The following is a 44,865-nucleotide window of genomic DNA, read 5'->3' as shown; positions in this document are numbered from 1 at the left end:
CGACATGACCAGCAATACCGCGTCTTCGAGCGGCAGAGCGCCACCAGACAGTGACGTTCCAGAGCCCCGCGGCACGACCTTTACATTGTTCTCGTGGCAATATTTGAGGACGCGTGAAACCTGCGCCACAGTTTGCGGCAGGACCACCACCAGCGGCAGTTGGCGATAGGCGGTCAGAGCATCCGACTCAAATACCCGCATCGCATTGGTGGCGTCGACGACGCCCTCGCCCGGAACTATTGCCCGCAGCGCCGTAACGATGTCCGAACGGCGCGACATGGTTGCGTCCTCAGCTTTCGGCATCAACAGTCCGGACATGGAGACTCCTTCTCCTGCAGAGCAAGCATCCAACCATCGAATACGCCCTCAGATCCCAGCAATTATATCGCGGCATGAACGTTCAAAGCCGGGTCGGATTGCAGAAGTTCCCTTGTGTAGTCATGCTTAGGATTGTTGAAAATCTCCCTGCTTGTCCCCTGCTCTACGATTGCGCCCCTATGCATGACCAACACCCGATCGGCAAAGCTCCTGACCACCGGCAGGTCGTGGGCAATGAACAGATAGGACAAATTGTAATCATCCTTGAGGCTCTTAAGCAGTTCTATCACTTGCGCTTGAACGGAGACATCGAGCGAGGACACCGCCTCATCGAAGATGATGATTTCTGGCTGCAATGCCAACGCACGTGCGATAGCGATCCGCTGACGCTGCCCGCCCGAAAACTGATGCGGATACCTGTCTGCATGGTCTCTTTGCAAGCCAACTTGCTCCAGAAGATCGCGCACACGGGTATCCCATTTGTTGCGCGGTACCACATCGTCATGGATCGCCCAGGGTTCGGATATGATCTCCCTCACACTCATCCGGGGATTAAGGGAGGCGGTCGGGTCCTGAAACACCATTTGGATCTGGCGCCGTACCTGGTTCAATCCGGCTGGTGTTCTGTTGAGCAGATCATGGCCACGATATGAAGCGCCTCCACCCGTTGCCGTTTCCAAGCCAATCAGTGTTCGCGCCAGAGTAGACTTTCCGGAACCGGATTCGCCAACAATGCCAAGCGTCTCCCCTCGTTCCAGCTTGAACGAAACTTTGTTCAGGGCAAGCACGGGTGCGGCCGTTGCGCCGCGACTGAACAGTCGCGCGGGACTTAAATATTCTTTCGACAGATCCTGGACGATCAAAAGGGGTTGCTCGACCAGTGTTCGCGCCGTCTCGGATACAACCCGTCGTCCCGGGACAGCATCAAACAATCGGTGGGTGTAGGGATGTTGCGGCGTTTCGAACACTTGCCTGACCGTTCCGGTCTCCACAATCTTGCCGCCCTGCATGATTGCTACGCGGTCAGCGATGCCGGCAACGATGCCGAGATCATGTGTGATCAAGAGCAGACCCATTCCTCTTTCGCGTTGCAACTCCTTCAATAGGCGGAGGATCTTCGCCTGTACCGTCACGTCGAGTGCCGTGGTTGGCTCGTCAGCGATCAGGAGATCGGGATTGAGGGCAATGGCCATAGCGATCATGATGCGCTGGCGCTGGCCGCCCGAAAACTGGTGTGGATAGTCAAAAAAGCGACCGGACGCATTGGGGATGCCGACACGTTCTAGAAGTTCGAGTGCCTTCACGTCCGCGACCTTCTTGGGGACCCCATGCGAGCGAAGTGTCTCGGCCACCTGCCAGCCGATCTGGTAAACTGGATTGAAGGCGGCCAGCGTGTCCTGGAATACCATCGCGATCTTCGAGCCGTTGATTTCGCGCTGCCTCTCCGGGGTCGCGTTCAACAGGTTTTCGCCGCGGTAGAGCACTTCGCCGGAAGTGATCCTGCCGGGCGGCATATCAATCAATCCCATCAGCGCCGACGAACTGACACTCTTGCCCGAACCGCTTTCACCGAGGATTGCCAGTGTTTCACCGCGATTGACGTACCAGCTCACATCCTGCACCGCTGGCACGGTTCCGTCCCTGGTGTGGAAATCGACACTGAGATTGCGGACTTCGACCAGATGATCGTTAACCTCAATCATGGCTCGGCTCCTTCGCTTCCAAACGCCATCTCTGCACTGGATCTGAGACGAGGCGAACCCAATTCGCTAACAGATTCAGCGACATGGCGGTCAGGGTGATCGCTACGCCGGGCCAAAAAGCCACCCACCAGGCCGTGCCGAGATAACTCTGCCCCTGAGCAACCATCGCGCCCCAGGTAAACTGAGGCGCCTGGATGCCGAGACCGAGAAAGCTGAGGCTTGATTCAGCCAGCATCACAAACGCGATTTCAAGTGTAGCGATGGTAACGAGTGTGGGCATGACAGCCGGGCGTATATGTCTCCACACCAGACGCCAGGTCGATGCACCCATGATGTCCGCAGCGGTGACAAAGGTGCGCTCGCGAACTTCCAGAACCTCGGCGCGCGCCGTGCGCAGATAGATCGGTACACGGGTGATGGCCAGCACCAGAATGACATTGGCGATCCCGGGCGTCAGAACATAAAGAACGATAAGTGCCAGCAGCAGGGACGGGAAACTCATCAGGACATCGGCCACGCGCAGGATCACGTTTCCCAGCCAGTCATTGCGATACCCGGCCACGAAGCCCAGCGCCGTACCGACAATCATCGATAGGATGACCGCCGAGACAGCAAGGATGATCGTATTCTGCGCGCCGACGAACAATCGCAAGAGGATCGGACGTCCAAGAGCATCAGCGCCCAAAACAAAAGCCCAGCCGTGCGCGAACGACGGTGCGGCATTGCGCGTCAAAAGGTTAATCCTGTTCGATTGCTGGCCAAAAAGATATGGCCCGAGAAGAGCGGCCAAAACCACGATGATCAGGAACAAGACGGCAGCCACGGCGAACTTGTCACGCCATAGCAGATCCAAGGACTGACGAAGCGATGTTCGCTCGGTTTTCCGAACTGGGACAGTTGTCGATGTTACATTTTCCATGTCACTTGAACCTGATGCGTGGATTGAGAGCGACATAGGCGAAATCTATAAGCACGTTCATCAGGAAGATGGCGGCCGCGGTTATGATGACCCCGCACTGTATCACTGCGAAATCACGGTATTGAATCGAATCCATCATCAACTTGCCGATACCTGGGAAGCCGAAAATGACCTCGACGACAACGGCGCCGTTAATCATTCCAGACATCTGGTCGCCCGCAACGGTAATGACTGGCAGCATCGCGTTACGAAGAGCGTGCACGAAAATGATGCTCCTCGAGCGCACACCCTTCGAACGTGCGGTCTTAACATAAGCTGACGATAGCGCGTCGATCATGGAGCCACGAACGACCTGGGCGAGAAGCCCGCATGGTCGGGCAAACAGCACCATGATGGGCAGTATCCAATGTGCCAAGGTACCGGTGCCCGATGTTGGCACCCATTTCAGCCAGACCGCGAACACCAGGATACTGACGAGAGCCAACCAGAAGTTCGGCAGGCTGGCGCTCGACAACGATACGACGTTGACCAACCGGTCAAGGATGCCGTTAGGCGCACAGGCGGCCAGCGCACCCGCTACGATGGCGACAACGAGAGCCAGCGCCATGGCGCTAAACGCGAGAATAAGAGTGGTCGGGAAGGCGGTAAGCACAAGCTGAAGGGCCGGACGTTCCAGTCTCAAAGAATTGCCAAAATCCAGATGCAGAAGAGTGACGAGGAACCGCCAAAACTGGACGAGAACCGGCTGATCCAGACCGTTTACCTGGGAGAAAGCCGCGCGTAGTTCAGGCGTCGCATCGACAGGCAGGTAAAGCTCCGCTGGATTTCCCGTCAAACGAGCCAGGAAAAACACGAGGATGATCAGTCCGACCATAGAGATGGCGCTATAGACCATGCGGTTGACAATATATGTATTCAACGGTTCCTCCCGAAGCGGTTAACTAGAATTGTCGCCTTGGCTGGCCCCCACATAAGGCAACAACATCTTGTGTCGTGCGTTCCCCGGACTATTGCCGGGGAACGCTGTTGTTTCGCAATGCCGATCCTACAGCAATCCTGTCCTGAACTATTCGGCGGTTTTCTGCCGAAGAGCGGCACGCTCGGCCGGCGTCTCCCATTGCTGGGCATATTCGCTCTTTTCCCATTCCTCTAGGTTCATCAGGCCAATACCCATGCCGAACCCCGGCTCGCTCGTGTAAGTATTGACCATGAAAGCCAGCCATTTTCCATCGGGACTGACATTCGAGTTGCTTGCCCGCCAGGGTTCCCGATCAAACATGCGCGTCATGCGCACGCGACGCCCCGAACCATCCAGCTTCAACTTCCACAAATCGATGGGAGGAAACTGATCGACAAAGTCGCATGAAGACTCAAGACAAATGTGCTCGCCATCGGGAAAAATTCCCTCGCACTCATTGTGTGTCAATGGTTCGTCAATATAGGTGCGCACGTCGAGGGTTCGCAAATCAATGCCGCGCGTTACGGTCTTCCATTCAGTACTGCGGTCGCGCGGACCGATATAATCCGCCATGATGACCTCGGTATCATCGTGCCGGAAATCCTGTGGCTCCGGCCGTCGATACGGGCCGCTGCGGTAGATCGGCCGGATGGTGCCGATCCTGGCTCCTTCGGGACCGTAATCGATATTGGTCACATAGCATTCGTAATGATCCGGCGAGCCGATGCTTGGATCATGGCCGCCATGGCGCGAATAAGTAATGCGATTGGTGATGGCAGATACGCCAATACCTTCGAAAATCGTCATGCCCAGTGGCCTTGGCGGCGTCTTTGCATCCTTGTCCATGATCCACAATTCGGACTCTTGATATCGGCTTGTGAAATGGTGTTTGAATTCCTTGGGACCGATCAGGAGATAGTCGCCATTGGGCAGAAACAGCACGCGCAGGAACGAGTGATAGTCCCCATTATCCTTAGTCAAGTTCCTGATCTGCCGCGTTTCAAGATCGATTTCGTGAACGTCGCCGTAAGCCTTCTCCACGAAAGCCAGTCTTTTGCCGTCAGGCGACCAATAGGGGCGAGCGCCATAGTCGCAGACCTTTTGATGGAAAGGCGGCGGGTTGTCCAATACATGAGGACCAGTAAAGGGTTTGTTGTCCCACTTGTAGATCGGCATGCGAAATCCTTTCGAATTGTGGTTCGCTGATGAAGGGCAGAGCCCTTTCCGCGGCAAGGAAAGCCGAGCCTTCCCTGCCGGTTCTTGTGATTATTTGAACGTGACGTCGGCCAGTTCGAGCTTACCCTGGGTGGTGAAGTCCGGGGCGTAACTGACGCGGGGACCGACGCGGATGAAGCTTTCAAGATGGAAAAGCATCACGTCCGGAATAATGTCCTGCTGGATTTTTAGATTGGCCTCCTGGAAAGCCTTGCGACGCTCGTCCCCTGTGGACGTGCTGCCTTTTTCCAACAACTTGTCGAGGGCAGGATCCGCGATGTTCGATAGATCTCCGGACGAATGGTAGTAGACCATCATCGTATAGAACGCATCCCCGGCAGCATTGTCGTGGGTTTCGAAGACCATCGTCGGCGTCGGGCGATTTGTTGGAAACGGCTTGTGCCGCGTCGCCGACAGTTGGATCTTGTCGACCATCTCAAGCTTTACGTTGAGGCCGATCTGTTGCCAGCTCTGAATCAGGGTTTCGAACAGTTCATTCGAGTTCGCCAACATAAAATCGCTTCCGTACATGACGATCGGCTTGTCGACGGGGACGCCGGCGGCACGGGCTTCTTCAACAAGCCTTGTCGCCTCTTCGGCATCATAGGGCCAGACCTTGAGATCAGGATTATAGCCGTTGATATTGGACATCATATACTGACTGGCTGGCAGGACGCCCTTGCTGAGGATCGTCCCAACGAATGATCCGCGGTCGATTGCAAGGTTAAGTGCCTTGCGAACACGCACATCGTTCAGGGGTGCCTGGTCCATGAAGATGCGGACGCGACTGGTGTCTGCATTCAGATAGCCGAAATCAGTGTCCGGATTGACTGCGTCCTGCGGTGCTATCTGCATCGCGATATCAGCTTCTCCGACAGCCACCATTGAGGCGCGCAGCGCCGGCTCCGAGCGCCACACATAGGTCGCCTGTTGGATTTGAGGCTTCTTGCCCCAGTAACCGTCGAACTGCTTGAGCACCAGGCTCTGCGTCGGATTCCAGCTTGTGAGGACGTAGGGGCCCGTTCCAACCGGATGTTTCGAGGCTTCAGTTGTCGGGGTGTTTGGCGATGTTATGCCTATCTGCGAAAGCGTTAGCGGCATGAGGGGCATGGGTTGTTTCGAAATTATGTCGAGCGTTAAGTCGTCGACAGGCTTCACTTCGAGCGTTTGCCCCGCGAAAAGGCGGTCCTTGTCGCGGCACAGAAGCGCCGGGGCGAACAACCGGTCTATCGCTGCCTTGACCCCTGCAGAATTGAAGGAGGCGCCATCCTGGAATTTCACGTTTTTGCGCAGGTTGATGCGCCAGGTGAGCGGATCGATTTGTTTCCAGCTCTCCGCCAGAAGCGGTTGTGGCGTGCTGTCCTTCGGATCGAGCTTGATCAGCGACTCCACCACATTCTGGCGCAATACCAGACCGATATAGCCGGTCGACATCATGTGGCATGGCTCGACCACATCGACGGCAGATGGCATGACTATGGTAATGTCCTTCGACTTATCCTGTGCCTGGGCCGCACTGGCGACGGCCAGCAAGGCCATACCGGCTAAAATTGCTTTTAATTTGGGCATGTATTCCTCCCTTGAGTTTCTGTTTGATGTTTAACCCGACGCCTCATCCTCCGGCGGGTCCGGCACCTCTTTGGTATTTCAATCAGGCTGGTTGGATCAGAGCGAGCTCACCATGTGATCTGCCTTGGCGAGCCATTCCGGGTTGATCTCCACTCCCCAACCGGGGCCCTCGGGGATATCGACACGACCATCGACAACCTTGAAGGGATCTCCGACAAAAAGCCCCTCCAGCCAAGGTGCTTCTTCGATACTCAATTCCATATACGGTCCGGCATTCGGGAGTGCGCCCTGCAGATGAAGCGTGAACACCGTGACCATCGTCCGATTGGCTGCGTGCGGAGTGCAGGGCAACCCAGCCGTCTCGGCTATACTGGCGGCGGCACGAGCACGGCTTATCCCGCCGATGTAGCAGACATCTGGCTGCATGATATCCACCGCTCGCAGACGAGCCATTCGTCTAAATTGTGCAAGGTCGCATTCCTGCTCGCCTCCCGATACTGGGACCGAGAGCGCGGCAGCGACCTCCGCGGTCCATTCAAGCTCTTGGTAGGGACAGGGTTCTTCAAAATGGCCAACATTGTATTGCTCAAGCATTCGGCCGACTTCGATCGCACGCTTGGGCGTATAGCCGCTATTGGCGTCGACAAGCAGCAGGGTCTTGTCGCCGATAGCTTTACGCACGGTCGGAACAATGGCTTCGGTGCGTCCCGGCCAGCGATCGATATCATTGCCGAAATTGTTAGCGATGCGGATCTTGAACGCCGAAAAACCATTTTCCTGCTGCAGGCGAACGAGTCGCCCGGCCTCGGCCTCTGGCCGAATGTCCCTCTGCATGCTCGAACCGTAGACTGTCAGGCGCTTCTTGGTACCCCCGAGCATCGCGCAAACACTTTTTCCCTGCTGTTTGGCCAACAAATCCCAAAGCGCCGTGTCGACGCCGCCAGCCGCACGACAAACGTAGGATCCAGGAAACTTGTGCTGCCCAACAATGCAACGATCAACCAAGGTATCGATATCTGCGGGATCGGAGCCAAGGAAGTATGGTGCAACCTGGCGATGCACGACCATTGCGGTAATATCCGCATTGTAGGGCGCTACTTGCCCATACCCGACCGAACCATCGTCGGCGGTGACACGAACGACACTTATGTGTGTCGTAGAAAAAGTTTCCACACTTACAATTTTCATCAGTTTCTCCCAGACAGTTTTGTACGAGGAAGCTTTTTGTTTGACAATGCGAGGAATATTCCAATCATTCCATACAAATAGTAAGGAATAGAGCAGCCATGGATAAACTGAAGGAGATCGAGACCTTTGTGGAAGTCGCAAGGAATGGTAGCTTTGCCAGTGCCGCGGCCGGGCAGAATGTGACTCCGGTTATGATCGGGCGCCGGATCAATCATCTGGAGAAACGACTGGGCGGCAAATTATTTCAGCGCAGCACCCGCAAGCTGACATTGACCGACGAAGGAAAGATGTTTTTCGAGCTTTGTCACGGCTTATTGGGTCGGCTTGACGCAGCGGAGAGGCTGGTGACAGATGCCCGCCACCGGGCTACCGGGCACCTTATCGTGTCCTGTCCGGCCAGTTTCGGCCGAAATCATATCGCACCGCATCTTGATGAATTCTTGGCTGCCAATCCCGACGTTAGGATATCCCTGAATCTCAGTGATCACGTAGTCGATCTTGTGCGGGAGGGATATGATCTGGGCATACGCATTGGTGCGACGCACGAGCCCAATCTCACTGCGATCAGACTTGCGCCCGATCAGGCCGTAGTTTGTGGCACTTCCGCTTATTTTGAAGAGCACGGCATTCCGCACACACCCGAAGAGCTCGCACAGCACAATTGCCTGACTTTCAATCAATATGGCGGACAGCAGCATGGCTGGTACTTCAAGCGCAATCAACAGCCATTTCCCATCAAGGTCACAGGCAATCTGGCGAGTAATGACGGAGCCCTTCTGCGGCAATGGGCGATAGAGGGGCTTGGCCTCGCATGGTGCTCGAAGTGGGAGGTCGCAGCCCAGATCAAATCAGGCGAATTAACAACGGTGCTGGATGACTATGTTTTTGCCGACCGCGCAATTTCGGCGGTCCATCCACGCCAGAAGAACCTCCCGGCGAAGACCTCACTCTTCATCGAATGGTTGAAATCGATCTACTCCAGCCCGGACTATTGGGAGCCTTCGACATGAGTAGGTTCAGGGAGATGCAGGCCTTTGTCGATGCTGCCGAGAAGGGCAGCCTTACGAGCGCTGCCGTGGAGCAGAGAATCACGCCGAGCATGCTAGGAAGGCGGATAAGCGATCTAGAAAGACGGTTGGGGGTCAAACTTCTGCATCGGACTACCCGTCATATGTCCATGACTGAACAGGGAACGCTTTTTCTTAAGCACTGCCGCGAACTGCTAACCGAACTGGAGGCACATGAGGCGGCCGTATTCCCGGAGTCGTCCCACGCAACCGGGCAGCTCAGCGTTATTGCGCCGGCTTATGTCGGCCGCCATCATGTTGCCGCCCACGTCAGAAAATTCATAAGCGAGAATCCGCAAGTCCAGGTGTCATTCAATCTGAGCAACAGCTATGTCGATCCAGTGCACGAAGGGTATGATCTATGCATCCGTATAGGCAACGTCATTGATCCGGACTTCGTTGCAACGAAACTGGCGACGAACCGCCGTGTGGTCTGTGCCACGCCAAGCTATTTTCAAGAATATGGTGCCCCACAGACCCTGCAGGATCTGGCCGCGCATAACTGTCTGGCGGTAAATCGCATCGGCGGTGAGCATCGCGATTGGCTTTTCCAGGAGGATGGCAAACCAGTAGCGGTGAAAGTGAGCGGCAATTTCGATTGCAATGATGGCGAGGTGCTGGCGCGCTGGGTTTGCAACGGGCTCTGTCTCGCCTGGCGCTCCACTTGGGAGGTCAGCGCGCAGCTCGATTCAGGCGAACTGGTTACCGCACTCGACCAATATGCCTTGCCGAGCTTCGATATCATGGCAATCTATCCGCGCCACAAACCTCTTACCGCAAAGGTGAAACTCTTCATCGACACCTTGAAGGCAGCATATGCCCAGCCCGGCTATTGGACGTAACCTCGGCACGCTGGCTCGTTCGATCAGTAGGCGAGCTCCCGGTCAACGAGATTGATCAACGCTTCGCCGTTCTGGTAACGCTCGAGGTTGGCAACAAAATAATCGAAACCACGTTCCGGTGTGGCTTTTGACGTCGCGCCGTTGTGCGGTGTGACGATCGTGTTTGGCGCGGTCCAGAACGGACTGGTGGCGGGTAGCGGTTCCTCCGAATGAGCATCCAGACCCGCACCAGCGATCCAGCCCTCATTGAGGGCGCGCAGAAGGGAGACATCGTCAGCAATGCCGCCGCGTGAAAAGCAGATGTAAAAAGCTGACTTCTTCATCGCGCGAAACTCGCGTTCACCCAACATGCCTGTCGTTTCCGCCGTTTTCGGGGCTGTAACGACGACGAAATCGCTCTCCGCCATGAAGTCTTTGATTTCAGCGATGTTGTAGAATCTGTCGAAGTTTGGTGCGGGTCGATCATGACGGCGGAGTCCAATCACGTTCATGTGGAATGCTTTCGCCTTCAGGGCGAGATCCTGACCGGAAAACCCTGCCCCGATGATGCCGCAGGTCAGACCGTTGAGTTCTCCATGAACGAAATGATCCCAGCGGTGATCATCCTGCGCCTTCAACCAGCGTAGTGCGTTTCTGTTGAGCATCAGCATGAGCATGATGGCATGTTCGGCGAGCGGTACGGCTCCATTGCCTTTGCTGCACGTCAGCACGACATCGCTTGCAACGAATTCGGGATAGAGCTGGCGATCGGGGCCAGCCATCCAACTGTGCAGCCATTTCAGCCGGGAAGCTTTGGCCAGCGCAGGGGGTGAAACGAACCCGGCGACGACATCGACATCGCCGATCATCGCCTCAACCTCGCCCTCCACCGTGCAGTAGACGACATGGGCATTGGGAGCCTTGCTGAGAAGTTGGGCGCGGCGGGTTTCGTTGACATTTCGTTGAACTAGAATTTTCATGGTACCTACCGTTAGTTTGTGGACTAAAGTCGCGATCGCTGCGGATTTGATTTTCCATTTTCAAATGCACTTTTTTGGTCACCCAATGGGAATTTTCGGGGGGCATGACGGGGTCCAAACCAACCAACATTTGCGGCCCATGAACACTTTTCTGCTGAACTGCCCGAGATTTCGCCTCAAGTATTTGTGTTACTTGCCAGGCAAAGCACAACAGTTCATTTAAAATTTTTGTAGTGAGGAGATATCCGATGTCCATATCGATAGGATACTGAAAGATATCGGCTCCCCTTTCGGCGGCTTTGCCGACGGCATTGCCGTGGACAACGGTTATGTCGGTCTCCCCAACACTCCAGGCGTCGGATTCGAAATGAAATCAAAGCTTCATCGATTGATGCGCGAAGTAGCTTAGGAACGTCCCTCGAAGCAACCAGTGTTCGTTTCTCGCACTTTGTTAATCAACAACGAGCAATTCGCTAAACCGCCTCGCACCGCAGCGTATGATCACCGATAGGCTCGACTCCTACGAAGCGGCCAAGCGCCAGATCATGCCCAAGCATCGGTTTGGTTCCAATCCACATTCGCCTGCCCAGACTGTTTCGGAGCCTTCGGCACGTCCCGGTATGAGCGGCGTCTAGGATTGTCGATTAGACGTTTGAAGAATGAATGGCATCGACGACTGCATCCGTCACCTCCTGCGTCGTCGCCGTTCCGCCAACATCGGGAGTAAGGATTCCAGCCCCCGTGACACGCTCGACGGCGCGCATAAGTCGAGCGGACGCCTCCGGCTCGCCAAGATGGTCAAGCATTTGGGCCGCTGTCCAGAAAGTGGCCACAGGGTTGGCAATGCCCTTTCCCGTAATATCGAAGGCAGAGCCGTGAATCGGTTCGAACATCGACGGAAAGCGGCGTTCAGGATCGATGTTGGCCGTGGGTGCAACACCGAGGCTTCCGGCCAATGCGCCTGCGAGGTCCGACAGGATGTCGGCATGCAGGTTCGTAGCAACAATGGTGTCCAGGCTTTTCGGGTTGAGCGTCATGCGGACCGTCATGGCATCGACCAGCATCTTGTCCCATGTGACGTCGGGGAATTCTGCCGCCACTTCCGCGGCAATTTCATCCCACATGACCATGCCATGGCGCTGGGCGTTCGACTTGGTGACGACGGTCAGAAATTTGCGCGGTCGCGACTGCGCCAGTTTGAAGGCATAGCGCATGATGCGGGTAACGCCGACGCGGGTGAAGATCGAGACTTCGGTCCCCACCTCTTCCGGCAGTCCCTTGTGTGCACGCCCGCCATGGCCCGAATATTCGCCCTCCGAATTCTCACGCACGATAACCCAATCGAGATCCCCGGGGCCGCAATTGCGCAGCGGCGGTGTGATACCCGGCAAAATCTTGGTCGGGCGGACATTGGCATACTGGTCGAAGCCTTGGCAAATCGGCAGACGCAGACCCCAGAGCGTAATGTGGTCCGGCACATCCGGCGCGCCGACAGCGCCGAAATAGATCGCATCAAATTTCTTGAGCTGCTGCAGCCCGTCCGTCGGCATCATAACGCCGTTCTTCTTGTAATAGTCCGAACCCCAATCAAAATTCTCGACATTGAACTTGATATCACCGAGGCGCTTTTCGAGGCTTGCCAGCACCGTAGTCCCAGCTGCGATCACTTCCGGGCCGATCCCGTCGGCCGGGATCGTGGCGATTGCGTATTCGCGCATTTACATGTTCTCCGTTGTGGGGTTGTTCAATGTTCGTTGATTGGATTGGCGGCAATGGATTTGTTGCTTGACCGTGCGAGGAGCAACGTTACCACTGCCGAGAGGACCAAGAGACCTGCCACGAAGTACAGGCCTCCCTCGAAGCTGCCAGTCAAATCCTTGATCCAGCCGATAATTGAGGGTCCAACGAAGCCTCCAAGGTTTCCGATCGAATTAATGGTTGCGATGCCGGCGGCTGCTGCGGGTCCCGACAGGAAGATGGTAGGCATGCTCCACAATGGCGGCTTTGACGAGCTGATGCCAATGTTGACGAGTGTAAGGGCGATAAGAACAGCAATAACTGTTGTCGCTGCGCTTGCAAATGCAAGTCCGGCAGCTGCGAGCAAGCAGGCACCTACCACATGCCAGGTACGTTCTCCGGTCCTATCAGAATGTCGAGCCCACAGAACCATCGCCACGACTGCGAAGATCGCAGGGATTGCATTGAGGAAGCCAACCTGTAGCGACGAGAGCCCGAACTCCTTGATGATTTGCGGTGCCCAGATGCCGAGAGTATACAGGCCAGCCGAGGTGCCGAAATAAACCAACGACAATGCAAGCACCCGAGGGTCAGCGAGTCCGCGCCAGATGCTGTGACCGGCAGTAAGTCCCTTTGCTGCCCGCTCGGAGTTCATTGTGTTCACCAACCATTGGCGCTCGTTGTCGTCCAGCCATTTGGCTTTTTCCGGCCGATCGGTCAGGTAGAACAAAGTGACAACGCCGAGGACAAGCGCGGGAACCGCTTCCAACAGGAACATCCACTGCCATCCGGCAAGACCAAGAAGACCATGCATCTCGAGTAATGCACCGGAGATGGGCGAACCCAACGCTGTGGAAAGCGGTGCGGCGGCCATGAACAATGCCGTGACAGCGGCGCGGCGACGGCCCGGAAACCAGAAGCTTAAGTACAGGATGATGCCGGGGAAAAAGCCTGCTTCGGCTACGCCCAGCAGAAACCGCAAGGTATAGAAACTCGTCGTGCCCTGTACGAAGGCCATGCAACCGGACACGACACCCCAGGTAATCATGACGCGGGCGATCCAAATTCGTGCACCCACTTTGTTGAGAATCAGGTTGGAGGGCACTTCAAACAAAAAATAGCCAAGAAAGAATATGCCGGCTCCAAATCCGAACACCGTCGGCGAAAAACCGAGATCCTGGTTCATCGTCAGTGCGGCGAAACCGAGGTTCACGCGATCGACGAACGCAATGAAATACAGAATCATGATGAACGGAACAATCCGCAGCGAGATTTTGCGCATGACGCGCTTTTCAAGGTCAATTGCCATGATGGGCTCCTCCCTGACATGAATGAAAAGAGCGCACCTCCTGCGCTTACCAAGCACCGTACAAGGTCGACGGCACAAGTCTCAATGGCGCTGGAATTATATAAAAACATGATATAATTGGTGGGTTGTGGAGGACAAGCACACTTGGAATTGCATCAACTTCGTTGTTTTGTCGCGGTGGCAGAGGAACTCCACTTCGGCCGCGCAGCCCAAAAACTGAATATGCTTCCCGCCTCGCTCGGTCGCCATATCCGACTTTTGGAAGACGGGTTGGGTACACGACTTATGGTCCGCACCACGCGCAATGTCGCCATGACTGATGACGGACTCATTTTGCTTGATGAGGCTAAACAGATACTTGAGCATGTCGACGCAGTGATAAATCGTTTCAACTCAAAGCGACGGGACCAAAACTTAACCTTGCGGGTGGGAGCGATCGATAGCGCCGCAGCGGGGCTGTTGCCGCTTCTGCTGCATGATTTTCGGAAGGACAACCCCGATGTCGAAGTTCAATTGCTTGAGGACAAGTCCCTTCGGCTTGTTCCCAAACTTCTGTCGGGCCGCATAGATCTCGCATTTATAAGACATGCCGAACGGCCCGATCGAAAACTGAACACCATGTTCCTGTTTCACGAAACCGCTGTGGTTGCGATGTCGACCAATCATCCTCTTGCGGACAATGAGGATGTTTCAATCGACGATCTCGCCGGGGAACCCCTGATCGTTCCAGAGCGCCGCTCGAGACCGCACAGTCACGATTTGACGATCAAATTGTTCACTGAAGCCGGACTGCAGGCCCGTATTGTCCAGCTTGCCGGTGAAAAGCAAACCATCGTGAATCTCGTCGCGGCGGAAATCGGATTGGCAATAGTTCCACGTTGGACATCACGCTTGGCTGTAACCGGGGTGCGCTATATTCCCCTCAGGGTTTCGAACGAACAGGTCATGAATAAGCTTCCCCTCTCCGTTGCCTGGGTGAAGGGTGTGCGAGATCCAGTCCGCGACGCAATGATTGCAATTTTGCAAAGACACCTCAAACGATATGCCGACCACGCGTGAAGGGGGATTACCGATATTTTCTGTCCAATCCTCAATAAAGAGGGCAATGCGGTCGCTTGCCATCACCCACGTTGACCGCGTGCACGAAGAACTCGATAAGGCAAAAATGTTTGAAGCCGTTAGACGTGTTTGCGAGCGCATCGAAAACAAATTGTGACGTAACGGCCAAGAATAATCAAATTCGGATGAGCGCAAAGTTCGCTTAGGCGATCGCCTTGTCCTAAACGTCCCGAGGAAAACATGCCGCTCAAACGAACTGAAGTCTATGAACTGTCAAACTTTCTGGCAATTGTTCAATTTCGCAGTTTCCGTAAAGCCGCCGATCATCTGGACGTAACGGCCTCCGCCCTTAGTCATAGCATGAGGGCGCTTGAAACGAGGCTTGGCGTTCGCCTTCTCAACCGGACGAGCCGCAGCGTTGCGCCGACGGCCGCCGGCAAGGCGCTGGCGGAGAAGATCTCCGCGGGCCTTGATCTCATTAATACGGGGCTGGAGGAGTTGCACGGGCATCATCAGGGCGCTGCGGGCAGCATTCGCATCAATGTCTTGAAAGATGCCGCTAGTCTGCTGCTGACGCCCGCCCTGCCTGTTTTTTCGCAACGGTTTCCCAATATCGAACTGGAAATTGCTGTTGATGATTACTTCGTGGATGTGACCGCAGAAGGCTTCGACGCCGGACTAAGGTACGGGGGGACGATCCCTGAAGACATGATCGCCGTTCCTTTGACCGCTCCGCTCAAATGGGTGACCGTGGGGGCTCCTGATTATCTTGATCGCCATGGGCGGCCTGAGGTGCCGGAAGACCTGAACTCGCACCAATGCATCCGACTTCGCACTGGAAGGGGCCAGATCTACAAGTGGGAATTCGAACGTGGTGAGGACCGGCGCGAAATTGACGTTCCAGGTGCCTTGATCTCTGGCGAGTCTGACCTTGCGATCAGTGCCGCGATAGGTGGTGCTGGTCTCGCCTATTGTCTGGAAAAGCTTGCCCGCCCGCACCTGATGGCCGGTCGGTTGGAGATTGTTCTCCCCGAGTGGGCTTCCTTCGGACCGCCGTTTTCGATGTATTATTCAAGCAGGCGCCAACTCCCCTTTGGCGTCGGAGCCCTCATCCAGGTGATACGCGAGTTGGAGCCTCTGAGATGACTAACAACGGTGTTCGCATAACGCCAACAATGAATTTCACTCACTGATACATTGACCATCCGCCTATTGTTTCATCGATCAAACGCACGTACCGATAGCCGCAGTGATGTGCCGATGTCCTTGGCGGTCGCGGCAAGTTGGAACTGAGGCAACAAATGTACATGGCGGATACGAAGAGATATGAGTCAATCGAATACCGCCGTTGCGGCCGATCCGGATTAAAGCTGCCGCCAATATCGCTCGGTCTTTGGCAGAATTTCGGTGGCGCAGATGTCTTCGAAACGGGGCGCTCCGTCATTCGACGCGCCTTTGACAGGGGTGTTACCCACTTTGATCTCGCCAACAATTACGGGCCGCCTTATGGCTCTGCGGAGGAGAATTTCGGGCTTATCTTGGACAAGGACTTTTCGAAGCATCGCGACGAAATCATCATTTCGTCCAAGGCGGGTTGGGATATGTGGCCCGGTCCCTACGGCCTCGGAGGGTCACGCAAGCACATTCTGGCATCTCTGGATCAGAGCCTGATCCGAATGGGCCTGGACTACGTTGATATTTTTTACTCCCACCGCCCAACACCTGACGTTTCGCTGGAAGAAACGATGGGTGCGCTCGTGCAAATGGTGCGCCAGGGCAAGGCGCTCTATGTCGGTATATCTTCCTACGGCCCCGAACGGACGCGAGAGGCCGAACGCATCCTTCGGGCCGAGGGCATTCCACTTTTGATCCATCAGCCGTCTTATTCGATGCTGAACCGCTGGATTGAGGAAGGCCTGCTCGATACCCTGGAAGAGCTGGGTGCTGGCTGTATTGCCTTCTCGCCGCTGGCACAGGGACTGCTGACCTCGAAATACCTGAACGGTGTGCCAGCAGATGCGCGCGCGGCACGGGGCCAATCGTTCAACAAGAAACTGCTTAGCGAGGAAAACCTGACGCGCGTGCGGATGCTCAATGCGATAGCGCAGGAACGGGGCCAAACACTTGCTCAGATGGCAATCGCTTGGGCCCTGCGCGACGCGCGCGTCACGTCAGCTTTAGTTGGAGCGCGCAATGTCGCTCAACTCGATGATTCCCTCGACGCCTTGAATAACCTCGCCTTCAGCCCGGACGAACTACGCAAGATTGATGACGAGGCAACCGAAGGCGGGGTTGACCTCTGGCGCGCGCAGTCGAGCGAAACCTGAGGCACACCGAGATGCGACGTCCCGGGATCGAGTGTAACTCGATTGGACGGCGGGCACCCCACGCGGCTGTACCGGACGGTCGCGACGTCAGCACCATACCGACCACTTGATGCAGCCGGATTATAAGTGAATGGGCCGGACCGCAGAGCGCTCACCCACTCTGTTCTGGTCCGACGTGAAGCTCGTGGCTTTGGATAGCACGGCGAACAGGAGACAGCACATGACCGCAAATAGCTCTTCCGCAACAGCAACCACCCTCCCTACTCGACGCTTCGGTCATACCGACATGGAAATTACACGTGTTGGCTTCGGTGCCTGGGCAATAGGCGGTGCCGACTGGGCTGTTGGCTGGGGCTCGCAAGACGACAGTGATTCAATTGCTGCAATCCGGCATGCGGTCGATCGCGGCATCAACTGGATCGACACTGCAGCGATCTATGGGCTCGGCCATTCCGAAGAACTTGTCCGCAAAGCGCTTGCCGACATCCCCCTGGCAGCACGGCCTTATGTCTTCACAAAATGCGGGCTGGTCTGGAACGATAACGACCGTCAGGAACTGCCACGGCGGGTGGGCGCCTCCGCCAGTATTCGCAAGGAGGTCGAAAACTCGCTGAGGCGCCTCGGTGTTGAGCGCATAGACCTCTATCAGATGCATTGGCCGGCCGAAGACGGCACTCCTCTTGAAGTGTACTGGCAGACGCTGCTTGATCTGAAAAAAGAAGGAAAGATTCGCGCCGCAGGCCTTTCCAACCACAATGCCGCGCAGCTGGAAGCGGCGGCACGGCTCGGCCATGTCGACACCCTGCAACCGCCATTCTCTGCGATCCGCCGCGACATGGCAAAGGCTGAACTGCCCTGGTGCCATGGTCATGGAACCGGCATCATCGTCTACAGCCCCATGCAGGCAGGCCTTCTCACAGGCCGCTTTTCCGTCGAACGGGTCAAGGCTCTGCCAAAGGATGATTGGCGCTCGCGCAATGCTGAGTTCACCGGAGAGAAATTCGAGCGCAATGTGAAGCTTGCCGATGCCTTCAAGCCGATCGCAGAGCGTCATCGCTCAACGGTGCCGACCGTCGCGGTAGCGTGGACGCTGGCTTGGTCCGGCGTCACCGGCGCCATTGTCGGCGCGCGCAGTCCGGCACAGGTCGATGGCTGGATCGACGCTTCAACTCTTGAGTTGACGCACGCTGACATGGCTGAGATCGCCGCGGTCATCAACTCGACGGGCGCCGGCAGCGGCCCTCTTGCCCCAAGCGTTTGAGAAAGGGTTCGTCGCGTGGATCATTTAGTCCAAACTACACGGCTTCTCGGTCTCTCCGGAAGCTTGCGCAATGGATCATATTCGCTGGCCGTTCTCAATGCCCTGCAAAAACGCTTGCAAACAAGCGTGTCAATGGAGATTTGCAACCTGAATATGCCCCTTTACAACGAGGATCACGATGGACTGGCTGCACCGGAGCAAGTGACGGCATTTCGACGATCCATCATCGAAAGCGACGGGATCGTCATCGTGATGCCCGAATACAATCACGGAATTCCAGGCGTCCTCAAGAATGCGCTTGACTGGGCCTCGAGGCCGTTCGGAAAATCTTCGCTGACCGGCAAGCCGGTACTCGCCATATCAATTTCGCCGGCATTTACTGGTGGCGTGCGTGCACAAGCCCAGCTGAACGAGACCTTGCTGGCCATACAGGCGGTTCCAGTCCCGGCGCCGCAGGTTGTTATCGGCAGTATAGCCAGCAAGATTGAAGATGGATTGTTCGTGGACGAGCCGAGCGCGAACTTCGCCCTCGGCGCCATTGACCGGTTGCTCGACCGGTGCCGCGTGATGCCCACTGCGTATGTCTGAAACACCCCCAAGGGCGCGTAGCTTTGTTGAACAATGATTGGATATCCCGATGCTAGATGAAGGTGGCGTGCCACGTTTCTCCCCTACGCGACTTTGGCTCCTTCGAGTTCTAGGCGTAATATTTTTCGTCATTGGTGCCATTCTGGCGGCGGGAGGCATCAAGCTCGCCCTGCTCGGCGGCAGTTTATACTACGCGACAATTGGCGTTCTTTTGATCGTCTCCGGCGTGTTGACCATCATGGGTCGGCTCCTCGGGCTTCATCTTTATAGTTTCGCCTTCCTCGGGACACTCATCTGGTCCCTGTTCGAGGCGGGTCTCGATGGCTGGGCCCTGGTTCCCCGTCTTGTCGGACCCTTCATTCTGCTCGTTTTGGCAATATTGGTCATGCCGACACGTCTGCCCAACGGCAAGCGTGCAGGCCGGGGATACACAGCCGGTCTGGCACTATTTTCCGCGGTCGGCCTCGTCGTCGCGGTTCCACTCGCGAATACATCGGTCGCTCCCTTGCCGCTGCCCGTCGCTCAGGCTGGCAGCACCTACTTCGACGATGCGATCCTGCCAGCGGCTGCAGATTGGCCGACATATGGCGGCGGACACGGAGCTCAACGATATTCGGACCTTTCGCAGATCACGCCGGAGAATGTTGGTCAGCTCAAGCAGGCCTGGGTGTTCCGCACCGGCGACATTCCAAAGAATTTCGGCGTTGAACTGACGCCGCTCAAAATCGGTGACACGCTTTACGGCTGCACCTCGCGCCACAAGCTTTTCGCGCTGGATGCAGCGACAGGAAAGCAGAAATGGATGTTCGATCCCAAGACCCCGGCGGACTTTGCGCCGCCTAACTCGGCCTGCCGAGGCGTTGCCTACTACAAGCAACCGAATGCTCGGCCTGGTGCAGAATGCGCCCAGCGCATTATCGCCGGCACGCTCGATGCCAAGCTGATTGCGGTTGACGCCGCCACCGGTCAATCCTGCAAGAGCTTTGGTACAAACGGCCATGCCGACCTTAATGAGAGACTGGGTGAGGTCGTTCCAGGCATGGTCTCAGTAACATCGGCCCCGACCATCGTTCGTGGCATCGTCGTCACCAGCCAGCAGGTGATGGACGGCCAGCGTCGTTGGGCGCCCTCAGGTGTCATTCGTGGATATGATGCGGTGACAGGCCAGCTCAGCTTTGCCTGGGACATGGAGCAGCCTGAGATTACCAAGCTCCCTCTTGAGGGGAAAACCTACACGCCGGGTACGCCGAATATGTGGTCGACCGCCGTGGCCGACGAAAGCCTCGGCCTGATCTATCTGCCGATGGCCAATCCTGCAGGTGACTATTATAGCTCGACCCGTCGGCCGGAAGAACGTAAATACGGCTCCTCCGTGACCGCGCTCGATGTTCAAACAGGCAAGCCACGCTGGGTCCATCAATTCGTCAAGAACGACGTCTGGGATTACGATACGCCTTCCCAGCCAAGTCTCGTGGATTTCCCGACACCGGAAGGCAATGTGCCGGCTCTGGTGCAGACGACCAAAATGGGCGACATCTTCATTCTCGACAGGCGCACCGGTGACCTCCTTAGCAAAACGGCAGAAGTTAAAGTGCCTCAGGGCGGCGTCGAGCCGGGCGAGCGGTCTCCGATCCAGACGCGTTCGCTTTATAACACGACGCAGCAGCCCGACATCTCGGAAAGCCAAATGTGGGGCATCTCGCCAATCGACCAGATGCTGTGCCGCATCCAGTTTCGATCGGCGCACTACGAAGGCATCTTCACGCCTCCGAGCGTGGATAAGCCCTGGATCGAGTTTCCCGGAAATAATGGCGGTTCTGATTGGGGCAGTCTTTCGGTTGATGTCCGACGCGGCGTGATCGTCGTCAACTACAATGCGTTTCCAAGCTATTCGACGCTGGTGCCCCGCGAGATCGATGACAAGCTTGGTGTCTTCTACATGGGCGACCCGCGCTACAAGGGCCCCGGCCCCGGCAACAACCGTCCGCAGGCTGACCTGCCATATGGTATTTCGGCCAACCAGGGCTGGGTCATGCCAACAGGTGTGCTTTGCAAGCAGCCACCTTATGGCGGCATCCGGGCCATCGATTTGGCGACGGGAAAGACATTGTGGGATCATCCATTGGGGACAGCACAGCGTAATGGGCCGTGGGGCATCCCGTCAATGTTGCCTTTCCAGATTGGCGTGCCGAACAATGGCGGGCCGGTCACTACGGCCAGTGGTTTGATTTTTGTCGCGGCGACAACCGATGATTTTCTGCGCGCTATCGATCTGAAGACAGGCAAGACTGTTTGGCAAGTCGAGCTTCCAGCGGGTGGACAGGCAGCTCCCATGATCTACGAGGCCGAGGGCAAGCAGTATGTCGTGATCATGGCCGGTGGCCACCACAGCATGCTGACCCCCGCAGGCGACTACATGATCGCCTATGCCCTGCCCCAATGACTTCGGCCGGATAGATTGAAGCCGGCAGGTTCAACGTATCAAAAGGAAAGGAACAGACATGAAAGTTGGATTTATCGGATTAGGGCACATGGGCGCGGGCATGGCAGCCAACCTTTTGAGGGCCAATCACGATGTGGCGGTTTACAACCGGACGCGCGCAAAAGCTGATGCGCTCGTCGCGCTCGGAGCAACGACGGCGGCCAGCATAGCCGAAGTCGCCCGAGCTGACGTCGTCATATCCATGTTAGCAAATGACGCTTCCGTCGAAGCCGTTGTGGGCGGCGAACAGGGAGTCGTCTCAAACCTTGCACCAGGCGCAGTTCACATTTCCTCCAGCACAATCAGCGTTGCTTTGTCGGAGAAGCTGGCTGCTGCCCATCATGATGCGGGCCAGCTGTTTGTTGCAGCGCCGGTATTCGGGCGGCCGGACGTGGCGGCGGCGGGGAAACTCTTCATTATAGCTGCAGGGGCACCAGACTCGATCGCCATTGTGCAGCCGCTGTTCGACGCTATCGGCCAGAGGACATTCATCGTCTCCGAAACACCGAAAGTCGCCAATCTGGTGAAGCTCAGCGGCAATTTCCTGATCGCTTCGGTCATCGAATCACTTGGCGAGGCCATGGCACTCGTTAGCAAGGGAGGCGTCGACCGGCACCAATACCTCGATATCCTGACCTCGACGCTGTTTAACGCCCCCATCTACAAAACCTATGGCACCCTAATAGCGGATGGGAAGTTCGAGCCGGCTGGCTTCGCCGCCCCACTGGGACAAAAGGACATTCGGCTAACCCTTGCGGCGGCTGAGGATCTGCGCGTACCGCTGCCACTAGCGAGCCTCCTGCGCGACCGTTTTCTCACTCTGCTGGCCCATGGAGGCGACACGCTCGACTGGTCGGCGATCGGCCAGCTTGCGGCGATGGATGCCGGCGCGACGGAAGAATGGTACCGCTCAAAGGAACCCGCACCATCTCCCACGCATTAAGAACCAGCGCCGAAAAGCCAAGGCACTTTCCAACAGGATGGGAAGAACAGCGAGTACGGTGTGCACCGGCCCTCGGCGATACCCAATTCCCTTAATTCAGACGGAGCAGGATATGCCAAGTCATGATGAACTCGAAATTACCCGGCGGGACCTCCTGGTTGCTGCCGCCGCTTTAACCGCGACAGCAACAGCGCCGTCGGTAGGCAGTGCGCAAGCTGCTGTCGATCCCGCACAGTTCGTTGCCAGCAAGGTCTCGTTCACAGTCAACGGTCAAGTCCGCGAACTGACGCTCGACACGCGCACCACATTGCTCGACGCGTTGCGTGAACATCTGCATCTCACAGGAACGAAGAAAGGCTGTGATCACGGCCAATGCGGAGCCTGCACTGTCATGGTGGAGGGTCGCCGTATCAACTCGTGCCTGACACTCGCCTTGATGCATGAAGGCGATAGCATTACTACGATCGAGGGACTGGGTCAGCCGGACAACCTACACCCGATGCAGGCGGCCTTCGTCAAACATGACGGGTTTCAGTGTGGCTACTGTACGCCCGGGCAGATTTGTTCCGCAGTCGCGGTGCTTGATGAGATCAAGGCCGGTGTCCCAAGTCATGTGAGCCAGGACCTGATTGCCCATCCGCAAGCTACAAATGTGGAGCTGCGCGAGCGCATGAGCGGCAATATCTGCCGGTGCGGTGCTTACTCCAATATTGTCGATGCAATGACCGAAGTTGCGGGGAGGCAGATATGAAGTCCTTTACCTACGAACGCGCCAATTCCCCTACCGAAGCCGCTGCGGCGGCTGCCCGCATAAAGGGGGCGAAGTTCATCGCGGGCGGCACCAACCTCCTTGATCTAATGAAGCTGCAGATCGAAACGCCAATGCACCTGATCGATGTGAACAGTCTCGCCCTCGACAAGATCGAGGCGACGCCTGAAGGCGGATTGCGGATCGGTGCCCTGGTTCGTAACACCGATCTTGCTGCGGACGAACGTGTTCGCCGTGACTATGGCCTGCTGTCACGCGCACTTCTCGCCGGCGCTTCGGGGCAGTTACGCAATAAGGCGACAACCGCAGGAAATCTGCTCCAGCGTACTCGCTGTCCGTATTTCTACGACACTAACCAGCCGTGCAACAAACGTCAGCCTGGCAGCGGCTGTTCAGCCATTGGCGGGTTCAGCCGCCAGCATGCGGTGATCGGTAGTAGTGAGGCCTGCATCGCGACCCATCCAAGCGACATGGCGATCGCGATGCGGGCGCTCGATGCGCTAGTTGAGACGGTTCGTCCGGATGGTACGACGCGCAATATCCCGGTCGCGGAATTTCATTCTCTTCCGGGCGACACGCCGCACATTGAGACGACGCTGACGCCGGGCGAACTGATCACGGCTGTGACGCTGCCGAAGCCAATCGGCGGCAAGCATATCTATCGCAAAGTCCGCGACCGCGCGTCCTATGCCTTTGCACTTGTCTCCGTCGGCGCGATCGTGCAGCCGGATGGAACGGGCCGGGTGGCGGTCGGGGGCGTGGCGCACAAACCCTGGCGAAGTGAGGCCGCCGAATCCGATCTTCCAAAGGGCGCCAAGGCTGTCACCGAGCAATTGCTTGCCGGTGCTCGCCCAACGTCCGACAACGCATTCAAGGTGACGCTGGTCGAGCGGACCCTCGGCGCGGTACTGGACGAAGCAAGGAGCTAAGACGATGAAGTTCGAGACTCCCGCCACCACCAATCCGATCGACCAGCTCAAGGTGGTCGGAAAGCCGACCATGCGTATCGACGGCAGCCTCAAGACAACAGGCACGGCACCCTATGCCTATGAGCGCTACGATGTCGCTTCCAACCAGGCTTATGGCTATGTCGTTGGTGCGGCGATTGCCAAGGGAAGAATCAAATCCATCAACCTGGCGGCGGCCAAGGCGGCACCGGGCGTCCTTGCCATCGTCACGGCCGAAAACGCCGGAAAGCTCGGCAAGGGCAAATTCAACACGGCCAAGCTGCTGGGTGGTCCCGAGATCCAGCACTATCACCAAGCAGTCGCTGTCGTCGTCGCCGAGACCTTTGAACAGGCTCGCGACGCGGCGCAATTGGTCGAAATCGACTATGCACGTGAAAAGGGCTTCTTCGATCTTGCGGGCGCCAGGGAATTGGCAAAGAAGCCCGAAAAGGGCAAACCCGACAGCGCAGCCGGGGACTTTGCCAGTGGCTTCTCCTCGGCGCAGGTCAAGCTGGACGAGACCTACACCACTCCTGATCACGCTCACGCGATGATGGAGCCGCATGCGTCCATCGCAGTTTGGGATGGCGACAAACTCAATCTGTGGACCTCCAATCAAATGATCGACTGGGGTAAGGGTGACTTGGCACTGACACTCGGCATCGACAAGGAGAACGTGCGGCTGATATCGCCCTTCATCGGCGGCGGCTTCGGTGGCAAATTGTTTCTCCGGTCCGATGCACTGCTTGCTGCTCTCGGTGCCCGAGCGGCAAAAAGGCCAGTAAAAGTGTCCCTTCCCCGGCCCTTGATGTTCAACAATACGACGCATCGTCCGGCGACGATCCAGCGGATTCGCATCGGCGCCAACACAGATGGCAAGATCACAGCGATCGCGCACGAAAGCTGGTCCGGCGATTTGCCGGAAGGCGGGCCGGAGACGGCTGTCAATCAGACACGCCTGCTTTATTCCGGCGCGGACCGGATGACGGCGACGAGACTTGCGGTGCTGGACCTGCCCGAAGGCAACGCCATGCGGGCGCCTGGCGAGGCGCCCGGCACGATGGCACTGGAAATTGCAATGGATGAAATGGCCGAGAAGCTTGGCCTCGACCCGGTCGAGTTCCGGATCCGCAACGATACGCAGGTCGATCCAGAAAAGCCGGAACGTCCGTTTTCGCAGCGTCAACTGATCGAGTGTCTTCGCATTGGCGCAGATCGCTTTGGTTGGCGCATTCGAAATTCGCAGCCCGGTAAGACCCGCGATGGGCCCTGGCTCGTCGGGATGGGTGTGGCCGCCGCTTTCCGCGACAACCTCGTCATGAAGTCAGGTGCGCGTGTACGGCTCGACAACCGCGGCGTTGTGACGGTCGAAACCGACATGACCGATATCGGTACCGGGAGCTATACGATCATCGCCCAGACTGCCGCCGAGATGATGGGGCTGCCGCTGCACAAGGTGGAGGTGCGCCTTGGAGATTCCGCCTTTCCAGTTTCCGCCGGTTCCGGGGGGCAATGGGGCGCGAACAGCTCGACCGCTGGCGTCTATGCCGCATGTGTAAAGTTGCGTGAGGCGGTGACCCAGAAGCTGGGATTCAACTCGGCCGATGCGGTCTTCGAGGACGGAGAAGTCCGTTCAGGCAATCGCAGTGCGTCGCTCGCCGAAGCAGCAGGAGACGGCCTCGTTGCCGAAGACCTTATGGAGTATGGTGACCTTGACAAGAAATACCAGCAGTCGACCTTTGGCGCACATTTTGTGGAAGTCGGCGTTGATGCGTCAACAGCCGAGATTCGCGTGCGGCGCATGCTCGCGGTCTGTGCTGCAGGACGCATCCTCAATCCGCAGACGGCCCGAAGCCAGGTCATCGGCGCGATGACCATGGGCGTCGGCGCAGCTCTTATGGAGGAGCTCGCCGTTGACAAGCGCCTGGGTTTCTTCGTCAATCATGACCTTGCAGGGTACGAGGTGCCGGTCCATGCGGATATCCCGCACCAGGAGGTGGTTTTCCTCGACGAAACAGATCCTATTTCCTCGCCGATGAAGGCCAAGGGAGTTGGCGAACTCGGCATCTGCGGCGTCGGCGCGGCGGTTGCGAATGCTATCTACAATGCGACCGGTGTGCGTGTGCGTAACTATCCAATCACCCTCGACAAACTTCTGGAACGGCTGCCCGAGGCGTCAGGATGACAGTGGGTATCTTAAACATCATGTCCGCCGTCCGAAATGGAACAATGCGCCCAATACGTCATGAATTGGCTTCTCCGACCATGAAGGCCCCGTATGCGGCAGAACCCTTGCGGGTCACCGATTTCACCGTAGTGCCGCACATGAAACTGTTATGAGTTTTTCGCATCCGTGAGGATCGCGTCATCACAGCGTTTTGCCCAGACGACGGGCCTGGATCGAAGCAAAACGCAGCTCATCCTCTCCGCCTTCTCGTTTGCAGTTGGCCAAAATAGGAACAGAACTGATCATGACTTTAAAATACAGAACACTTGGTCGTAACGGCTTGCACGTATCGCCTCTTTGCCTCGGAACGATGATGTTCGGCGGAGAAACCGACGAGCCGACATCCCGGCGTATCGTGAACCGTGCATTCGAACAGGGTGTGAATTTCATCGATACCGCCGATGGCTATGCGGCTTTTCAGTCGGAAGTGGTTGTTGGCAATGCCATTCGCGACAAGCGCGACAATTGGGTTTTGGCGACAAAATTTGCCAGCCCACGCGGTGAAGATCCCAACAGCCAGGGGACTTCGCGTAAATATATTCGCCGCGCTGTGGAAGGCAGTCTGAAGCGCCTTGGCACCGACTACATCGACATTTATTATCTGCACCGCGAAGACAAGGACACCAATGTCGCGGAAACGGTCCGCACACTGGGGGACCTGATTTCTGAGGGGAAAATCCGCTATTATGGCCTTTCCAATCACCGCGCCTGGAAAATCGCTGAATTCAGCCGCGTCGCCGATCAACTCGGTATCGACAGGCCTATCGTCAGCCAGCCGCTGTATAATATCGCCAATCGCCAGATCGAATTCGAACATCTGGACGCTTGTGATTATTATGGTTTGGGCGTCGTTCCTTACAGCCCCCTAGCACGCGGGGTGCTGACCGCAAAATACAAGATGGACGAGGCACCATCCTCGGAAAGCCGTGCCGGTCGCAACGACCGGCGTCTGCAAGAGACCGAATGGCGGCCGGAATCCCTCGATATCGCCCAGCGGATTGCAATGCACGCAGCGGAACGCGGCATCACACCCGGCCATTTCGCCCTCGCGTGGGTCCTCAACAACCGCCTGATCACTTCGCCAATTGTCGGGCCGCGCACCGAAGCGCAGTGGGAGGATTATTTGCCAGCTCTCGAATACCGCTTTACGGCGGAAGATGAGGCCCTGGTGAACGAACTTGTCGTAACGGGCCATTCCTCGACACCGGGGTTCAACGATCCCGGCCACAACTTCTTTGGCCGACGTCCCTACGTTGGCTGATCTTTAAAAAAACCGATAGGACCGGGCCCTCGGCCCGGTTCAAGGAACCGGCGAAGCGTAACTCATTAGCCGGCACCGTAAAGTTAAAGTGGCTTGCTTGATCACGTTCCCCTACGGAAGCGTTTGCTGTAGAGCCAAAACCGACTTTAACAGCCGAAGAAAGTCGAACGTCATCGGTATTTCAAAGCTCGCCAACGCAAGATCGGAAAATTTTGCGACAGAACCTATCTCGAGCTGGTGACGCGCCGCCGGCTGCAGATCGCCCAGGAAGCGATCTTTACGACATCTCAGGACCACTCGTCGGATATTGGCGGAAACAGCGCGATGTAAAAAGCAGTCGCCTCCGGCGCTCCCTCACCTGATATGACATTGCCGCTGAAGTCACAGACTAGTAAGCTTGATGCCGTGATTTCTTCGAACGCCAATCCATAGGGATTGACGATGAAGAGGTCCTCCCTGCCGGGTACAAGAGCGGAAAAATGATTGCAGATTCCTTCCTGAAGCCCATGATGAGCGGCCATGCGAAAACATGCGGCCAAATCGACTCGTGACTGCCATACCGCATCTTGATCGAGTTCGCTATTGCGAAGCAAGCCGGGCATAGAGGCCGTCGAGGCTTTGAGTTCGTGTGCCATTTTTGTTCTCCTTTATGCCAACTATTGATGCGTCACACCTACAATCCCGGTGTGAGGTTACGGTTATGCGTTGTCAAAGGATTTTCATCCACCGTTACCCGATATCGCTTGCTCTCATTCACACAACTGAAAGAATACCGCCATCTACATAGATTATCTGGCCGTTAACAAAGCCGGAGGCGTTTGAAGCGAGAAAAACCGCGGTGCCGATCAGTTCCTCGGGCCTTCCCCAGCGTCCAGCGGGGGTGCGTCCCTTTTGTCGATTAGCTTCCTTCAACCAGCACCCAGCCGCCGCGGTTGAATGGTTGGGCTTCATCCGAACTACAACACTTTTGACAGTCGGTAATTCAATCATTTTATAATGCGGGCCCGAAGATTGCCGGAGATCGCGCCCACGGACTCGGCGGTCACCAGTCCCAGCGCTCCGGCGATATGCCACCAACCGTGATCAGCTTGCCGAACGATGGTGCACTCAGCGCTGACGCCCATATGAAGTCCTTCGAAAGAATGCCCCACTGCTATGTGCGCCACTTCCTCTGGCAAACCTGTCATCAGGCAAACATGCATGCCAAAAACAGAATGCCGGAATGTCGGAGAGCCCGCATCGGCAGGGGACTGGGCCCAACGCGCACGATTGGCGGGATCAAATTCGTATGGCTTCCCCACATCGTGGCACGCTGCGCCTGCGAGCAAGATATTCCAATCGATTGCTGTCTCGGGATAGGCAGTTTCGAACTCCAACCCAATTGCCTTCGCATAGCGTAAGACGCCTCGAATGTGATCGGCCTGCGTTCCCTGTCGTAGAACTGGAGCGCCCGGATTGCCTTCCGGCGGTATGTCGGTGATGCGTTGGAAATCAGAACAGCACAGCGCGTAGCTCCAAGCTTCGACAACCTTCACCCGCAAGTCGTCATCAGGGATCAACGAAATTTCGGGAAAATCCTCAACTACGGTCTGTCTGGTTTGGGCGGTGATCGGTCGCCGCAATTGTGCGTAATGGTAGGTCATGTTTGTTCCATTGAGCGGGTGGACGTGCGTGGGCGACCTCGCCTTACGGTTTGCGAGGTCCATATTCAGATTCGATAGGCTTTCGGGTCATGAGCAGCGTGGCAAACGCCCCACACAGTAACAACACTGCAGCGATACGGAACGCCCAGGTGTAGCCGCCGGTGCCCGACACGACATAGCCGGTGATGATCGGGGCAATAAGGCCGAAAAGATTCCCACCGAATGCTGTGATAGCGATAACCCGCGAGACATCCCTTGGGTTGCGCAACAGGTCACTTGCCAAGGTGAAGTTAAGACCAGCCCCGGTGGTCGACCCCGTCAGGACGAGAGTTAGGATCAACAACAATTGCCAGAGACTGCCGACAACAGGAGCCAAAAGAATCAACAAGGAAAGAACGGCCATGGCCGCGATGAAATTGCGGCGCTTTCCGGCCTGGATTGCTGCCGATGAAAGTGCCCGATCGCTGGTCCACGCAATAGTCAGTCCGAAGAGCATGGTGATCAGATAGGGAACAGCGGTAAGATATCCCGTGTTCATGGTAGAAAGCTCCCGCGTGGATTGCAGGAAAGTGGGCAGCCACGTCAGGAATAGGTATGCGGTATAAACAAGGCAAGCCTGGGTTATTACCAATCCCCAAATGCTGGTCTGAGAAAGCAGGTAGCGAAGGGAAGATGGCGCAGGATCGTCGCCTACGTTCGTGGCCAGTTCGCCGTTCCGCTTTGAGATAATTTTTTGTCTTTCAGTTTCAGGAAGCCAGATCACGTTTTCCGGTTGGCCGTACCAGTACAACCACGCGGCCAGCCATACGAAGCCAAGAGCGCCAAGAACCACAAACGAGATTCGCCATCCAAAAGAGCTGACCAAAGCTGCAGCGACCATCGCACCAATCGCGGGCCCGGCCGATGAGCCACCATTGAAGAGTGTGGTAACGAGGCCGCGCTCCCGTTCGGGAAACCAGTCGCGTATAATGCGGCCGCACGCCGGAAACGTTGTTGCTTCACTTGCCCCCATGATTAAGCGGGCAGCAAGGATCGAGGCGAAACCTGTGGTCATCGCCGTCACAGCAGTTGCTGCAGACCAGATTGCGATGCCTCCCCCAACCATGCGCTTTGCACCGACTTTTTCCACGATTAGCCCGATTGGAATAAGACAGATAACGTACGTCCACAGAAATCCGGAGAAAAGATAACCCATCTGGATGGGTGAAAACCCGAATTCCGCCGCGATCGGTTTCGCCGCTACGGAAAGAGCAATTCGGTCCATATAATTGATAATGACCGCGGTAAAAATCAGGAGCGCGATCCAAGCTCGTCTGTATGTCACAATAAGTCCTCCCTTTAGATCTTCATCCAACAATCGGGCGTTTTGCCTATTGCCGAATAATGGCGAGCTTCATAGATGTATAGGGAAGGTCAGTCTAATGAGATATTTAACCGCTGACTCATAGGAAAATTCTATGAATCGAATTTCAATTCCTCAGCTTGAGGCATTCTTTTGGACAGCGGAACTGGGCTCGGTTCAAAAAGCAGCGGACCAATTAAACCTCGCTCAGCCGACGTTGTCACTGCGGTTGAGGCAACTTGAAGGCGAGTTGGCCTCACCCATATTGGAGCGTCATGGTCGTGGCGTCAGGCTCACCCGTGCAGGCCACACTTTTCTCGGTCATGTCAAAGCCGTTCTGGATGCCTATCGCGAACTGCAAAAGTCATCTCAGGCACCTGAAATAGCCGGTGTGCTTCGTATCGGCCTCGCGGAAGGCTTCGCGGTCGCATGCCTGCCTCATCTTATCGCAGGGCTCGAAACCGACTTTCCGCTGCTAAGGCCGGAGTGGACCGTCGGAACAAGCGCAGGTCTTGAGCAGACACTTGCCGACGGCAGCCTTGATTTGGCCGCGTTGGTTGATCCGATCGGATTGCGCGATGTTCGCTTGTCAGCGTTGGGCCTTCAGCCAAATGTATGGGCGATACCTGCGGCAATGTACGGTAAGACCGGCGAAACGCCACATGATCTAGCGCATCTCACGATCATTACGACGCCTCCTACCACGGCGATGTATCGATTAACGATCGGCTGGTTTGGCGACGGACAACAGCAGCCGGGGTCTCTTTGCGTGTGCTCAAGCTTGAATGCGGCGTTGCAGCTTGTGGGGTCGGGTATAGGGATAGGAGCATTTCCAGCAAAAATGATCGAAGCCTACCCGTTGGCGGATACCATAAAGACACTGGTGTCGCGACCTCCTCTAGAGGATGGCCGCGTATTCATAGCAGATCGCGCCACATCGGACCCCGCTCGAACGACAGCATTGATCCGCGTTTTTGAGCGGGTTACGCGATCGATGGAATACTTCACAACATGAGAGTGATGGATCGTGCGTTCTTCTTTCGCCTTCGCTGTTAGTGGGTTCGGTTACAAGCGTGCAATCTGCAGTGAGTGGTAAGGTTCTGATGGAGTTGTCTAATCGCACGTGGGGTGTCAAGCATTCTGATGTTGAAACGACACTGCCGGTTGCATGGCTGTCTTCGCGGTCGACATTAGCCGCCGCAGGATCGAGCTTCGCGGAACGAGCCTTCAATTTGGACGACGCATTGAGCTGAGACAGCGATGCAACCCCATCAACGGAATGGCTCGGCTCACGTCCCGGCAGGGAAGTTTCGGCGTTCAGACGTTGAACGTGTTTCAGGCCCATGGGGACGGACTCAACAAACAAGCCGATCAGGATGACTGCAAACAGCCCAGCGAATACTTTAGAAGTATCGAGCTCTGAACGCGCCTCAAAAATGTACCAGCCGAGCCCGCCCGAGCCAGAGGAAACTCCGAATACCAATTCAGCCGCAACGAGTGTACGCCAAGCGAAAGCCCAACCAATCTTTAGACCTGCCAGAATCGCGGGAAATGCCGCCGGTATTAGAATCCTCAATACGTAGCCCACTCCCCTCAGGCCAAAATTGGCCCCGACAGTCGAAGTGTTTCCGGAACGGAACGGAAGCCCCGTTAGGGTATTCAAGGATACTGCCCACACTGAGCGCCCCTGGATCCCGAACCCGTGCGCCGCTATGAACGGGAACATCCGGGCGAACTCATTCATCTCGACATTAAGAAGCTTGGCCGTATTGGCTCGGTGGGACACCGCATCACCGGACGGCAAACGGGCGTTGTCAACCGCCATCTGGGCATCGGCTGGGAGTTCGTCCACGTCTGCATTGATGACGCTTCGCGGGTCGCTTTGTGCAGGTCATGCCAGATGAGCGCAAAGAGAGCGCCGTTGCCTTCCTGGAGGCTGCCGTCGCCTACTATGCGAAGCTGCAGGAAGCAGCTGTAATCGTTCGTTTGAAAATGCCGATCAGGTGCACTTTGTTTTTTATCTAGAAATCTGTAGTGGCCAATCGGTGAATTGGGGGTCACAGCTCTGCCTGTTCAGGGCGTTCTCGAAACGCTGACCTCTATAAGTCGGAGCATCTACATCCTTTGCTTTTCAGACCGTACAACATGGGATGCGGATCCATGCTGTCCGATTTTTTATGATCTAAACATCCATCGATGATCGGCCACCCTTTAAGCCGATCGTCCTGCTACAATGGCATCCCGATAATTTTTAAGCCCGGAAGCAAGTCGGATTTGGGGATGCCAGTTGAGATCATGCCCGATGCGACCAACGTCAAAGGTCATCTGCACATCGGGAACATCATCGGCGCCCGGCACAAGTTCGATTTCGGCACCCCGGATCGTTTGCACCGCGATCTCAGCGATCTGCGGCATGGTCAATGCTTCACCAGAGCCAACATTGTAACTGCGCCTTGGGTACTGGGGTGCTACAAGTGCGGCGGCTATCGCTGCGGCGACATCGTCGACATGGACATAGTGATAGACGAAGCCAAGATCGCAAGGGATAGTCGTTTTCCGCCCTGCAGCAGCATTTCGGACGATGTCGTTGAGACAGCAATTTGCGCGGCGATACGGACCATAGACGCGGCCGATCCTGAGGCTTACGCCTTCAACGCCGTATTCGGTAGCGAAGCCTTCGATTAATTGTTCGCATGCGACCTTGCTGGCACCATAGACGGAGGTCGGATGAAGTGCGGTCTCCTCGTCAATCCTAACCATGCCCGCATCTCCGTAGACACTGATCGACGAGCAGAACACAAAACGCTTCATCCCATGGATACGGGCCAGATCAAGCAGCAAAGCGGTCGAGTCGATGTTAACCGCAACGATCTTCAGCGGATCGCCCCGCGCCATCATGGGACCTGAAATGGCTGCACAGTGGATGATGGCTTCGATGGCATTCTGCCTGATAAGCCTGTCGAGTGCATCCCTATCGGCCAACCCCATAATCTGAATCTCGCTGTCACCACGCCCGAAGTCCGTGACGTCAATCGCGGTCACTGTATGCCCGGCTGCCGCAAGAGTTTGTCGGGCGGCCATTCCGATCAACCCCGCACTTCCGGTCATCAGAACCCTCATAGCGCAACCATTCCGCCGTCGATGCTGACATCGGCGCCGGTCATGAAAGAGGAGCCGGTCGAGCACAGGAAGACGATGACCGCGGACACTTCTTCCGATGCTGCAAAGCGGCCAATCGGGGTGAGCGGCAGGAATGCCGCACGCTGCTCTTCCGTTACATCCCGCTGTAGCCCGGTCATGGTCGTGCCGGGTGAAACGGAATTGATCTGAATATTCAGCGGTGCATATTGCACACCTGCCTGGCGCGTGAGTGCCAGCACCGCACCTTTGGATGCACAGTAGGCTGCCGCATTCTTGAGGCCGATATGGGCTGCCGTTGATGCCACATTGCAGATCTTGCCGCTCTTTTTGCTGATCATGGTTGGCAAAACTGCTCTCATGCCAAGCCAGACGCCCTTGGCATTGACGTCCATAATCTTGTCCCAAACTTCCTCGGAAACGTCGGCCGCGGTATCTCCCGGAACGGCAACACCGGCATTGTTGACCAGTGCATCGATTGTCCCGAACCGTGCGAGCACATCGCCGACCAGGCTGTCCCAAGCCGCTGCGTCCCGGACATCCATCGATGCGGCGATAACTTCACAATCTTTACCGCGTAGTTCTTCCGCGATTGCTTCGACACCCTTTATGTCGATGAGCACCAGTTTCGCATCCTTTTCGGCGAATTCACGGGCTGCGGCGCGGCCGATCCCGTCGCCGGCGCCTGTTACGATCACTACCTTGCCCGTAAAATCAGCCATGTTCGTCAAATCTCCTGGAAAGTCCGGCTGGGCTGAAAGCCCGAACGGCCGGCAAGTTGCGCACGAATTCGAGTAGAGCCGTGTCCTGCCCGACGGCGGCCACGAGTTGCATCCCGATGCCACCTCTGTCGGAGGTCATGGCTACCGGGATGTTGATCGCCGGAACGCCGGTCACGTTCATCCAGCCGGTGAAAACGGCGTGGCCACGCGGACCGACCGGCTGGCCGTCGATTTCTGTCGGGAAGGCGTCTTCGGCTGGCCAGGCAAGGGCCGCTATCGAAGGACACAAAAGCAGGTCGAACCGGGAGAAAAGTTCGCCGGCATCCGAACGCGCAGCGAGCGATACTGCCATGGCGCCGGCATAGTCTGCCGCGGTACGGGAAGCGCCCTGAGCGTCGAGTGTCAACGCGTTCGTTCCCGCCCCTTCCCGAGTACCGAGAGCGTTCAAATGCCAGTTCAAGCCAGCTGCCGCGATGGTGGACCAGGCGGATGCCACTCTGTCTGCGTCATAGGGCGTTTCGATCGTTTCAACGTAGTGCCCGGCCTCTTCAAGCTGAGCAGCAAATGCATCGGAAGCTTCCGCGATCAAGGGATCCACAGGCGCAGATCCCATTTTCGGCAGATAGGCAATCCGCGCGCGTGCCGGGAAAGGTTGCGCCGGGGCAAGAGCCGAAAGCGAGGACGGATCAAGCGCATCATAACCGCGTAGGATAGAGATGACCGCGGCGATATCCTCGACACTCCGGCCAACCGGACCCACGACCTCAAAATCTGCAAGGATTTGCGGAAAGCCACCATGTCTTGCGACCTGGCCGATGGAAGGCTTGAACGCATAGAGGCCGCAATGCGCGGCTGGCCGCCGCAAGGAGCCGCCGCCATCCGTCCCGATGGCGATCGGACCTATCCCAACCGCAACAGCCGCCGCTCCGCCACCCGTCGATCCGCCAGGAGTCATTTGTGGCGCATGGGGATTTCTGGTCGTGCCAAAAACCAGATTGGAGGCATGGCCTTGCAGGGTGAACTCCGGGACATTTGTTTTGCCGACGAAGACGGCTCCTGCGGCACGCAAACGTCTCACGGGCGCCTCATCAGTGGCCGGTACGAATCCTGCATAAAGCTTGCTTCCCCAGGTCGCAGGTAATCCCGCAGCCCAAAGATTGTCTTTGATCGTAATCGGAATCCCGTCGAGCACAGATAATGGCTCACCTGATTGCCAACGGGCTCCAGACGCCGCGGCCTGAGCACGGGCAGCGTTGGGATATTGCGCAACAATCGCATTGATCGCGGGGTTGACCGCATCCAGGCGCGCCTGCACCGAAGACAAAACCTCAATCGGCGAAATTGTGCCGGATCGGTAGCCATCCAGCAGCGCGGTCGCCGTGAGTTCCCATGGTTCAGTACTCATCATAGCGGCACCGGTACATCGCGATAAAGCTTTTGGAGCCGGGTCGTGAAGGCGGGCTCAAGCTTTTTCAGGGTTCCGGCAACAGGATCGGCCCCTGCCAGCATCGTGTCGGTCGCTTCCCGGGAGAAGGAGACGACAAATTCAGCCCGTTCGGTGCGTCTTCCCGAGACCTTGCGCGGCACGTCGGAAAGGGAAGCGCTACCCGCGCGTGCGCGCCGAATTTCGTCGACGACAACGCAGGCGTCTTCGACCGCCTGGGTGGCGCCCTGCCCCAACGTCGGCACCATGGGGTGGGCGGCATCGCCCACGAGAAGGACACCCTCCCCCGCATCATAGCGTGTTGTGCCGTCCTGAAGTCGTGCCCAGTGAATGCGGGTGGCGTATCGTTCTATTGCATCGACCAGATACTCCGCTTCGGCACAAAGTACACCGCTCTCCGGTGTATAACGTTCACGCAGGGCGGCAGGCGTCTTCATCGCTTCAGTCACAATGCCATCGTCGCCGATCGGGAACGAGCCCGCGCAATAGACAAAATCGCCCGGAACACGGAATGCCAGAAGCCGGTTTGGACCGTTGAACCACTGAGCATAATCATCGATCGGGCATTCGGCACCGGCAGGAAAAAGCAGACGATAGAGGCAGACCCCGAGAAACCTCGGCTCTTCAAGTAAAACGAAATGTTCCCGAATTTTAGAATAGCGTCCATCGCCGGCTATGAGCAGATCGATGTTGTCAATACGCTTCTCTGCAATAGAAGACTTGTCCCGATAGACAACGAAAAGCCCGTCTCCATCCCTTCCGCAGGAGGTGAGTTCGGCGCCATAGTGGATCGCAGCTCCGAGAGGCTTGCGCAACAGTGCATAGAGTTCGGCCCAGCGAATGCGAATGCCGGGGTTGTCGGCGACATTTTCAAGCGGAAGATCCATAAGCACGCGGCCACTTGTCAGGGCAATTGACCACCGTTGCCAGGCCAGGCTGTTTCCGACGATCGCCTCGGCGCGTTCGGGCATTGCGGCCTTGAGCGCCTTGATTGCATTCGGTCCGATATTGAGTCCTGTGCCGGCATCCATATGGTCGGTGGCACCCACACGTTCCAGGCAGATCACGTCGAGGTCCTCGTGTCCGGAAAGGCCTGATGCAATCAGACTTCCAGCGATGCCACCACCGACCACAACGACACGTTTTCGCCTCTGCCCAAACATTTCTACCCTTCTCCGTTATGCTCGACGATAAGGCTGACAAGCCCACCGCCATCTGGTCCTTGGTGTTCCGCCCCGCCAGAGACGAACAGAGCGGTATCGCCGAGAATGCTCGCGACGACGGCACCGACCGCGCCGCGGATGTGCCGTTGCTGATCCATGTCGCCGTCATTGAGCATGGTGTGGAAATTTCCTCGCACAGCGCCGTCTCTGGAAGCCTCGCATTTCACAAAGCATGCCTTTATTCGGGCCGTCTCCGAAGACGACAATTGTGGTGCTCCGGCAAAGCCAAGGCCGCCGAGCATGGTGTGGATGCCCGATATATCGAGCGCGTCCGCCATAGGCGCGTGCGTGATCGTGAGGTCGCCGCTCCATCTTGCGCTGAGCCCAATGACGACAACTTCGTTGCACCGGACCTCGACGCCGGCCGAGACACTGGCAACGGGCGAATACAAATCGAAGTCTTTGAGCACCGCGCCGGCGACCGCTCGAGCTGGCGGGACATGCCCAAGCGCTTTGCCGACACCGAGCGCCGATGCAGCGCGGCCAAAGCCCATCAGCTTGCCCGGATTGTCAGTGATCGGAGGTCGGCCGGCTCTCATACTCGATACTATGTCGCCCTGTTGAAACGCAGGCCCCTTGATTTGAACAAAATGAACGTCTTCCGGCGCGTCAATGGAAGCGCGGTGCATGGCGTCGGCCACGGCATCCGCCGTCACGTCGATCTGCCGTTGCCTGCCGATATCCTCGGGCAAGAGCTCGGGCGTGAACGACACCCCGATTGCCAATCCTTTGCGTGGTCCAGGTGTATGTCCAGCCGAGACGGTGAAAACCGTGTAGTGGGGAGACAGGACGCCTTCTACGCCACCAGAAAAAATGAAGGGAATTTGCGTGCGGACAGCGTCAAGCGATTGCCCTGTTGCTTGCCCGATCAGCAAGGCAAGTGATTGCGCGAGATAGCCGCGTGTATAGTCATTCACCAGGCCGTTGCCGTGGGTTTTACCGATGACAGCCACGATCTCAGCCGGATCGACTGTTCCCTCCTCGATCGCTAATGCGAGTCCGGAGACGTCGCCGGGATCTGGCAGGCTAAAACGGTGAACCCCCGTTTGCATTTGATACTCCATCTAGGATCACCGAACCCATATCGGCGGCGCTCAACGAGCGGCAGCCCAGGCAACGCTCATCCGCGTTATTCTTCGGATAACTGCTTCTGTTTTTGACCAGCCGGCTTGGTGGGCTTGGACTCGCTGTAGGCGGCCGAAATAACCGGCCACTTGCTTTTGATATGATCACGCATGAGCTGAGCGAGCGCAGCACCATCGCGCCGGCGCAACAACAGAATCATCAAATTATGATCATCGATCGCCCGAGCCCATTGTTGCTCGGTTTTTTGGGCAGAAAAGCGTGCTCTCTGGACGCGGCCGGAAAGGCTCCGATAGGTCGCCTGAAGGATCGCGTTCCCGGCGGCGGCCATGATCGCCTCATGGATTTCGCGATTGCGGGAAAAATAACCGGGATAGTCCCCCGCTTGCCAGGCTGCCACCATGGCCTCATTGGTCGTTTCAATTGCAGCAAGCTCGGCGTCGGTTATCCGGGCGCAGGACAGTTCCCCTGCCGCGCCTTCCAGAGCGCCTATAACTTGTAAAATATCGCTGATTTCGGTCGGCGAAAGAGCGACAACCCGGGCACCCCTGTTGGGCATCAACTCGAGCAGCCCTTCAGCCGCCAATAGTTTGATCGCCTCGCGTAGAGGTGTGCGGGAAATCCCGAAGCGTTCGCACAGCGCGACCTCGTTGATGCGGGATCTTGGCTCCAACTCACCCTCGAGGATGAGTTCTCGCAGCGCATCCACCACGATCTCATGGTGCAGCGTCTTGCGTACAATGCCCTGATAGCGATCAAAAGTATTCACGAAGGAGACTCCAATCCATCTTTCTCTGTCCAAAACCGAATTTCCCACAATGCCCGCTTGAACCCATAGCTCCGAAATTCACAGCAGCAGTGACAATCCTCGAAATTGCATTATCTTTGCGATGCATAACAAAACCAGACCTCAGTTGAATGCCATTTTTAAATATATTTTTCGAAATCGGAAGTGCAATTTGAATAGTTTTTTGCATTTTTTGTCTCTTGCGCTCGTTTGAGGCCACGGATAGAATTCATAATGCAATTTTTCTCCTTCTATCCATCTCCTGAGGTTTCCATGAATCGCTCCACGGGCCGTCATTTTCTGCAGATTCCGGGGCCGACAAACGTGCCCCTGCCTGTTCTGGCGGCTATCGCCCAACCCACGGTGGATCATCGTGGCCCTGGTTTCCCGTCGCTGACTTTCGAGGTGTTGGAAGGCATGGCGGCGGTGTTCAAGACCAGCGCAGCCATCGTGATTTACCCGGCCTCGGGAACCGGGGCGTGGGAAGCGGCTCTTGTAAACAGCTTGTCGCCCGGGGATACCGTATTGATGGTCGAAACAGGCCATTTCGCATCGCTTTGGCGAAAAATGGCGACAAGACTCGGGCTCAAAGTGGAATTTTTGGACGGTGATTGGCGCCGAGGCGCAAATGCCAGCGAAATCGAAACCCGCCTTGTTGAAGACCATGCGCAGAAGATCAAGGCCGTTGCCATTGTTCACAACGAGACGTCGACAGGTGCCGTCTCCAATGTCGCCTCGGTCCGCCGGGCCCTCGATGCGGCGAAACACCCGGCATTGCTCATGGTGGATACCATATCCTCGCTGGGTTCGATCGATTATCGGCATGATGAATGGGGAGTCGATGTCACCGTGGGGGGATCTCAGAAGGGCCTGATGCTGCCGCCTGGTTTATCTTTCAACGCCATATCACAAAAGGCTCGTCTTGCAGCGCGTTCCGCCCGTCTACCAAGGGTTTTCTGGGATTGGGAGGACATGATTGCCGCCAACCTCACGGGCTATTTTCCATCAACGCCAGCCACCAATATGCTTCAGGGTCTCAAAGTTGCTTTGAACCTGTTGCAGGAAGAAACCTTGCCGGTTGTCTTCGCGCGGCATGAGCGTGCGGCAGAGGCGACACGCCAATGCGTCAGGCACTGGGGATTGGAAATATTGTGTTCGGATCCAGCGCACTACTCCAGTTCGCTTACAGCCGTCCTGATGCCTGATGGGCAATCGGCAGACGCCCTGCGGTCGATGATATTGCAACGATCGAGCGTGTCGCTCGGGAACGGATTAGGCAAACTTGCCGACCGGGTATTCAGGATCGGCCACCTCGGCGATTTCAACGATGCCTCTCTACTGGGCTCCCTCGCCGCCATCGAGGCCGGGCTCCTCACCAGTGAAATCGCGATAAAGAGCGGCGGCGTTGAAAAAGCCATCGCCTCTTTGGTCTCATCCGGCCACTTGCAGATTGCAGCTGAGTGATAAAATATTGTGCAATAGCGATTATATACTGCGCATGTCGCATGTGTAGTGATCAAGTACTTCTAGCGTGATCTTTTTTTAAGCAAAATGACTAAAAAGTAACATGAAATTGGCGCTTTTATCTCCTTGCATTCGTGGAAATTTTGAATTTAGAATGCAATTAAGGAGAGCAGCAGCGATGTACATCGCGTTGTCCTCACCTGGGGCAGACGAATGAATGCAAAATCAGCGTTTGGTCCTTTACTAGTGACAATCAGGATGCTGTCCGGACGCATCTGAGATCGAGTGCCAATTGCGAAGCGTTGCCGACTATCTGAGACCTGGGCTCCTCCCATAGCGCTCGATAATCAGAACCCGGCTGCGATGACATTTCCACTGACGGCGTGCAGGCACCGTTAAGAAGGGATTCATGCCTGCTTTCCAAAAACATGGAGAACGCATCATGTCCGTCGGTCTAATTTATCTCATCGTTGCCGCTATCGCAGTCGCGCTAGCCGCATTCGCCTATCTGAAAAACCGGAACCACGCAGGTAAAATATTCGTCGCCTTTACCCTTCTCGAAATCGTCATCATGGCCATCATCGGTGTTATCAACGGCGTTTTAGGCACGCCGAATGCCATGATCGGACGCTTCTTTATGACGTTCTCGGGCTCTTACGGCTTTCTCGCCTTTGCCGCGATCTGCGGTGGTTTCTATATCGCCGGTCCCCTCTGCGGCTATATCATAAGAAAGCCCGGTGCCGCGACGATCGCTGAAACCATGAATGGCGTTGCTCAGGTTCTTTCCGGTAACCCGAACGGCGTGATGGTGCTCGGTGCAGGCTTCCTCCAAGGCTTCATGTCCGACATCGGTTTCGCTTTCTACGGTTACAAAAAATGGACCTTGTCGGTTTTGGCGCTGTCCGGCGCTCTTGCTCCACTGCTCCAGCAGATTCCGGAAGTTTACTTCTTCGGTGTCGGCGATATGGGTATTTCCTATAATCTGCTGGCTCTTATCATCCGCATGGTGAGCGGTGCTGTATACGCAATCATACTGGTCAGGCCAATCGCACATGGCCTCGCCAAGGCGGGCGTGCTTCGTGGTACTGCCATCGCCAAGGACATGGCGCCGGCGACCGTCGTCAATCAGCCCACCGGAGCTTGATTGATGAGCGTGGCTTCCTTTCAGGCCGATGGAGGTGCGTTTGCCCGCACCTTCCATTCGGATTCGCCAGAGCTTGACCAGAATGACTGTTCCAGCGCTTATGACGACAGCGGAGGCGAAATCGGCATATCCCCTGCCGGTCGTGTGGTCGATCTTTCCCGCATCACGTATACGTATGAAAGCGAAGCTTTACCGGTCCTGCACGATGTCAGCCTTACCGTCGAGCGGGGAGAATTCGTTCTGATCCTTGGTCCGAGCGGTTGCGGCAAGAGCACCCTGCTGCATCTTATGAACGGTTCCGTACCGCACCTTATGGGCGGGACGCTCAAGGGGTCGGCCACCATATGCGGCAAGGTTGTCGCCGATACCAAGGTGCCTGATTTCGCTACAGATGTGGGCATGGTCTTTCAGGATCCTGACGCCCAGATCATCAACACCCGAGTCCGCGACGAGGTCTGCTTCGGACTTGAAAACCTTTGCAAACCTGTTGATGAAATCATGAAGCGCCAAGCCGAAGCGCTTGAATTCGTCGGCCTGTCGGACCTGGGCGATCGTTCCATTTTCGAATTGTCGGGCGGACAAAAGCAGCGTGTCAGCATTGCAGCGGTTCTTGCCGCACGACCAAGTCTCCTGGTCCTCGATGAGCCAACCGCAAACCTCGATCCAGCCGGTATGGCGGAAGTCTTCGCCGTTCTGGCACGTCTCAATCGCGAGCACGGCACCACCATCATCATGGTAGAGCATCGCGTCGATGAGCTCGCCGACAAAGTGAGCCGCGTCGTCATGATGGACCGCGGCACCATCGTCTTCGATGGCTCACCCCGCGCGGCCTTCTCCTCACGCAAGGTCGTGCATTCAGAAGAAGCGAATGTCGTACCGACGGCGAGCTGGTTCCCGCAGGTTTCGGAATTTGGCATGGATCTCGCACAGGCTGCAAATACGCAGCTTCGCACCGCGCAGGTTCCGCTGTCCGTGGAGGAGGCCGTGGCATTGTGCTCGACACTATCGGCAGCTCCAATGCAACGCGAAATTCCACCAGAAACACAAGCGCGCCGCGCAACGGAGCCGCTTTTGTCGATCCGCTCGCTGAGCTTTGGCTATGATCGCAGGGCACCGATACTGAAAGACGTCAATTTCGAACTTGAAAGCAACCGGATCGTGGCTTTGCTTGGCCGCAACGGTTCCGGCAAGACGACGCTTGCCCGTATGCTTGTTGGCATCAACGAAACCCCGGCTGGCGTGATCCATCTGGGCGGGAAGGACATATCCAAGTTGGGTGCGCGCGAGATTGCGGCCGAGGTGGGTTACGTCTTCCAGAATCCGGACCACCAATTCGTGACCGATCAGGTGGACGAAGAAGTAGCGTATGGTCTGAGGGTACGGGGTTTTGCCGACAGTGAAGTCGCCCGGCGCGTTGAAGACGTGCTGTCGGTCGTCGATCTGGCGCGTTATCGTCACCGCTCGCCCTTCAGCCTCAGCCTCGGTGAGCGCCGCCGTTTGAGCGTTGCGACAATGATGGTGCTCGAGCCCCGCCTGCTTGTCCTCGATGAACCTACTATTGGCCAGGACCACGAGCGCGCGCAACAACTCATGGGCCTCATGGCGCGCCTGCGCGAGCGCTACAGCACGACGATCCTGATGATCACCCATGATGTCCGTCTTGTCGCCGAATGGGCAGACCGGGCTCTGGTGCTGCGTTCCGGAGAGATCGCTTTTGACGGAGCCCCCATCGAATTGTTTGCGCAGAGTGCCCTCCTCCAATCGACCGGCTTGCTGCCGCCTCCGATATATGAGGTCAGCCGCCGGCTTTCCGAACTTGGTTCGAACGGCGGACTAAAGCCGGTCCTGTCGTCGCAAGCGTTGGTTGCCGCCCTGGCTGCCGCATCACAAGGGAGGGTATGATGAGACGTAACGCATTTCAATTCCGGTCCGGCCGGTCGTTGTTTCATCGCCTTGATCCCTTGTCGAAGCTGGCTTGGCTGCTCGGCGTTTCGCTCCTGGCGTTCGGGGCCTATATCGCGTGGATCCAGATCGCGATCGCTTTGGCAATCCTTGGGACAGCATTGTTTCTGGCGCGCCTGTCGCCATTCGAAATCGTGCGCGGCACATGGCTTTTCATCATCGCCTGCCTTGGTTTTTTTGTGGTCCAAAGCTTGACCCTGCCCGGCAAAACCATCGCATTTCACGTCCTGTCGATGCCTATCTATGCCGAAAGCGCCGACTATGCGCTTGCTTCGGCGCTGCGCATCTACACGATCATTCTCTCGTCGATGGTTTTTGTGCGCACGACCGACCCGCGGGATCTGGCAGTCGCCCTGGTCACCCAAATGCGCGTGCCCTATCGCATTGCCTATGCCTTCTTCATCGCGCTTCGAATTGTTCCGACGATCGAAGAGGAAATCAAGATCATCCGCTCGGCACAAGCGGTGCGCGGTGTTGCGCGCAAACGTGGTATCGCCGGGCGCATTCTGGAAACCAAGCGCTATGCAATGCCTCTCCTCGTTGGTAGCCTGCGCCGCGCCTCGATGATGGTGATGTCGATGGAGGGCCGCGCTTTCGGTGCCTATCCACAACGCACGTTCGTGGACGCTCCGCGCATGAGCGCGACAGGCATCGCACTCATGATCTTGACGCTTGCTGCGGTTATCGGATGGTATACAAGTCTGGCTCTAGGGCTTGTGCACTCGGTCTACGTCTTTGCACCCAATTGAATGGTAATGATGTCATGAAAGTCGGTGTCCACAAGATCGCGATGGCGTCGCCGGATGACGTATCGGGACTGGAAAAGCTTATTGACGCTGGAGAGCTTCGGCCCGAGGAAATTGTTGCGATTATCGGCAAGACCGAAGGTAACGGCGGTGCCAACGACTTTACGCGCGGCTATGCCACGCTGGCGTTCCGTCTGATGTTAGCAAACAGGCTCGGCGTGTCTTTTGAAGAGGTCGTTCCCCGGATCGCGTTCGTCTGGTCAGGGGGCACCGAAGGCGTTCTGTCACCGCACGCAACCGTGTTCACGCGCACCGAACAGACTAGAGATATGGGAGAGCCACGGCTTGTTCTGGGCATTGCCGAAACGCGTGCGCTTGTGCCCGAGGAAGTCGGCACGCTCACACATGTGAGATTGGTCGCCGAGGCGGTTTCCAAAGCGCAGCGGCAAGCAGGCATCGTACGCTCCGCGGACGTTCACTATGTTCAGGTTAAGGGCCCACTTTTGACAAGCGCTGCGA

The 44,865-nt window shown here is 56.7% G+C and carries 38 protein-coding genes and 4 pseudogenes; 20 read left to right on the top strand and 22 right to left on the bottom strand.

Annotated elements, in window-relative coordinates:
• The 7 genes from FHS21_RS28290 to FHS21_RS28260 all read right to left on the bottom strand — a co-directional run.
• A partial coding sequence (locus FHS21_RS28290) for an FAD-binding protein (RefSeq protein ID WP_183665321.1) occupies nucleotides 1-318 on the bottom strand: 318 nt, incomplete at its 3' end.
• A 62-nt stretch (nucleotides 319-380) separates the two neighbouring features.
• Nucleotides 381-2,021: an ABC transporter ATP-binding protein gene (locus FHS21_RS28285; RefSeq protein WP_183665319.1), complete on the bottom strand. Its 1,641-nt coding sequence runs from the start codon at nucleotides 2,019-2,021 to the stop codon at nucleotides 381-383.
• Nucleotides 2,014-2,940 (bottom strand): ABC transporter permease, encoded by a 927-nt coding sequence (locus FHS21_RS28280; protein WP_246411264.1) that lies wholly within the window; start codon nucleotides 2,938-2,940, stop codon nucleotides 2,014-2,016. The genes FHS21_RS28285 and FHS21_RS28280 overlap by 8 nt, the downstream gene beginning before the upstream one ends.
• A 1-nt stretch (nucleotide 2,941) precedes the next feature.
• Entirely contained in the window at nucleotides 2,942-3,859 is a 918-nt protein-coding gene (locus FHS21_RS28275; RefSeq protein ID WP_210283660.1) for an ABC transporter permease, read from the bottom strand.
• Between the two features lie 147 nt (nucleotides 3,860-4,006).
• Nucleotides 4,007-5,074 (bottom strand): TolB-like translocation protein, encoded by a 1,068-nt coding sequence (locus tag FHS21_RS28270; protein WP_183665315.1) that lies wholly within the window; start codon nucleotides 5,072-5,074, stop codon nucleotides 4,007-4,009.
• Nucleotides 5,075-5,164: 90 nt separating this feature from the next.
• Nucleotides 5,165-6,682, bottom strand: a complete 1,518-nt coding sequence (locus FHS21_RS28265) for an ABC transporter substrate-binding protein (protein WP_183665313.1) — start codon at nucleotides 6,680-6,682, stop codon at nucleotides 5,165-5,167.
• 96 nt (nucleotides 6,683-6,778) lie between these two features.
• The gene (locus tag FHS21_RS28260) at nucleotides 6,779-7,870 is read right to left on the bottom strand and encodes a mandelate racemase/muconate lactonizing enzyme family protein (RefSeq protein WP_183665311.1); all 1,092 of its coding nucleotides are present in this window, start codon (nucleotides 7,868-7,870) and stop codon (nucleotides 6,779-6,781) included.
• Nucleotides 7,871-7,968: 98 nt separating this feature from the next.
• Between FHS21_RS28260 and FHS21_RS28255 the strand changes: the two genes are divergently transcribed.
• A complete protein-coding gene (locus tag FHS21_RS28255; RefSeq protein ID WP_183665309.1) occupies nucleotides 7,969-8,880 on the top strand; it encodes a LysR family transcriptional regulator in 912 nt (303 codons plus the stop codon).
• Nucleotides 8,877-9,779 (top strand): LysR family transcriptional regulator, encoded by a 903-nt coding sequence (locus tag FHS21_RS28250; RefSeq protein WP_183665307.1) that lies wholly within the window; start codon nucleotides 8,877-8,879, stop codon nucleotides 9,777-9,779. Before FHS21_RS28255 ends, FHS21_RS28250 begins: the two co-directional genes overlap by 4 nt.
• 23 nt (nucleotides 9,780-9,802) lie before the next feature.
• Here the strand turns inward: FHS21_RS28250 and FHS21_RS28245 are convergent, their stop codons facing one another.
• The 3 genes from FHS21_RS28245 to FHS21_RS28235 all read right to left on the bottom strand — a co-directional run bounded on the left by FHS21_RS28245 (nucleotide 9,803) and on the right by FHS21_RS28235 (nucleotide 13,784).
• Nucleotides 9,803-10,738 (bottom strand): D-2-hydroxyacid dehydrogenase, encoded by a 936-nt coding sequence (locus tag FHS21_RS28245; protein ID WP_183665305.1) that lies wholly within the window; start codon nucleotides 10,736-10,738, stop codon nucleotides 9,803-9,805.
• A gap of 644 nt (nucleotides 10,739-11,382) precedes the next feature.
• On the bottom strand, nucleotides 11,383-12,456 hold the full coding sequence (locus tag FHS21_RS28240) for a tartrate dehydrogenase (protein WP_183665303.1): 1,074 nt from the start codon (nucleotides 12,454-12,456) through the stop codon (nucleotides 11,383-11,385).
• A gap of 26 nt (nucleotides 12,457-12,482) precedes the next feature.
• Nucleotides 12,483-13,784 (bottom strand): MFS transporter, encoded by a 1,302-nt coding sequence (locus tag FHS21_RS28235; RefSeq protein ID WP_183665301.1) that lies wholly within the window; start codon nucleotides 13,782-13,784, stop codon nucleotides 12,483-12,485.
• Between the two features lie 144 nt (nucleotides 13,785-13,928).
• Between FHS21_RS28235 and FHS21_RS28230 the strand changes: the two genes are divergently transcribed.
• The 11 genes from FHS21_RS28230 to FHS21_RS28180 all read left to right on the top strand — a co-directional run bounded on the left by FHS21_RS28230 (nucleotide 13,929) and on the right by FHS21_RS28180 (nucleotide 27,648).
• Nucleotides 13,929-14,843, top strand: a complete 915-nt coding sequence (locus FHS21_RS28230) for a LysR family transcriptional regulator (RefSeq protein WP_183665300.1) — start codon at nucleotides 13,929-13,931, stop codon at nucleotides 14,841-14,843.
• Nucleotides 14,844-15,083: 240 nt separating this feature from the next.
• The gene (locus FHS21_RS28225; RefSeq protein WP_183665298.1) at nucleotides 15,084-15,989 is read left to right on the top strand and encodes a LysR family transcriptional regulator; all 906 of its coding nucleotides are present in this window, start codon (nucleotides 15,084-15,086) and stop codon (nucleotides 15,987-15,989) included.
• A gap of 155 nt (nucleotides 15,990-16,144) precedes the next feature.
• On the top strand, nucleotides 16,145-17,170 hold the full coding sequence (gene mgrA, locus FHS21_RS28220; RefSeq protein WP_183665296.1) for an L-glyceraldehyde 3-phosphate reductase: 1,026 nt from the start codon (nucleotides 16,145-16,147) through the stop codon (nucleotides 17,168-17,170).
• A 220-nt stretch (nucleotides 17,171-17,390) separates the two neighbouring features.
• Entirely contained in the window at nucleotides 17,391-18,431 is a 1,041-nt protein-coding gene (locus FHS21_RS28215; RefSeq protein ID WP_210283659.1) for an aldo/keto reductase, read from the top strand.
• A gap of 15 nt (nucleotides 18,432-18,446) precedes the next feature.
• Nucleotides 18,447-19,019, top strand: coding sequence for an NADPH-dependent FMN reductase (locus FHS21_RS28210; protein WP_183665294.1), 573 nt, complete (start codon nucleotides 18,447-18,449; stop codon nucleotides 19,017-19,019).
• A gap of 49 nt (nucleotides 19,020-19,068) precedes the next feature.
• The gene (locus tag FHS21_RS28205; protein ID WP_183665292.1) at nucleotides 19,069-21,462 is read left to right on the top strand and encodes a membrane-bound PQQ-dependent dehydrogenase, glucose/quinate/shikimate family; all 2,394 of its coding nucleotides are present in this window, start codon (nucleotides 19,069-19,071) and stop codon (nucleotides 21,460-21,462) included.
• Nucleotides 21,463-21,499: 37 nt separating this feature from the next.
• The gene (locus tag FHS21_RS28200) at nucleotides 21,500-22,444 is read left to right on the top strand and encodes an NAD(P)-dependent oxidoreductase (RefSeq protein WP_312879952.1); all 945 of its coding nucleotides are present in this window, start codon (nucleotides 21,500-21,502) and stop codon (nucleotides 22,442-22,444) included.
• A gap of 112 nt (nucleotides 22,445-22,556) precedes the next feature.
• A complete protein-coding gene (paoA, locus tag FHS21_RS28195) occupies nucleotides 22,557-23,195 on the top strand; it encodes an aldehyde dehydrogenase iron-sulfur subunit PaoA (protein WP_183665288.1) in 639 nt (212 codons plus the stop codon).
• Nucleotides 23,192-24,142, top strand: a complete 951-nt coding sequence (locus FHS21_RS28190) for an FAD binding domain-containing protein (protein WP_183665286.1) — start codon at nucleotides 23,192-23,194, stop codon at nucleotides 24,140-24,142. Before paoA ends, FHS21_RS28190 begins: the two co-directional genes overlap by 4 nt.
• Before the next feature lie 4 nt (nucleotides 24,143-24,146).
• Complete coding sequence (gene paoC / locus FHS21_RS28185; RefSeq protein ID WP_183665283.1) at nucleotides 24,147-26,345, top strand: aldehyde oxidoreductase molybdenum-binding subunit PaoC; 2,199 nt, start codon at nucleotides 24,147-24,149, stop codon at nucleotides 26,343-26,345.
• Between the two features lie 286 nt (nucleotides 26,346-26,631).
• Complete coding sequence (locus FHS21_RS28180; protein ID WP_183665281.1) at nucleotides 26,632-27,648, top strand: aldo/keto reductase; 1,017 nt, start codon at nucleotides 26,632-26,634, stop codon at nucleotides 27,646-27,648.
• A gap of 323 nt (nucleotides 27,649-27,971) precedes the next feature.
• Here the strand turns inward: FHS21_RS28180 and FHS21_RS28175 are convergent.
• The 4 genes and pseudogenes from FHS21_RS28175 to FHS21_RS28160 form a co-directional block, all read right to left on the bottom strand.
• Nucleotides 27,972-28,283 (bottom strand): annotated as a pseudogene (locus tag FHS21_RS28175) (class II aldolase/adducin family protein); the annotation flags it as partial.
• 118 nt (nucleotides 28,284-28,401) lie between these two features.
• Nucleotides 28,402-28,539: pseudogene (locus FHS21_RS28170) on the bottom strand (SDR family oxidoreductase); the annotation flags it as partial.
• 95 nt (nucleotides 28,540-28,634) lie between these two features.
• A complete protein-coding gene (locus FHS21_RS28165; RefSeq protein ID WP_183665279.1) occupies nucleotides 28,635-29,291 on the bottom strand; it encodes an HD domain-containing protein in 657 nt (218 codons plus the stop codon).
• 43 nt (nucleotides 29,292-29,334) lie between these two features.
• Nucleotides 29,335-30,615: an MFS transporter gene (locus tag FHS21_RS28160; RefSeq protein WP_183665277.1), complete on the bottom strand. Its 1,281-nt coding sequence runs from the start codon at nucleotides 30,613-30,615 to the stop codon at nucleotides 29,335-29,337.
• Between the two features lie 133 nt (nucleotides 30,616-30,748).
• On the opposite strand from FHS21_RS28160, the gene FHS21_RS28155 reads away from it, so the two are divergent.
• Nucleotides 30,749-31,648 carry a LysR family transcriptional regulator gene (locus FHS21_RS28155; protein ID WP_183665275.1) on the top strand — a complete coding sequence of 300 codons (900 nt, stop codon included), beginning with the start codon at nucleotides 30,749-30,751 and terminating at the stop codon, nucleotides 31,646-31,648.
• A 333-nt stretch (nucleotides 31,649-31,981) separates the two neighbouring features.
• On the opposite strand, the pseudogene FHS21_RS31035 reads toward FHS21_RS28155, so the two are convergent.
• Nucleotides 31,982-32,311 (bottom strand): annotated as a pseudogene (locus tag FHS21_RS31035) (ABC transporter permease); the annotation flags it as partial.
• 9 nt (nucleotides 32,312-32,320) lie between these two features.
• On the opposite strand from FHS21_RS31035, the pseudogene FHS21_RS28145 reads away from it, so the two are divergent.
• Nucleotides 32,321-32,595: pseudogene (locus FHS21_RS28145) on the top strand (IS481 family transposase); the annotation flags it as partial.
• Nucleotides 32,596-32,844: 249 nt separating this feature from the next.
• Here the strand turns inward: FHS21_RS28145 and FHS21_RS28140 are convergent.
• The 7 genes from FHS21_RS28140 to FHS21_RS28110 form a co-directional block, all read right to left on the bottom strand.
• Nucleotides 32,845-33,741 (bottom strand): NAD-dependent epimerase/dehydratase family protein, encoded by an 897-nt coding sequence (locus FHS21_RS28140; RefSeq protein ID WP_183665273.1) that lies wholly within the window; start codon nucleotides 33,739-33,741, stop codon nucleotides 32,845-32,847.
• A gap of 8 nt (nucleotides 33,742-33,749) precedes the next feature.
• Nucleotides 33,750-34,493 (bottom strand): SDR family NAD(P)-dependent oxidoreductase, encoded by a 744-nt coding sequence (locus FHS21_RS28135; RefSeq protein WP_183665272.1) that lies wholly within the window; start codon nucleotides 34,491-34,493, stop codon nucleotides 33,750-33,752.
• Nucleotides 34,486-35,901, bottom strand: a complete 1,416-nt coding sequence (locus FHS21_RS28130; RefSeq protein ID WP_183665270.1) for an amidase — start codon at nucleotides 35,899-35,901, stop codon at nucleotides 34,486-34,488. The genes FHS21_RS28135 and FHS21_RS28130 overlap by 8 nt, the downstream gene beginning before the upstream one ends.
• The gene (locus tag FHS21_RS28125) at nucleotides 35,898-37,100 is read right to left on the bottom strand and encodes an FAD-dependent oxidoreductase (protein WP_183665267.1); all 1,203 of its coding nucleotides are present in this window, start codon (nucleotides 37,098-37,100) and stop codon (nucleotides 35,898-35,900) included. Before FHS21_RS28125 ends, FHS21_RS28130 begins: the two co-directional genes overlap by 4 nt.
• A 2-nt stretch (nucleotides 37,101-37,102) precedes the next feature.
• Nucleotides 37,103-38,212 carry a cyanuric acid amidohydrolase gene (gene atzD, locus FHS21_RS28120; RefSeq protein ID WP_183665265.1) on the bottom strand — a complete coding sequence of 370 codons (1,110 nt, stop codon included), beginning with the start codon at nucleotides 38,210-38,212 and terminating at the stop codon, nucleotides 37,103-37,105.
• Nucleotides 38,213-38,289: 77 nt separating this feature from the next.
• Complete coding sequence (locus FHS21_RS28115; protein ID WP_312879951.1) at nucleotides 38,290-39,012, bottom strand: GntR family transcriptional regulator; 723 nt, start codon at nucleotides 39,010-39,012, stop codon at nucleotides 38,290-38,292.
• The gene (locus tag FHS21_RS28110) at nucleotides 38,999-39,220 is read right to left on the bottom strand and encodes a hypothetical protein (RefSeq protein ID WP_183665263.1); all 222 of its coding nucleotides are present in this window, start codon (nucleotides 39,218-39,220) and stop codon (nucleotides 38,999-39,001) included. Before FHS21_RS28110 ends, FHS21_RS28115 begins: the two co-directional genes overlap by 14 nt.
• A gap of 83 nt (nucleotides 39,221-39,303) precedes the next feature.
• Here FHS21_RS28110 and FHS21_RS28105 point away from each other — a divergent pair, with 83 nt between their 5' ends.
• The 5 genes from FHS21_RS28105 to FHS21_RS28085 all read left to right on the top strand — a co-directional run.
• The gene (locus FHS21_RS28105) at nucleotides 39,304-40,494 is read left to right on the top strand and encodes a pyridoxal-phosphate-dependent aminotransferase family protein (RefSeq protein WP_183665261.1); all 1,191 of its coding nucleotides are present in this window, start codon (nucleotides 39,304-39,306) and stop codon (nucleotides 40,492-40,494) included.
• Nucleotides 40,495-40,936: 442 nt separating this feature from the next.
• On the top strand, nucleotides 40,937-41,638 hold the full coding sequence (locus FHS21_RS28100; RefSeq protein WP_183665259.1) for an ECF transporter S component: 702 nt from the start codon (nucleotides 40,937-40,939) through the stop codon (nucleotides 41,636-41,638).
• Nucleotides 41,639-41,641: 3 nt separating this feature from the next.
• Nucleotides 41,642-43,540, top strand: coding sequence for an ABC transporter ATP-binding protein (locus FHS21_RS28095; RefSeq protein WP_183665257.1), 1,899 nt, complete (start codon nucleotides 41,642-41,644; stop codon nucleotides 43,538-43,540).
• Nucleotides 43,537-44,349 carry an energy-coupling factor transporter transmembrane component T family protein gene (locus FHS21_RS28090; protein ID WP_183665255.1) on the top strand — a complete coding sequence of 271 codons (813 nt, stop codon included), beginning with the start codon at nucleotides 43,537-43,539 and terminating at the stop codon, nucleotides 44,347-44,349. Before FHS21_RS28095 ends, FHS21_RS28090 begins: the two co-directional genes overlap by 4 nt.
• A gap of 14 nt (nucleotides 44,350-44,363) precedes the next feature.
• On the top strand, nucleotides 44,364-44,865 hold a 502-nt coding region (locus FHS21_RS28085; protein WP_183665253.1), incomplete at its 3' end, for a ring-opening amidohydrolase.

This window comes from Phyllobacterium trifolii (assembly GCF_014192095.1).
Lineage (GTDB): Bacteria > Pseudomonadota > Alphaproteobacteria > Rhizobiales > Rhizobiaceae > Phyllobacterium > Phyllobacterium trifolii.
This window is presented reverse-complemented; position numbering and strand designations above follow the sequence as displayed.

Coding starts and splice junctions, on each gene's coding strand:
- FHS21_RS28255 (WP_183665309.1), top strand. CDS start 7,969: ATGGATAAACTGAAGGAGATCGAGACCTTTGTGGAAGTCGCAAGGAAT.
- paoC (WP_183665283.1), top strand. CDS start 24,147: ATGAAGTTCGAGACTCCCGCCACCACCAATCCGATCGACCAGCTCAAG.
- FHS21_RS28235 (WP_183665301.1), bottom strand. CDS start 13,784: ATGGCAATTGACCTTGAAAAGCGCGTCATGCGCAAAATCTCGCTGCGG.
- FHS21_RS28240 (WP_183665303.1), bottom strand. CDS start 12,456: ATGCGCGAATACGCAATCGCCACGATCCCGGCCGACGGGATCGGCCCG.
- FHS21_RS28135 (WP_183665272.1), bottom strand. CDS start 34,493: ATGGCTGATTTTACGGGCAAGGTAGTGATCGTAACAGGCGCCGGCGAC.
- FHS21_RS28105 (WP_183665261.1), top strand. CDS start 39,304: ATGAATCGCTCCACGGGCCGTCATTTTCTGCAGATTCCGGGGCCGACA.
- atzD (WP_183665265.1), bottom strand. CDS start 38,212: ATGCAAACGGGGGTTCACCGTTTTAGCCTGCCAGATCCCGGCGACGTC.
- FHS21_RS28265 (WP_183665313.1), bottom strand. CDS start 6,682: ATGCCCAAATTAAAAGCAATTTTAGCCGGTATGGCCTTGCTGGCCGTC.
- FHS21_RS28165 (WP_183665279.1), bottom strand. CDS start 29,291: ATGACCTACCATTACGCACAATTGCGGCGACCGATCACCGCCCAAACC.
- FHS21_RS28190 (WP_183665286.1), top strand. CDS start 23,192: ATGAAGTCCTTTACCTACGAACGCGCCAATTCCCCTACCGAAGCCGCT.
- FHS21_RS28155 (WP_183665275.1), top strand. CDS start 30,749: ATGAATCGAATTTCAATTCCTCAGCTTGAGGCATTCTTTTGGACAGCG.
- FHS21_RS28260 (WP_183665311.1), bottom strand. CDS start 7,870: ATGAAAATTGTAAGTGTGGAAACTTTTTCTACGACACACATAAGTGTC.
- paoA (WP_183665288.1), top strand. CDS start 22,557: ATGCCAAGTCATGATGAACTCGAAATTACCCGGCGGGACCTCCTGGTT.
- mgrA (WP_183665296.1), top strand. CDS start 16,145: ATGTACATGGCGGATACGAAGAGATATGAGTCAATCGAATACCGCCGT.
- FHS21_RS28090 (WP_183665255.1), top strand. CDS start 43,537: ATGATGAGACGTAACGCATTTCAATTCCGGTCCGGCCGGTCGTTGTTT.
- FHS21_RS28110 (WP_183665263.1), bottom strand. CDS start 39,220: ATGCAAAAAACTATTCAAATTGCACTTCCGATTTCGAAAAATATATTT.
- FHS21_RS28250 (WP_183665307.1), top strand. CDS start 8,877: ATGAGTAGGTTCAGGGAGATGCAGGCCTTTGTCGATGCTGCCGAGAAG.
- FHS21_RS28215 (WP_210283659.1), top strand. CDS start 17,391: ATGACCGCAAATAGCTCTTCCGCAACAGCAACCACCCTCCCTACTCGA.
- FHS21_RS28130 (WP_183665270.1), bottom strand. CDS start 35,901: ATGATGAGTACTGAACCATGGGAACTCACGGCGACCGCGCTGCTGGAT.
- FHS21_RS28225 (WP_183665298.1), top strand. CDS start 15,084: ATGCCGCTCAAACGAACTGAAGTCTATGAACTGTCAAACTTTCTGGCA.
- FHS21_RS28180 (WP_183665281.1), top strand. CDS start 26,632: ATGACTTTAAAATACAGAACACTTGGTCGTAACGGCTTGCACGTATCG.
- FHS21_RS28280 (WP_246411264.1), bottom strand. CDS start 2,940: ATGGAAAATGTAACATCGACAACTGTCCCAGTTCGGAAAACCGAGCGA.
- FHS21_RS28095 (WP_183665257.1), top strand. CDS start 41,642: ATGAGCGTGGCTTCCTTTCAGGCCGATGGAGGTGCGTTTGCCCGCACC.
- FHS21_RS28285 (WP_183665319.1), bottom strand. CDS start 2,021: ATGATTGAGGTTAACGATCATCTGGTCGAAGTCCGCAATCTCAGTGTC.
- FHS21_RS28125 (WP_183665267.1), bottom strand. CDS start 37,100: ATGTTTGGGCAGAGGCGAAAACGTGTCGTTGTGGTCGGTGGTGGCATC.
- FHS21_RS28100 (WP_183665259.1), top strand. CDS start 40,937: ATGTCCGTCGGTCTAATTTATCTCATCGTTGCCGCTATCGCAGTCGCG.
- FHS21_RS28205 (WP_183665292.1), top strand. CDS start 19,069: ATGCTAGATGAAGGTGGCGTGCCACGTTTCTCCCCTACGCGACTTTGG.
- FHS21_RS28270 (WP_183665315.1), bottom strand. CDS start 5,074: ATGCCGATCTACAAGTGGGACAACAAACCCTTTACTGGTCCTCATGTA.
- FHS21_RS28140 (WP_183665273.1), bottom strand. CDS start 33,741: ATGACCGGAAGTGCGGGGTTGATCGGAATGGCCGCCCGACAAACTCTT.
- FHS21_RS28245 (WP_183665305.1), bottom strand. CDS start 10,738: ATGAAAATTCTAGTTCAACGAAATGTCAACGAAACCCGCCGCGCCCAA.